The sequence below is a fragment of the Streptomyces sp. NPDC085931 genome, assembly GCF_044540565.1.
GTDB lineage: Bacteria > Actinomycetota > Actinomycetes > Streptomycetales > Streptomycetaceae > Streptomyces.
Genome location: NZ_JBITSK010000026.1, coordinates 1 through 55,116 on the forward strand (window position 1 = coordinate 1; position 55,116 = coordinate 55,116).

Annotated in this window: 45 protein-coding genes and 3 pseudogenes; 24 read left to right on the forward strand and 24 right to left on the reverse strand. The window is 74.0% G+C overall.

Translation table 11 applies throughout. The annotated features are described in order from the left end of the window. Positions 1-87 precede the first annotated feature (87 nt). The 6 genes from ACIGAN_RS34820 to ACIGAN_RS34845 all read right to left on the reverse strand — a co-directional run bounded on the left by ACIGAN_RS34820 (position 88) and on the right by ACIGAN_RS34845 (position 4,820). Complete coding sequence (locus tag ACIGAN_RS34820; protein WP_399863487.1) at positions 88-1,350, reverse strand: hypothetical protein; 1,263 nt, start codon at positions 1,348-1,350, stop codon at positions 88-90. Beyond that, on the reverse strand, positions 1,347-2,627 hold the full coding sequence (locus ACIGAN_RS34825; RefSeq protein ID WP_399863489.1) for a glycosyltransferase: 1,281 nt from the start codon (positions 2,625-2,627) through the stop codon (positions 1,347-1,349). The genes ACIGAN_RS34820 and ACIGAN_RS34825 overlap by 4 nt, the downstream gene beginning before the upstream one ends. A 138-nt stretch (positions 2,628-2,765) precedes the next feature. Further along, positions 2,766-3,293: a cellulase gene (locus ACIGAN_RS34830; protein WP_365744524.1), complete on the reverse strand. Its 528-nt coding sequence runs from the start codon at positions 3,291-3,293 to the stop codon at positions 2,766-2,768. Between the two features lie 11 nt (positions 3,294-3,304). Continuing rightward, a complete protein-coding gene (locus tag ACIGAN_RS34835) occupies positions 3,305-3,814 on the reverse strand; it encodes a SigE family RNA polymerase sigma factor (RefSeq protein WP_365099013.1) in 510 nt (169 codons plus the stop codon). A gap of 216 nt (positions 3,815-4,030) precedes the next feature. Then, positions 4,031-4,384 (reverse strand): hypothetical protein, encoded by a 354-nt coding sequence (locus ACIGAN_RS34840; protein WP_365099012.1) that lies wholly within the window; start codon positions 4,382-4,384, stop codon positions 4,031-4,033. A gap of 70 nt (positions 4,385-4,454) precedes the next feature. Further along, positions 4,455-4,820: a DUF6479 family protein gene (locus tag ACIGAN_RS34845; RefSeq protein WP_365099011.1), complete on the reverse strand. Its 366-nt coding sequence runs from the start codon at positions 4,818-4,820 to the stop codon at positions 4,455-4,457. A gap of 137 nt (positions 4,821-4,957) precedes the next feature. Here ACIGAN_RS34845 and ACIGAN_RS34850 point away from each other — a divergent pair, with 137 nt between their 5' ends. The 4 genes from ACIGAN_RS34850 (at position 4,958) to ACIGAN_RS34865 (ending at position 10,082) form a co-directional block, all read left to right on the forward strand. Then, a complete protein-coding gene (locus tag ACIGAN_RS34850; protein WP_365099010.1) occupies positions 4,958-5,332 on the forward strand; it encodes a ferredoxin in 375 nt (124 codons plus the stop codon). Positions 5,333-5,747: 415 nt separating this feature from the next. Continuing rightward, entirely contained in the window at positions 5,748-7,994 is a 2,247-nt protein-coding gene (locus ACIGAN_RS34855; protein ID WP_399863493.1) for a serine/threonine-protein kinase, read from the forward strand. A 223-nt stretch (positions 7,995-8,217) separates the two neighbouring features. Continuing rightward, positions 8,218-9,795, forward strand: coding sequence for a phytoene desaturase family protein (locus ACIGAN_RS34860; RefSeq protein WP_399863496.1), 1,578 nt, complete (start codon positions 8,218-8,220; stop codon positions 9,793-9,795). Between the two features lie 95 nt (positions 9,796-9,890). Further along, positions 9,891-10,082 (forward strand): DUF2795 domain-containing protein, encoded by a 192-nt coding sequence (locus tag ACIGAN_RS34865; protein ID WP_311679029.1) that lies wholly within the window; start codon positions 9,891-9,893, stop codon positions 10,080-10,082. Positions 10,083-10,147: 65 nt separating this feature from the next. On the opposite strand, the gene ACIGAN_RS34870 is transcribed toward ACIGAN_RS34865, so the two are convergent. Both ACIGAN_RS34870 and ACIGAN_RS34875 read right to left on the reverse strand, forming a co-directional pair. Next, entirely contained in the window at positions 10,148-11,929 is a 1,782-nt protein-coding gene (locus ACIGAN_RS34870; protein ID WP_399863498.1) for a serine hydrolase, read from the reverse strand. Between the two features lie 157 nt (positions 11,930-12,086). Further along, positions 12,087-14,710: pseudogene (locus ACIGAN_RS34875) on the reverse strand (penicillin acylase family protein). Here ACIGAN_RS34875 and ACIGAN_RS34880 point away from each other — a divergent pair. Continuing rightward, complete coding sequence (locus ACIGAN_RS34880) at positions 14,709-16,220, forward strand: acyl-CoA synthetase (RefSeq protein WP_399863501.1); 1,512 nt, start codon at positions 14,709-14,711, stop codon at positions 16,218-16,220. The pseudogene ACIGAN_RS34875 and the gene ACIGAN_RS34880 overlap by 2 nt on opposite strands. Before the next feature lie 47 nt (positions 16,221-16,267). Then, a pseudogene (locus tag ACIGAN_RS34885) lies at positions 16,268-16,480 on the forward strand (alpha/beta fold hydrolase); the annotation flags it as partial. Positions 16,481-16,498: 18 nt separating this feature from the next. Here ACIGAN_RS34885 and ACIGAN_RS34890 read toward each other — a convergent pair. After that, positions 16,499-18,094: a sulfatase gene (locus ACIGAN_RS34890; protein ID WP_399863503.1), complete on the reverse strand. Its 1,596-nt coding sequence runs from the start codon at positions 18,092-18,094 to the stop codon at positions 16,499-16,501. A 744-nt stretch (positions 18,095-18,838) separates the two neighbouring features. Here ACIGAN_RS34890 and ACIGAN_RS34895 point away from each other — a divergent pair. The 3 genes from ACIGAN_RS34895 (at position 18,839) to ACIGAN_RS34905 (ending at position 21,757) form a co-directional block, all read left to right on the forward strand. After that, positions 18,839-19,081 (forward strand): DUF397 domain-containing protein, encoded by a 243-nt coding sequence (locus ACIGAN_RS34895; RefSeq protein WP_365745182.1) that lies wholly within the window; start codon positions 18,839-18,841, stop codon positions 19,079-19,081. Positions 19,082-19,245: 164 nt separating this feature from the next. Then, entirely contained in the window at positions 19,246-20,148 is a 903-nt protein-coding gene (locus tag ACIGAN_RS34900; protein ID WP_399863505.1) for a universal stress protein, read from the forward strand. Positions 20,149-21,259: 1,111 nt separating this feature from the next. Further along, a complete protein-coding gene (locus ACIGAN_RS34905) occupies positions 21,260-21,757 on the forward strand; it encodes a hypothetical protein (protein WP_365745186.1) in 498 nt (165 codons plus the stop codon). A 164-nt stretch (positions 21,758-21,921) separates the two neighbouring features. Here the strand turns inward: ACIGAN_RS34905 and ACIGAN_RS34910 are convergent, their stop codons facing one another. Continuing rightward, positions 21,922-23,061, reverse strand: coding sequence for an aminoglycoside phosphotransferase family protein (locus ACIGAN_RS34910; RefSeq protein ID WP_399863507.1), 1,140 nt, complete (start codon positions 23,059-23,061; stop codon positions 21,922-21,924). A 233-nt stretch (positions 23,062-23,294) separates the two neighbouring features. On the opposite strand from ACIGAN_RS34910, the gene ACIGAN_RS34915 reads away from it, so the two are divergent. Next, positions 23,295-24,788 carry a DNA-binding protein NsdB gene (locus ACIGAN_RS34915; protein ID WP_365741858.1) on the forward strand — a complete coding sequence of 498 codons (1,494 nt, stop codon included), beginning with the start codon at positions 23,295-23,297 and terminating at the stop codon, positions 24,786-24,788. A gap of 4 nt (positions 24,789-24,792) precedes the next feature. On the opposite strand, the gene ACIGAN_RS34920 is transcribed toward ACIGAN_RS34915, so the two are convergent. Together ACIGAN_RS34920 and ACIGAN_RS34925 are read right to left on the reverse strand one after the other, a co-directional pair. Next, positions 24,793-26,202, reverse strand: coding sequence for a PP2C family protein-serine/threonine phosphatase (locus ACIGAN_RS34920; protein WP_399863510.1), 1,410 nt, complete (start codon positions 26,200-26,202; stop codon positions 24,793-24,795). 273 nt (positions 26,203-26,475) lie between these two features. Continuing rightward, positions 26,476-27,570 carry a baeRF3 domain-containing protein gene (locus ACIGAN_RS34925; protein WP_365741854.1) on the reverse strand — a complete coding sequence of 365 codons (1,095 nt, stop codon included), beginning with the start codon at positions 27,568-27,570 and terminating at the stop codon, positions 26,476-26,478. A 284-nt stretch (positions 27,571-27,854) separates the two neighbouring features. Between ACIGAN_RS34925 and asnB the strand changes: the two genes are divergently transcribed. Continuing rightward, complete coding sequence (gene asnB, locus ACIGAN_RS34930) at positions 27,855-29,696, forward strand: asparagine synthase (glutamine-hydrolyzing) (protein WP_399863512.1); 1,842 nt, start codon at positions 27,855-27,857, stop codon at positions 29,694-29,696. 26 nt (positions 29,697-29,722) lie between these two features. Here the strand turns inward: asnB and ACIGAN_RS34935 are convergent, their stop codons facing one another. Continuing rightward, positions 29,723-31,291, reverse strand: a complete 1,569-nt coding sequence (locus ACIGAN_RS34935) for an alpha/beta hydrolase (protein ID WP_399863515.1) — start codon at positions 31,289-31,291, stop codon at positions 29,723-29,725. 259 nt (positions 31,292-31,550) lie between these two features. On the opposite strand from ACIGAN_RS34935, the gene ACIGAN_RS34940 reads away from it, so the two are divergent. Beyond that, the gene (locus ACIGAN_RS34940; RefSeq protein ID WP_399863517.1) at positions 31,551-32,249 is read left to right on the forward strand and encodes a chaplin; all 699 of its coding nucleotides are present in this window, start codon (positions 31,551-31,553) and stop codon (positions 32,247-32,249) included. A 68-nt stretch (positions 32,250-32,317) separates the two neighbouring features. Here ACIGAN_RS34940 and ACIGAN_RS34945 read toward each other — a convergent pair whose 3' ends face one another. The 3 genes from ACIGAN_RS34945 to ACIGAN_RS34955 all read right to left on the reverse strand — a co-directional run bounded on the left by ACIGAN_RS34945 (position 32,318) and on the right by ACIGAN_RS34955 (position 34,187). After that, positions 32,318-33,052 carry a class I SAM-dependent methyltransferase gene (locus tag ACIGAN_RS34945; protein WP_365741866.1) on the reverse strand — a complete coding sequence of 245 codons (735 nt, stop codon included), beginning with the start codon at positions 33,050-33,052 and terminating at the stop codon, positions 32,318-32,320. A gap of 113 nt (positions 33,053-33,165) precedes the next feature. Beyond that, positions 33,166-33,555 (reverse strand): hypothetical protein, encoded by a 390-nt coding sequence (locus ACIGAN_RS34950; RefSeq protein ID WP_399863520.1) that lies wholly within the window; start codon positions 33,553-33,555, stop codon positions 33,166-33,168. 146 nt (positions 33,556-33,701) lie between these two features. Beyond that, on the reverse strand, positions 33,702-34,187 hold the full coding sequence (locus tag ACIGAN_RS34955; protein WP_399863522.1) for a nucleoside deaminase: 486 nt from the start codon (positions 34,185-34,187) through the stop codon (positions 33,702-33,704). A gap of 400 nt (positions 34,188-34,587) precedes the next feature. Here ACIGAN_RS34955 and ACIGAN_RS34960 point away from each other — a divergent pair, with 400 nt between their 5' ends. Next, positions 34,588-35,367: a GNAT family N-acetyltransferase gene (locus tag ACIGAN_RS34960; RefSeq protein ID WP_399863524.1), complete on the forward strand. Its 780-nt coding sequence runs from the start codon at positions 34,588-34,590 to the stop codon at positions 35,365-35,367. A 9-nt stretch (positions 35,368-35,376) separates the two neighbouring features. Here ACIGAN_RS34960 and ACIGAN_RS34965 read toward each other — a convergent pair. Then, positions 35,377-35,621 (reverse strand): annotated as a pseudogene (locus tag ACIGAN_RS34965) (SPW repeat protein); the annotation flags it as partial. Between the two features lie 143 nt (positions 35,622-35,764). Between ACIGAN_RS34965 and ACIGAN_RS34970 the strand changes: the two are divergent. Beyond that, positions 35,765-35,944 (forward strand): hypothetical protein, encoded by a 180-nt coding sequence (locus tag ACIGAN_RS34970; protein ID WP_365094045.1) that lies wholly within the window; start codon positions 35,765-35,767, stop codon positions 35,942-35,944. A 118-nt stretch (positions 35,945-36,062) separates the two neighbouring features. On the opposite strand, the gene ACIGAN_RS34975 is transcribed toward ACIGAN_RS34970, so the two are convergent. Then, complete coding sequence (locus tag ACIGAN_RS34975) at positions 36,063-37,112, reverse strand: acyl-CoA dehydrogenase family protein (RefSeq protein ID WP_399863527.1); 1,050 nt, start codon at positions 37,110-37,112, stop codon at positions 36,063-36,065. Between the two features lie 266 nt (positions 37,113-37,378). Between ACIGAN_RS34975 and ACIGAN_RS34980 the strand changes: the two genes are divergently transcribed. Both ACIGAN_RS34980 and ACIGAN_RS34985 read left to right on the forward strand, forming a co-directional pair. Continuing rightward, positions 37,379-38,269 (forward strand): glycoside hydrolase family 19 protein, encoded by an 891-nt coding sequence (locus ACIGAN_RS34980; protein ID WP_365094051.1) that lies wholly within the window; start codon positions 37,379-37,381, stop codon positions 38,267-38,269. A gap of 72 nt (positions 38,270-38,341) precedes the next feature. Further along, positions 38,342-39,703 (forward strand): phospholipase, encoded by a 1,362-nt coding sequence (locus tag ACIGAN_RS34985; protein WP_399863546.1) that lies wholly within the window; start codon positions 38,342-38,344, stop codon positions 39,701-39,703. Between the two features lie 39 nt (positions 39,704-39,742). Here ACIGAN_RS34985 and ACIGAN_RS34990 read toward each other — a convergent pair whose 3' ends face one another. From ACIGAN_RS34990 to ACIGAN_RS35000, 3 genes are read right to left on the reverse strand one after another with little or no spacing between them, the layout of a single operon-like run. Further along, complete coding sequence (locus ACIGAN_RS34990; protein ID WP_399863529.1) at positions 39,743-40,132, reverse strand: STAS domain-containing protein; 390 nt, start codon at positions 40,130-40,132, stop codon at positions 39,743-39,745. Beyond that, positions 40,129-41,202 carry a cobalamin B12-binding domain-containing protein gene (locus tag ACIGAN_RS34995; protein WP_365741837.1) on the reverse strand — a complete coding sequence of 358 codons (1,074 nt, stop codon included), beginning with the start codon at positions 41,200-41,202 and terminating at the stop codon, positions 40,129-40,131. The genes ACIGAN_RS34990 and ACIGAN_RS34995 overlap by 4 nt, the downstream gene beginning before the upstream one ends. Before the next feature lie 11 nt (positions 41,203-41,213). After that, entirely contained in the window at positions 41,214-42,878 is a 1,665-nt protein-coding gene (locus ACIGAN_RS35000) for a PP2C family protein-serine/threonine phosphatase (protein ID WP_399863548.1), read from the reverse strand. A 377-nt stretch (positions 42,879-43,255) separates the two neighbouring features. Here ACIGAN_RS35000 and ACIGAN_RS35005 point away from each other — a divergent pair, with 377 nt between their 5' ends. Together ACIGAN_RS35005 and ACIGAN_RS35010 are read left to right on the forward strand one after the other, a co-directional pair. Beyond that, positions 43,256-43,648, forward strand: coding sequence for a VOC family protein (locus tag ACIGAN_RS35005; protein WP_365094061.1), 393 nt, complete (start codon positions 43,256-43,258; stop codon positions 43,646-43,648). A 55-nt stretch (positions 43,649-43,703) separates the two neighbouring features. Continuing rightward, the gene (locus ACIGAN_RS35010) at positions 43,704-44,783 is read left to right on the forward strand and encodes an adenosine deaminase (protein ID WP_399863532.1); all 1,080 of its coding nucleotides are present in this window, start codon (positions 43,704-43,706) and stop codon (positions 44,781-44,783) included. Here the strand turns inward: ACIGAN_RS35010 and ACIGAN_RS35015 are convergent. Together ACIGAN_RS35015 and ACIGAN_RS35020 are read right to left on the reverse strand one after the other, a co-directional pair. Further along, positions 44,765-45,280, reverse strand: a complete 516-nt coding sequence (locus tag ACIGAN_RS35015; protein WP_365741831.1) for a mycothiol transferase — start codon at positions 45,278-45,280, stop codon at positions 44,765-44,767. The two genes, ACIGAN_RS35010 and ACIGAN_RS35015, sit on opposite strands and share 19 nt — an antisense overlap. 41 nt (positions 45,281-45,321) lie before the next feature. Continuing rightward, a complete protein-coding gene (locus ACIGAN_RS35020; protein WP_365741829.1) occupies positions 45,322-46,206 on the reverse strand; it encodes a LysR substrate-binding domain-containing protein in 885 nt (294 codons plus the stop codon). A 118-nt stretch (positions 46,207-46,324) separates the two neighbouring features. Here ACIGAN_RS35020 and mgrA point away from each other — a divergent pair, with 118 nt between their 5' ends. The 5 genes from mgrA (at position 46,325) to ACIGAN_RS35045 (ending at position 52,253) form a co-directional block, all read left to right on the forward strand. Next, positions 46,325-47,317 (forward strand): L-glyceraldehyde 3-phosphate reductase, encoded by a 993-nt coding sequence (gene mgrA / locus ACIGAN_RS35025; RefSeq protein ID WP_399863535.1) that lies wholly within the window; start codon positions 46,325-46,327, stop codon positions 47,315-47,317. Between the two features lie 279 nt (positions 47,318-47,596). After that, entirely contained in the window at positions 47,597-48,007 is a 411-nt protein-coding gene (locus tag ACIGAN_RS35030) for a hypothetical protein (protein WP_365741825.1), read from the forward strand. A 59-nt stretch (positions 48,008-48,066) separates the two neighbouring features. After that, positions 48,067-50,400: an FHA domain-containing protein gene (locus ACIGAN_RS35035; RefSeq protein ID WP_399863538.1), complete on the forward strand. Its 2,334-nt coding sequence runs from the start codon at positions 48,067-48,069 to the stop codon at positions 50,398-50,400. 6 nt (positions 50,401-50,406) lie between these two features. Beyond that, positions 50,407-51,264: a hypothetical protein gene (locus ACIGAN_RS35040; RefSeq protein WP_399863540.1), complete on the forward strand. Its 858-nt coding sequence runs from the start codon at positions 50,407-50,409 to the stop codon at positions 51,262-51,264. After that, positions 51,261-52,253, forward strand: coding sequence for a serine/threonine-protein kinase (locus ACIGAN_RS35045; protein WP_365741819.1), 993 nt, complete (start codon positions 51,261-51,263; stop codon positions 52,251-52,253). The genes ACIGAN_RS35040 and ACIGAN_RS35045 overlap by 4 nt, the downstream gene beginning before the upstream one ends. Positions 52,254-52,262: 9 nt before the next feature. Here the strand turns inward: ACIGAN_RS35045 and ACIGAN_RS35050 are convergent, their stop codons facing one another. Beyond that, positions 52,263-53,579, reverse strand: coding sequence for a streptophobe family protein (locus ACIGAN_RS35050; RefSeq protein WP_399863542.1), 1,317 nt, complete (start codon positions 53,577-53,579; stop codon positions 52,263-52,265). Between the two features lie 180 nt (positions 53,580-53,759). Between ACIGAN_RS35050 and ACIGAN_RS35055 the strand changes: the two genes are divergently transcribed. Next, positions 53,760-54,968, forward strand: a complete 1,209-nt coding sequence (locus ACIGAN_RS35055) for a DUF6777 domain-containing protein (protein WP_399863544.1) — start codon at positions 53,760-53,762, stop codon at positions 54,966-54,968. Positions 54,969-55,116: the final 148 nt, after the last annotated feature.

The following is a 55,116-nucleotide window of genomic DNA, read 5'->3' on the forward strand; positions in this document are numbered from 1 at the left end:
CGGGACTCCGCCCGGCGCGCCGAGAGCACGCACCAGACGCCGCAGGGCCCGCCCTCCGGGCGGACGACGGGACTTTACGGACACGACCTAGGGCACCCCGAGCTCGAACAGCACGTATCCGGCGTACGAGCCGGAGGCCAGTGCCGCGGTGCCGAGAACCGCGGCCAGCGACGGCCGGCCCAGGCGGCGCATCGCGAGCGCCAGAGGGATGAACAGTGGGAAGAGCGGCAGCAGATAGCGCGAGACGTTGCCGAAGATCTGCTGGGTCGTCATCACCATCAGATACGACAGCACGGTGTACACCACGAGCACGGAGGGCGGCCGCAGCCGCAGCAGCAACACGGTCAGCACCGGCACCGCCAGTACCACGCAGACGCCGATGACGTCCTCGAAGGGCATGGCGAAGAGGTAGTCGAAGTGCCCGACGGGGACGGACGTCAGGACGCGGAACGTGTGGACGCCCCAGTCGAACTTGTGGGCCCAGGCGCCGTCCTGGAGCTTGGAGTACCCGTTGAGGTCGCCCATGCGGTGGTTGACCCAGGCGAGATAGCCGAACAGGCCCAGCGGAGCGATCGCCACGGCGGCCAGCGGACGGCGGATGCCGTCCTCGCGCCCGCGCAGCGACAGCACGGCGGCGAGCGCCAGGGCGGCGACCAGCGCGACGGCGGTGGGCCGGCACAGGCCGGCCGCGAAGGTCAGCAGGCCCGCGGTCAGCCAGCGGCGGGACATGACGGCGTGACAGGTCCATGCGGCCAAAGCCGTGTAGAGGGACTCGGAGTACCCCGACCACTCCGTGCCCGAGCCCGGCCAGACCGCCCACAGACCGGCCGCGACCAGCCCGGCCCGGTGCCCGCCCAGGCTCCGCGTGACGGTGTAGACGCCGAGGGCGGCGACGAACGAGGCCAGCACGGAGACCGTCAGGCCGGCGCCGTACAGGCCGAGCCCGGTGCACTCCGACACCAGGCGCATCAGCGCCGGGTACAGCGGGAAGAACGCCGCCGAGTTGCCTTCGAGGGTGATCAGGCCCTTCGCACCCGGCACCGGTTCGAGGGCGGGGTCGTACCCGTGGGCGGCGATCTGCTGGTACCACCAGCCGTCCCAGCTGGCCAGCACGTCCCAGGGGTGGGTGCCGCCACCGAAGCGCGGGTTCTTCTTCCGGAAGTCGCCCGCGGAGTCCAGCAGATACATGAAGACGGCGAATCCGGCCAGCTTCAGCACGCCGTACGTCAGCAGCACGGGCCCGTAGCGCGCGGCGGCCCCGCGCAGCCGCCGCCGGACCTCGCCGGGCCGGCGCGGGACGTGGGGGCGGTCCGGGCGGGACGGCGGCCGGCGCAGTTCCATGGTGCTCATGCGGGTCCTGCCGTGCGGCGGGCGGGACGGGCGGGGAACACCCAGGCCCGGAAGAGGAGGAAGCGCAGCAGCGTCGCGCCCAGGTTGGCGGCGACGAGCGCCGCGAGTTCGACCCCGTGCCCGGCGCCGGGCACGCCGTGCTGGAGGGCGGCCAGCGAACCGCTGGTCAGGGACAGCCCGATCAGGAACGCCGCGAGTCCCTTGAGGTGGTGGCGCAGCGCCCCGCCCCGGCCGCGCACCCCGAACGTGAGCCGCCGGTTGGCGGCGGTGTTGGCGACGGCGCTGGCGAACAGGGCGAGCGCGTTGGCGGCCTGTGCTCCCGCCGCCGGCCGGAGCGCCGTGAAGAGCAGCAGGTGGAAGAGGGTGCTCGCGACGCCGACGGCCGCGAAGCGGACCACCTGCCCGGCCAGGCCGTCGGGCAGCTCCCCGGCGAGTTCGGCGTCGCTGCGGTGCAGCGCGGTCAGCGGCAGCCGGCCACCGGCCAGGGCCCGGCCGAGCCGGGCCATGCCGCGCAGATCGGCCAGGGCCGTGGACAGCAGGTGCACCCGGCTGTCGGGGTCGTCCACCCAGTCCACCGGAACCTCGTGGATCCGCAGTCCGGCGCGCTCGGCGATGACCAGCAACTCGGTGTCGAAGAACCACTCGCGGTCCTCCACCAGCGGCAGCAGCCGTTCGGCGACGTCCCGCCGCACCGCCTTGAACCCGCACTGCGCGTCGGAGAACCGCACGGCGAGCGTGGAGCGCAGCAGCCCGTTGTAGCAGCGCGAGATGATCTCCCGTTTCGGTCCGCGCACGACCCGCGCTCCCCGTGCCAGCCGGGTGCCGATGGCGATGTCGGAGTGGCCCGAGATCAGCGGCGCGACCAGCGGCAGCAGCGCCGCGAGGTCGGTGGACAGGTCCACGTCCAGATAGGCCAGGACCGGTGCCCGCGAGCGCGACCAGGCGGCGTGGAGCGCACGGCCGCGGCCCTTCTCGGCCAGCCGGAGCCAGCGCGTGCCGGGCAGTTCGGCGGCCAGCCGGGCGGCGATCTGCGGGGTGCGGTCCGTGCTGGCGTTGTCGGCGACCGTGATGCGGAAGGAGTACGGGAAGGTCTCGGCGAGGTGCGCGTGCAGGCGCCGGACGCACGGCTCCAGGTCGTGTTCCTCGTTGTACACGGGGACCACCACGTCGAGGACCGGGTCCGGGTGGTGTGCGGACAGCGGCGCGCGGCGCGGCAGCGCGGACGGGTCGCTCGGTGTCGGGCGGCCGGTCAGCGGCGGCCGCCGTACGGTTCTCATGGCGGGGTCACGGTCTCTTTCTGACATGGGGCGGGGGCCGGTCGCGGGCATGCCGAAGGCGCCCGTGGCGGGCTGAGCGGTGGTGCGGGCTGAGCGGTGGTGCGGTGACGGGTCTCGGGGCGTCGTCCCGAGGAGGGGTTATTCGAGGGAGGCCGACGCGGAGGGCTCCTCCGACTCCGGTACGGACGGCGGCACCGTCGTGGGCGTGGGGGAGGGCGGGGGTGTGGGCGGCGCCGACGTGCTCCGGCCCGTGGGGGAGGGGGCGGCGTCGGTCGGTGTGGGGCCGCTCGTGGCGCTCGGGGTTCCGGAGGGCGTGACGGTGCCGCTCGTGGTCGCAGGCGCCGTCGACTCCGGCTGCGTCGGGGTAAAACTCGGCTCCGGCGCGTCGGTGGTGGGGGTGGTGTCGACGGACGAGGTGGGGCTCGTCGCCGGGGGCGGCCGGTGGTCGGCGGGGGGCTGGGCGCGGGTGAGCATGCCGGGCAGCAGGGCCAGCCCGACACTGATGCCGGCCACCGCGACGGCGGAGCCGCCCGCCTTCCACAGCATCCGGGCCCGGCGCCGGGCCCGGATGCCCGCGTGCAGCCGCTGCCGGTGCTCGGCCTCGTAGGGGGTGTGCTGCTGGGTGTCGCGCATCAGGCGCGACAGGTCCCGCTCGAAGTCGTCCATCGCTTCTCCCTTCACCCCACGGGCCTGACGGCGTCGGACAGGAGCTGACGGAGCCGGGCGACTCCGCGTGACGCGTGGGACCGTGCCGTGCCCACCGGGCATCCCAATGCCTGGGCGACTTGGGCCTCGGGCAGGTCCTCGTAGTAGCGCAGCACCACCGCGGCCCGCTGCTTCGGCGACAGCAGCGCCAGGGCCGCCTCCAGCCGGGAGCGTTCCGCGACGGCGGACGACATGTCGCCCGGGTCGGCCCGGTCGGGCAGCTGGTCCACCGGCCGCTCGCCCCACCAGCGGCGCCGCGCCGAACGCGCCGCCAGCCGCACCAGCACGGTGCGCACATAGGCCTCGGGTGCCTGCTCGGCCACCTTCGGCCAGGCGAACCACAGCTTGACCAGGGCCTCCTGCACCAGATCCTCGGCCCGCTGCCGGTCGCCCCCCGTGAGCAGCCGCGCGACATGGAGCAGCGCCGACCAACGGGCGGCCGCGAACTCGTCGAAGCCGTCCGCCCCCCGAACCTGCTCCATCCTCACCGTCCCGCGTCTCAGTGGCCTCCTACACCTCTCGAAAGACGCTGGACCCCCCTGCACGCTGCACCCTAAACCTGTGATCCACCTCACCCCGGCGGGGGCCGGTCATCTCGGACCAGGCGGATCACCCCGGCGGGGGCGGGTCGTCCCGGCGGTGGCCGGGCAGCGAAAAGGGCCCGTGCGCCGGCACGGGCCCTGTCTGCTTCTGCTGCTCTAGGTGCGGTCGCCCTTCGGCTGGGCCGGCTGGTCCAGCGTGCCGTGCGGCGGAGCGCTGTGCGGCTGCGGCGACGTCGCGGGCGTCACCCGCGAGCCTCCCCGGCCGCCGTGCCCGGTCTCGGGACGCAGCGCGTTCGGGTCGCCGGACGTCGGCTCGGCGCCCGCGCGCAGCTGGTCCAGCCGGGCGCCGAGCAGTTCGGTCACCGGCAGGCGGTCGCCGTGCGACCGCTCGTACGCCAGCAGTTCCTCGACCTCGTCCGCGGACAGCGACCGCACACGGCTCTCCAGGCCGCCGAGCGGCAGATGGTCGTAGTCGGGCAGCGGCAGTGCGGTGCGGGCGGGATCGGCCATGGTTCTCACTTCCCTGTGTACGACGTGATGTACGACCGGGGCGGGGTGACGGGGGTGGGGGCGCGGTGAGTCAGCGGGCGCCCGGTCCGCCGCTGCCGAACCCGCCGCTGCTGCCCTCGTTCCAGCGCGGGCGCTCCTGCGAGGCGCTGGTCCGGTCGCTCTGGCGGCCGTTGGTCTTCAGCTCGTGCGGCGTCAGACGCTCGTCGCTTCTCGGCATCTCGTCCGGTTCCCGGTGCTCGCGCGTCTCGCGGACCGGGCCACCCGCGGGCATCTGCGGCTGTTCCTCCGGTCGCGGCGTGGGCAGTTCCTTGCGCTTGTTGCGGAAGCCGAGGACGAAGGCCCCCAGCAGCAGGGCCACGACCACCACACCTGCCACACCCAGCCCGATGCCGAGGGCGCCTCGGCCCGCGGCCAGCTCCATCCATGCGGTATTCATGGCACGCGAGTACCCCTGGACCTCGCCGTGAACCGGCTCACCTCGATCGCGACGCCGACGGCCCCGGGAACGCCAGGCGCGGCACCGGGAGCGGTTCTGCGGGTTTGACCGGCGGTGACCGGGGCTACCCGCGCGGTGTGACTTCGACGACATCCCAGCAGGAGCTGTTCCGGTTCCTGGAGGACCGTTTCGCCTGTGCCCAGGCGTGCACCGAGTGTGCCCGGGCCTGCGCGTTGCGCGCGAGCCTCGTGGATCCCGACGGCGCCGAGAACCAGGAACTCGTACGGCGCAAGGGCATCATGTGCGCGGAGGTCTGCGACGCGACCTGCCGTGTGCTGTCCGAGCAGAACCAGGTGGACGAGAACAGCATCCGCGTCCAGGTGGAGTGGTGCCGGACCGTCTGCCTCGAGGCCGCGCACGTCTTCGACCGGCAACCGGGGGCGGAGGACTCGGCGGCGGCCTGCCGCGCCTGCGCGCGTGCCTGCACGGACTTCCTCGCGACGCTGAACTGACCGCACCGGCAGGCGACCGCTCGGAAGGAGACCCCGCCCCGGGACACGGGAGGTGGACGACGTCCTCCTCCGCCCCGCGACGCACCCGCTCCTCCCACCGGCGTGTGACGTGCCGGGGCGGCGCGTGGCACAGCTGGCGTACGCCTCCCTGCCTCCGTGCGCCCACGCCTCGTACAGCGGAGCGGCCCCCGCATCCCCCACCGTCACCCGGCGACGGCGTCTCACGGGCCCCCTGGTGCGCTGCGTCCCCGCACGTGCGCGGTGGCCCCTGCCTTCCGGACGCATTCCGCGCGCGACGGCACCGCTCGGCCCGGCCGCGTGTCCGGCCCCGTACCCACCCGGGCGGCGGCCCGCCATACTGGGTGGGCCAGGGGGCGGGGCGGGCGAACGGCTACCGGGGGGAGCGTCGCGCGACATGGGGGACACCAGGCTGATCCACGGCCGGTACCGGCTGCTCGAGCTGATCGGGCGCGGCGGCATGGGCGAGGTGTGGCGGGCGCGGGACGAGTCGCTGGGCCGGCACGTCGCCGTCAAGTGCCTCAAACCGCTGGGCCCGAACCACGACCACGCCTTCACCCGCGTGCTGCGCGAGCGGTTCCGCCGCGAGGCCCGGGTCGCCGCCGCCCTGCAGCACCGGGGCATCACCGTCGTCCACGACTTCGGCGAGTCCGACGGCGTCCTCTACCTGGTCATGGAGCTGCTGGACGGCCGCAACCTCAGCCAGCTGCTGGAGGACAACAGACAGCACCCGCTGCCGGTCGCCGACGTCCTGGAGATCGCCGAGCAGGTCGCCGCCGCGCTCGCCTACTGCCACGAACAGGCCATCGTCCACCGCGACCTGAAGCCCGCCAACATCGTGCGGCTCGGCGACGGCACGGTGAAGATCTGCGACTTCGGCATCGCCCGCCTCGGCCACGACATCGGCTTCACGTCCCGGCTCACCGGCACCGGCGTCGCCATGGGCACCCCGCACTACATGTCCCCGGAGCAGATCGGCGGCACCGAGGTCGACCAGCGCAGCGACCTGTACTCCTTCGGCTGCGTCCTGTACGAGATCGCCACCGGCGTACCGCCGTTCGACCTCGACGACGCCTGGGCCATCCTGGTCGGGCACCGCGACACCCCGCCCCGGCCGCCGCGCGAGCACCGCCCCGAACTGCCCGGCTGGCTGGAGCGGGTCATCCTCGACCTGCTCGCCAAGGACCCGGCCGAACGGCCCGGCGACGCCCGCGAACTGGCGCGCAGAATCAGCGCCCACCGGGCCGGGCCGGTCCATGTGCCGGCCGTCGTGGCACCCCGGCCCGCCCCCGACGCGCCGGCCGGCGCGGGCCGGCTGCCCTCCTGGACGCGGGGCATGACCACCGGCCGCAAGGCGGCGGGCGCCGGACTGCGCACGGCGCCGCCGGACCCGGCGGCCGGGCTGTCCGGCGAGTGGATCGCGCGGCCCGCCACCGGCCCGGTCCAGGACCCCCTCCGCGAGGAACGGCCCACCCCGTCCCCCGAGGCCCTCGCCGCCCTGGCCGGCCGGCACAACGCGGGCCTCAGCCTCGGCCGGCTCGGCCGCTGGACGGAGGCGGGGGAGGTGCACCGGGCGGTCGCCGCCGAACGCGAGCACCTGCTCGGCCCCGACCACCCCGACACCCTCGCCAGCCGCTACGAGGTCGCCTTCGCCCTCAGCCGCACCGGCCGCCCCCAGGACGCCCTGCGCGCGTACAAGCACGTCACCGAGGCCAGGATCCGCACCCTCGGCGCCGACCACCCCGACACCCTGGCCGCGCGCCAGGAGATGGCCTACGTGCTGGGCCGGCTGGGCCGCCCGTTCGACGCCCACCGCGTCTACACCTCGGTCCTCACCGCGCGCGAGCGCACGATGGGCCCCGACCATCCCGACACCCTGCGCTGCCGGCACAACCTCGCCTTCAACCTCGGCCGCCTCGGCCGCCTGGAGGACTCCTGCCGCATGGCCCGCGAGGTGGCGGACGCCCGCGCCCGGGTGCTCGGCCCGGACCATCCCGACACCCTGGTCACCCGCTACGAAGTGGCGTACGCACTCGGCCAGTCGGGTCGCTGGGCCGAGGCGCTCCAGACATACCGGGAGGTCGCCGAGGCGCGTGCCCGGGCGCTCGGCCCCGACCATCCCGACACGCTCGCCACGCGCCACGAGATCGGCATCAGCCTGGGCCGCCTGGGCCGCGGCGCGGAGGCCCTCGACCTCTACGCCGCCCTGGCCGACGACCGGCGCCGGGTCCAGGGACCCGCCCACCCGGAGACCCTGCGCGCCCGGCACGGGCTGTGCGTCAACCTCGGACGGCTCGGCCGCTGGGCGGAGGCCCTCGCCGAGTCCCGCGAGGTGTGCGCCCTGCGCGAACGGGTCCTCGGCCCCGACCACCCGGACACCCTGGTCAGCCGCCGCGAGGTGGCCGTGGGCCTGGGGTGGCTGGGCCGCTGGGGCGACGCGCTCACCGAGTACCGCCGGGTGGCCGCGGCCCGCGAACGCGTCCTCGGCGTGGACCACCCCGACACCCTCGCCAGCCGCAACGACGAGGCCCACTGCCTGCAGCAACTGGGCCACGCCACGGAGGCCGCGGACCTGTACCGCAGGGTGGCGGCCCTGCGCGACCACCGCACCCCGGGCCCCCCGCGCGCCGCGGCCGACCACTGAGCCCGCCGGAACGAGTCCCGGCACTCCGCGGCCGCGACCCCCGCCGCACGCACGGCCAAGACACCCACCGCACGGCCGAGACACCCACCGCACCGCCGCGCCCCGGAAGGCCGTACCCGCCGGCCGGGGGCGTCACGATGCCGGCACCGCGCCCCGCCGACCGCGCCGTCCCCCGCCCGCCCCGTCCCTGGCCGTCCCGGATCACCCCGTGCTACGAAGGACCATGACCGCACCCCTGGGATCCCGCGTGCACCGGACGTACGACGTCGTCATCGTCGGTGGTGGCCACAACGGTCTGGTCGCCGCCGCCTATCTGGCCCGGGCCGGGCGCTCCGTGCTGGTGCTGGAGCGGCTGGACCACACCGGCGGCGCGGCGGTGTCCACCCGGCCCTTCCCCGGTGTCGACGCCCGGCTCTCGCGCTACTCGTACCTGGTCAGCCTGCTGCCCCGGAAGATCGTCCGGGACCTCGGCCTGGATTTCCGGGTGCGCACCCGCACCGTCTCCTCCTACACCCCGACCGAACGCGACGGCCGCCCCACCGGCCTCCTGGTCGGCGGTGGCGAACGGCGGACCGGACAGGCCTTCGCCCGGCTCACCGGCTCCGACCGCGAGTACCGGGCCTGGCAGGAGTTCTACGGCATGACCGGCCGCGCGGCACAGCGGATCTTCCCCACCCTCACCGAGCCGCTGCCCACGCGCGAGGAACTGCGGGACCGCCTGGACGACGACAGGGCCTGGCGCACGCTGTTCGAGGAACCGATCGGCGTCGCCGTCGAGGAGCACTTCCACGACGACCTGGTACGCGGAGTGGTCCTCACGGACGCGCTCATCGGCACCTTCGCCGACGCCCACGACCCGTCCCTGAGGCAGAACCGCTGCTTCCTCTACCACGTGATCGGCGGCGGGACCGGCGACTGGGACGTGCCCGTCGGCGGCATGGGCGCCCTCACCGACGCGCTCGCCGACGCCGCCCGCGCCGCCGGCGCGGTCCTGGCCACCGGCCACGAGGCCCTGCGCGTCGCCACGGACGGGCGCACCGCCGAGGTCACCTACCGCACGGCCGACGACGAGGGCACGGTCGCCGCCCGGCACGTCCTGGTCAACGCCTCACCGCAGGCCCTCGCCGACCTGACCGGCGACCCGCCGCCCGCTCCCGCCGAGGGCGCCCAGCTGAAGGTGAACATGCTGCTCACGCGGCTGCCCCGGCTCCGGGACAGCTCCGTCGACCCGCGCGAGGCCTTCGCCGGCACCTTCCACATCGCCGAGGGCTACGAGCAGCTGGCCACCGCCCACGCCCAGGCCGCCGCCGGCGAGCTGCCCGCCGCGCCGCCGTCGGAGATCTACTGCCATTCCCTCACCGATCCGACGATCCTCGGCCCCGGCCCGGCCGAGCAGGGCTGGCAGACGCTCACCCTGTTCGGCCTGCACACCCCCGCCCACCTGTTCGCGCCGGACCACGACGCCGTGCGCGAGGACCTGCTGAAGGCGACCCTCGCCCAGCTCGACGCCCACCTGGCCGAACCCCTCGCCGACTGCCTGGCCACCGACGCCGACGGCCGCCCCTGCATCGAGGCGAAGACCCCGCTCGACCTGGAACGCGACCTGGGCCTGCCCGGCGGCAACATCTTCCACCGGGAGCTGAGCTGGCCGTACGCCCAGGACGGCACCGGCCGCTGGGGCGTGGAGACCCGGCACGCGAACGTGCTGCTGTGCGGGGCGGGCGCGGTGCGCGGGGGCGGGGTGAGCGGGGTGCCGGGGCACAACGCGGCCATGGCGGTACTGGAAAGCGGGGACGGCTGAATCGCACGCCGATCGAGGGGCACTCCGACAGCACGAAGAGATCCGCAACCGCCGGCCGCCCCGCGCGGACGGCCGCACCACCCCGGGAGGCCCCCATGGCCGAACTGAGCCCGACCGATCTCCAGAAGGCCCTCAAGGGCATGGACTACCCCACGGACAAGCAGCACCTGGTGGAGCGTGCCCGCAGCAACCACGCCGACGAGAAGGTCGTCAGCACCCTCGACGGCCTGAAGGAGAACCGTTTCGACGGCCCGAACGAGGTGCAGAAGGCCGTCTTCAACCAGTGACCGGAAGCCCGTGATCCGGCCCGTGATCCGACCGTCTCAGTGATCCGGCCCGTGATCCGACCGTCTCAGTCGGCCGACGGCGCCCATCCCACCGCTTCGATCCGCGACGCGTCCGCCGGGCGCGCCTCGTCGAACAGGACGCCGCCGGCCGTCGCCACGCGCAGCCCGTCCACGTAGCAGCCCCGGCCCACGTACAGCCGGTCCGTCGTGTACCGCCAGCGCAGGGCGAGCGAGCGGGCGGCGGGGAGTTCGGCGGTGAGCCGGTGCCAGAGGCGGCCGGACCAGCCGGTGACCGAGCCGGACGGACGCGGCACCGGGTCCTCGCCGCGGCGCGAGGTCGTGCACGGCACCGGCCGCCATGTCGTGCCGCCGTCGGTGGTGGCCTCCAGCACCAGGACGTCGGCCTTGGGCTCGGTGTCCCACCACACCGCGCAGCTCAGCCGCGCCCCGCCGGAGGAGGTGTCGAGGGCGGGGAGGGCGAGCGTCGCCGTCGAGGCGACCGCCATCCCGGAGAACCAGGCCGTGCGGCCGCGCGCGGGACGGACCGGCACGGCCCGTGCCAGGTGGTTCGCGGCGGCCACCCGGGGCGCCGAGCCGGAGCGCCAACTGCGCACCGGGTGCACGGAGTTGCCGAGCACGACGAGGAACGAGTCGGTCGTCGGGTCGAGCACCAGCGAGGTGCCCGTGAAACCGGTGTGCCCGGCGCTGCGCGGCGTGGCCATCGCGCCCATGTACCAGTGCTGGTAGAGCTCGAAGCCGAGGCCGTGCTCGTCCCCGGGGAAGGCGGTGTTGAAGTCGGTGAACATCAGCTCCACCGACTCCGGCGCCAGGATGCGGGCCCGTCCGTAGACACCGCCGTTGAGCAGCGTGCGGCCGAGGACCGCGAGGTCCCACGCGTCGGAGAACACGCCGGCGTGGCCCGCCACCCCGCCCAGGGAGTAGGCGTTCTCGTCGTGCACCTCGCCCCACACCAGGCCCCGGTCCAGGCCGGACCAGGGCGGGCGGGCGTCCTCCGTCGCCGCGATCTTCGGCCGCCAGGAGGCGGGCGGGTTGTAGCGGGTGCGGCGCAGGCCCAGCGGCGCGGTGATCTCGTCCCGCAGCAGAGTGTCCAGGGCGCGGCCCGTGATCCGCTCCAGGACGAGCTGCAGCGAGATGAGGTTCAGGTCCGAGTACAGATAGGCCGTGCCCGGCGCGCTCACCGGCTGCTCGTCCCAGACGCGCCGGAGCTTCTCCTCGTACGTGGGCGCGCTGTACAGCGGGATCCAGGCCCGGAATCCCGAGGTGTGGGTGAGTAGTTGACGGATCGTGATGTCCTGCTTGCCGGCCCGCCCGAAGTCCGGCAGGTACGAGGCGACCGTCGCCTCCAGGCCGAGCGCGCCCCGCTCGATCTGCTGCACGGCGAGGATCGACGTGAACAGCTTGGACACCGACGCCAGGTCGAAGACGGTGTCCGCGGCCATCGGGATCTGCTGGTCCGGCGGGAACTCCACACCGGTGTCGGTCTTCTCGTCGTAGGCCCGGTAGCGCACCGCCGTGCCGATGGGCCGGTGCAGCGCGACGGTGCCGCCGCGTCCGGCGAGCAGGACGGCGCCCGCGTACCAGGGGTGCGTGGGGGAGGGGCCGAGGAACGTCTCGGCGTCGGTGACGAGACGGCGCAGGTGGGAGGCGAGCAGCCCGGCGCGGGCGGCGGAGCCGTGCCGCAGGGTGGGCCGCGGGCCCCCGGCCGCCGGGGCGGCCCCGGCCGGTCCGGCCGGCAGCGGTGCGAGGGCGAGCGCGCCGCCCAGGGCCAGTCCCGCCCGGCCGAGTTGACGCCGGGTCAGTTCGCCGTTCGCCGGTCTGTCGGTCACCGCGTACCCCTTCGCCTCAGCCGTCTCGCACGTCCCCGGAAGTATGTCCGCCGCACACCTCCGCGAACCGGCCGGCGGCCGGGCGGGCCCGTTCCACGCGTCACCCGGCGGTGCCTGACGAAGCGTCAGGGAACCTGCTCGGCCCCTCACCCGCCGGTCAGCGGAGTTCGCGCACCCGCACGACCCTCAGCTCCGGCGAGGACCGGATGTCCTTCTCGCAGAAGCGCCACGTCACCCACTTCTCGTCCGAGAAGAGCCGGGTCTGGTCCGCGAAGTGCGGCGACGCGGGGTTCGACGACTGGGAGTACGTCAGCAGCGTGCGCGCGACCGGGCAGCCGCCGCCGTCCCAGCCCACGGCCTGCAGATGACTGGTCCCGAACGGCACCTGCCGGTAGCCGCCCGCGGCGGCGTCCCACGTCGGCTCGATCACGTTCCACACACCGAGCCGCCCCGCACCGCCCGGCATCGGCAGGCGCTCGCCGTCGCGCACCACGAACTGGTGGGCGCCGAGCGGCGCGTCGAGCGCGATGCCCGCCGCCCGCAGCTCCGCCACCGCGTCCGCGAGGGCCGTGGCCACGCCGGGGGCGTCCGTGTCGAGCGCGCGCGGCGTACGCACGGGGTCCGCCGCCGAGAAGGGCACCTTCCACATCCGCTCGGCCGGCACCGCCGCTTCCAGCCGGCGCCAGAACCGGTCGAAGAGCAGCGCCCCGCGGCTCCCGGTGTCCATGGTGCGGTCCCACGCCTCCAGCACCCCGCACGCCCCGGAGACGTCGACGGCCGTGCCGTCACTGCCGGCGGCCGAGCCTCCCGGCAGCGCGGCACAGGCCCGGGCGAGATCCGCCGCCACGAGGTCACCCGCCGGCACCCGGTCGGCGAACTGCTGCCGCTGCAGGTCGCGTACGGTCAGGCCGCCCCGGTCCGCCATCGCCTCGACGTCCTCGATGCCGCCACGGGTGCGCAGCCCGAGCGGTGTGCCCACCGTGCCGAAGATCCGCTCGTAGCCGGTCAGCGGCCGGTCGGCGTTGGTCATCCACGGCGTGCCGTTCATGTTCGCCACGTACGGCGCGTCCTCAAGGGTCGGCATCTTCCCCGGCCCGAAGATGCCCGGCACGACGGCGTCCGGGTCGCTGCCGAGGGCGCAGTCACCGCGCGAGCCGTCGAGGATCGCGACACCCGACGCCGGGTAGGTGCTCCTGCCGAGCTCGGTCGAGCAGCGCTCCGCCAGCTCGTCGGTGACGCGGGGCAGCACCTGCGACTGGGTGTAGAGCGAGTGGCCCGCCCGGTCCGCGGCGATCGTGTTCACCCAGGGCAGACCCTGGTGCCGGGCGAGCGAGGCGAGGACACCGGCCGTGGACCGGGCCTTGCCGAAGCCGAGGGAGGTGTCGGCGAAGCGCAGGTTCCCCGCGTTCGGGTCGTGCAGCGCGTACGCCGTCGTGGCGGTCCACGGCAGCGGCACCTGGGCGCTGAGCGAGGTGACGACGGGGCCGTAGCGGGTCCACCACTGGGTGCGGGTCACCGGCGGGCCGTCCTGCACGGCGACCGTCACGGTCCGTTTCCTCATCGGCTCCGGCCGGCCGTCCACGAGATAGACCGTGGGGTCGGCCGGATCCAGCGTCAGCCGGTGGAGGCTGGCCGGAACGCCGGTCGAGACGGTGTGGCTCCACGCCACCCGTGCGTTGAACCCGATGGAGACCACCGGAAGGCCGAGCAGGGTCCCGCCGGAGACGTTCAGCTCCCCGGGGATGGACTGCTGCGACTGCCAGAACCGCCGCCCGCCCTGCCACGGGTAGTGCGGGTTGCCCAGCAGCAGGCCGCGGCCGTTCGCCGTGGTGTCGCCGCGGAAGGCGACCGCGTTGGAGCCCATCCCCGTCCCGCTCCACAGATCCCGGGCCGCTCGCGCCACGGCCTTCGCGCCGGGCGCGGCGGCGGCCCGTGCGGACGAGGTGGCCCGGGCCGGTCCGGACGGCGGCCGCGCCGCCGTGATCGTGTCCACGAAGCGGCCCTCGCCGGACACCGAGGCGACCGCGAGGCCGCGCGCGGCCACGTCGGCGGCGGTGACCGGCCGGACCCAGGAGGCGCCCGCGCAGGCGGGGTCCGTGATCTTCCGCTGCCTCAGCCAGGCGTTGTACCCGGCCGCCCAGCCGCGCATCAGGTCCCGGACCTCGCGGCTCGGGCCCACCGGCGCCGGCTTCTCCAGCAGGCGTTCCACGGTGCGGGATGACGCACGCCGCGGAAGTACAGGTCGCTGGCGAGGTTGGTGCGGGCCGCCGAGAGGTCACCGCCGGCGGGCGCGTCGGCGCCGAAGTACCGGGACCGCTCGCCCCGCAGGGTCACGAACCCGTCGGCCAGCGTGCAGACTTCGTCGGCGGCCTGCGCCCAGCCCGTGCCGAAGCCCAGACCGGCGTGGTCCCGCGCGACGATGTGCGGGATGCCGTACTCGGTGTAGCGGATGACGGCGGACAGGCCGCCGTGACGGGCGTTGCTCCGCTCGCTCCCGGTCCTGGGCGGCGGCCGCGGGTAACGCGGACGCGGCCGTGAACAGGGCCGTGGCCCCGAGAACGAGTCGTCTCCAGCGGGTGCGCATCGTGCCTCCCGGCTCCGTCGGGGAAAGGTCCGGCCGGCGTGCGCGTGCGCGCCCCGGCTGTCGGTTCCATGACAGCGGACGCGTGCGGAGCGTGGTGAGGTTGAGCCCGCCGGGGCCGACGGTGCCCGATCGAGCCGGCCACCGGCGCGGCGGGATCCTTGACCTCCCCCCGCGGTGCCCCGAGGATCATGTCTCATGACGACGCCCGGACACGGCAGCACGGTCGACGCAGTCCTGCGGCGCAGCGCCCGGCGCACCCCGGCGCGCGTCGCGGTCGAGTACGGCGACCGCACCTGGACCTACGACGAACTCGACTCCGCCGTCTCCCGCGCGGCGAGCGTCCTCCTCGGCCAGGGGCTCGCGCCGGGGGACCGGGTCGGCGCCTACGGCCACAACTCCGACGCCTACCTGATCGCCTTCCTCGCCTGCGCCCGGGCGGGCCTGGTCCACGTACCCGTCAACCAGAACCTCACCGGCGACGATCTCGCGTACATCGTCGGCCAGTCGGGCAGCTCCCTGGTCCTCGCCGACCCGGACCTGGCCGGCCGGCTCCCCGGCGGCGTACGGACCCTGCCCCTGCGCGACGCCGGCGACTCACTGCTCGCGCGGCTGGACCGGGCACCCGCGTACGACGGGCCCGAGCCGCGCACCGAGGACCTCGTGCAACTGCTGTACACGTCCGGGACGACCGCCCTGCCCAAGGGCGCGATGATGACGCACCGGGCCCTGGTGCACGAGTACCTGAGCGCGATCACCGCCCTCGATCTGAGCGCGGGCGACCGCCCCGCGCACGCGCTGCCGCTGTACCACTCGGCGCAGATGCACGTCTTCCTGCTGCCCTACCTCGCCGTCGGCGCGACGAACATCGTCCTCGACGCACCCGACGGCGACCGGCTCCTCGACCTCGTCGAAGCCGGCCTTGTGGACAGCCTGTTCGCCCCGCCCACCGTGTGGATCGCCCTGTCCCACCGCCCCGACTTCGCCACCCGCGATCTCAGCGGTCTGCGCAAGGCCTACTACGGGGCGTCGATCATGCCGGTCCCGGTCCTCGAACGGCTGCGGGAACGCCTGCCGGACCTCGCCTTCTACAACTGCTTCGGCCAGAGCGAGATCGGCCCCCTGGCGACCGTCCTCGGCCCGGAGGAGCACAAGGGCCGCATGGACTCCTGCGGCCGGCCCGTCCTGTTCGTCGACGCCCGGGTGGTCGACGAGGACGGCAACGACGTTCCCGACGGCACCCCGGGCGAGATCGTCTACCGTTCCCCGCAACTGTGCGAGGGCTACTGGGACAAGCCCGAGGAGACCGCCGAGGCCTTCCGCGACGGCTGGTTCCGCTCCGGCGACCTCGCGGTGCGCGACGCGCACGGCTACTACACGATCGTCGACCGCGTGAAGGACGTCATCAACTCCGGCGGAGTCGTCATCGCCTCCCGCCAGGTCGAGGACGCCCTGTACACACATCCCGCCGTCGCCGAGGCGGCCGTCGTGGGCCTGCCCGACGAACGCTGGATCGAGGCCGTCACCGCGATCGTCGTCCCGCGCGCCGACGTCACCGAGGCGGAACTGATCGACCACGTCCGCGAGCGGCTCACGCCCTTCAAGGCACCGAAGCGCGTGGTGTTCGTCGAGGAACTCCCGCGCAACGCCAGCGGGAAGATCCTCAAACGCCGACTCCGGACCGAACTCGGCACCACCGGCCGGACCTGAACTTCCGGTTGTGCCGGACCACTGGACAGCCTCGGCTGTCCGGACGCCCACCGGCGGCTGGTCCTGCTCGACCTGCGCGGTACCGGGGAGTACTCGTCCTGGCCGGCGGGGCCGACGGGGGACCGGTCCCCGCGCTGGCCCGCCGGGTCGCCGGCGTCTTCCCGTACGCGGAGTGCGTGGTGCAGCCGGGCGCCGGGCACTACCCGTGGCTCGACGACCCGGCGTGGTTCGCGCGCCGGGTGTCCGCCTTCTTCTCCTGACCCGTAGTCGTCGTTCCGTCAGGGCCGTGGACCGTACGCCGTCATGAAACGGTCGCGGAACTCGTCCATGCCCCACCGCGGCGCGTCCGGGGCCGGCTTGAGGCCGTCGGTCCACCCCCAGCCGGCGACCCGCTCCAGGACCTTCTCGTCGTGGGCGACGATCGTGACGGGCACGTCCTTGCCGGTGTCCCCGGCGGTGACGGTCGGCACCGGCTGGTGGTCGCCGAGGAAGACCAGCACCGTGTCCTCGTCGCCGTAGCGCTCCATCCACTCGGTGAGGCTGCGGATCGAGTACTCGATGGCCTTGCGGTACTCGGCGCGCACCTTCTCCGGGTCCTTCCAGACCTCGGCCGGGTCGGTGCCCTCCTTCTTGATCCGGTGGAACACCGAACCGTCACCGAGGTCCTCCCAGTCGATCATGCGGGCGATGGGCGACCACGGGTTGTGGCTGGAGGCCAGGATGATCTCCGCCATGATCGGCTCACGGTCCTTCCTGCCGTGCTCCAGGCGCTGGAAGGCCTCCAGGCTGAACTGGTCGGGCACGGGGGTCCAGCTGAAGTACGGCCCGTGGTAGCCGAGGTGCTCGGAGTCGTAGATGTGGTCCAGGCCGAAGAACTCGCCCTCGGGCCAGGCCCGCCGCACGCCGGGCACGATGCCGACGGTCCGCCAGGCACCCGTCCTGCCGAAGTACTTGGTCAGCGTCATGCGATCGCTCGTGGTCAGACTGCGGTACCGCTGCTGGTTCTTGATCCACAGCCCCGACAGGAACGTCGAGTGGGCCAGCCAGCTGCCCGCGCCCGTCACCGGCGACCGCAGCCAGCCGCTGCGCGACTCGAACCCGGCCGCCTTCAGCCTGCCGGTGCCCTCCTTGAGCACCGCGTCGGTCTGCCGCGCCATCGCCGGGTCGTCGATCGCCACCCGGCCGTAGCTCTCGATGAAGGTGAACAGGACGTCCTTGCCGCGCAGTCCGGTCAGCAACCGGTCGGGCGGGGTCTGCGCGAAGGCGTCCACGGCGGCCTGCTGCTCGAAGACCCGGGCGTCCTTCAGCCCCGCGCGGACCTGCTCCACCCGGTTGCCGATGAACTCGGCGTTGCCCTTGGTGGCGATCGGCACCGTGCCGAGCTGCACGCCCAGGGTCATGCAGGTGATCCACGCCGTGCCGAGGATCAGCGTCGTGCGGGTGGCGACGGTCCGGTGACGCACCATCAGGTTCGTCAGCCGCACCACCGCGAGCGTGGTGAGCACGAGCACGGCGACGAACAGGACGAGCACCCCGATCACGGCCAGCACCTGCCCGGTCCGGCCGAAGGTCTCCCGGAGGAAGTCGGTGGCGTGCTCGATGAGGATCCAGTCCAGGACCAGGTCGAACGGCCGCGCCAGCACCTGGTAGAAGCCCATGTCGACGAACTTCAGGATGGTGACCAGCCCGAGGAACGCGCCCGTCACCACCGCCGTGATCCGCCGGGGCCGCGGGGGGAGCGCGAGCAGCAGTCCCGCGAGCAGCACCCCCTCGGCCGGGATCCGCACGAAGGAGGCGAACTCGATCCGCTCGATCCGGTTGGGCACGAGCAGCGCGAACCCCACGAGCGCCCCGGCCAGCACGGTCGTCCCCACAGAAGCGCCCCGCGCGACCCGGGGCCAGCGCCGCCGCCAACCGAACCAGCCGGGCCGGACCGGGCTTTGCGCGGGGGGAGGGGTGTCCTCTTGAGCCGGCTGCGGCGAGCCGCTTTCCCGGTGTACGGCGCCGAGCGGCGCGGCAGCGCCCCCCTCGGCCGCACCGACCCCCACGGCCTCGCCCCCGCCGCCCGCCGCACGGCGCGTGCCGTCCGGCTCCGGACGGTCCTGCGGCTCCGGACCGTCCCGCGGCTCCTGCGGGTCCGTCGCGTCGGCGGCGCCGTCCCGGTCCGTCGTCCTGGTGTCGGCCGCCCGTTCCGGCCGAGGCTCCGGCGTCCCCGCGTCGTCGTCCGGTTCCGCCCCGCCCCCGGTCCTGTCCGGCGGCTGGTGGGGGCGAGTGAAGAGCGACACCCGGTGGTCCTTCCGTGCGGTCGTGCGATGGCATGGCAAACAGAGCCCAATGCCGAGCCTGCCCCCACCAGTACGTCCGTACGTCACCCGCGGTTCAATCGCCGGGCCGGCGAATCACCCGTCCGCAGCCGCCGCCACCTCCCGGGCGTGGACCGGAAGCTCGCCGGGGCGGACCCCACGGCGGCGGATCGCGGTCCTTCGCCATGTGGTTTGCCATGTGGCTTGTGGGACAGGGCCGCCGGACTCCTGAAAGGTCCCGCTCACGTGCTCTGTCGGCCGTGGGACCCGATCGCTAGGCTGGCCGCGGACGACGCAATCGGGAGGAGCACGGACGTGGCCGAGACCACCACCCAGCAGCGCCCGCTCATGGGCTGGGACAAGCCGGACCTGGACCTCAGCAAGGCACACTGGCAGTCCAGCAGCCGTGGCCTGGGGGATGTGCAGATCGCCTTCGTGGAAGGCTTCATCGCCATGCGGAACAGTGCCCGCCCCGAGAGCCCTTCGCTGATCTTCACGCCCGCCGAGTGGGGCGCCTTCGTCTCCGGAGCGCGGGAAGGGGAGTTCGACCTCACCTGACGGCTGGACGCGCACCGCCCGGGTGGCCCGTGGGCCGACGGCCGATCCGGGGTGTTCCGCCCGCGTTTTCCGGACACGCGACCTGAGGCGGCCTTCCCGGCCGGCCCCCTGCGTCAGGCTGGCAACCGGGGAGGGGACGGTCGTCACCCGGAAGTGAGGAACCCATGAGCACCCTGCCGGTCGTTGCGGCGGTCGACGGTTCGGACGACAGCCTGCGCGCCCTGGAGTGGGCCGTGGACGCGGCCCTGAGACGCTCGGCCCCGCTGCGCGTCGCGCACGTACGCCAGTACGCCCACTGGGCCCAGCCCGAGGTCCTCGCCGCCGGGCCCGCCGACCCACGGGAGGACCCCGTCCTCGACCGGGTCCGCACCCACCTGGCGGACCGCACCGGTCTGCCGCACACCGAGTACACCGGCCTGGAGGGCGCGACTGGCGTGGTCCTGCCCGAACTGGGCGCCGGCGCCCAGCTGCTCGTGCTCGGGTCCCGGGGCCGCGGCGGCTTCGCCAGCCTGCTGCTCGGCTCCACCAGCCTGGCCACCGCCCGCGACGCCGAGTGCCCCGTCGTCGTCGTGCCCCCGCCCGGACGCGAGGTCCACGGCGAGGAACCGGCCGGACCCGCCCCGCGCGTGGTGGTCGGGCTGAAGGTCGACGGCCCCGACGACGCCACGTTGGAGTTCGCCTTCGCCGAGGCCGCCCGGCGTGAGGCCCGCCTCCAGGCGGTCGCCGCCTACCCGTGGCCCGCGCAGCCCTGGATGCTGCCCGGGGAGATGCCCCCGCCGGTCGTCGACCAGGACGTCGTCGAGGACGAGGCGCGGGTCCTGGCGGAGGGCTTCCTCGCACCTCACCGCGAGCGGCACCCGGGCGTCGAGGTCGAGACCCTCCCGGCGGCAGGCGACGCCGCCGGGCACCTCGTCGCCGCCTCCCGGGACGCCGACCTCGTCGTCGTGGGCCGTCACCGGCGGCACCTGCTGGCACCCGCCCGGATGATCGGCTCGGTCACCCAGGCCGTCCTGCTGCACGCCGCGAGCCCCGTCGCGGTGATCCCTCCCGCACCCCCGGAGGACTGACCCAGCGCTGACGACCGCGGGCCACGACCCCGACCGCCCGGGTGCGGCTCCACCCCGAGTCGTTGACGGACGACCGGCCGCGCCGCGCTGCGCGGCGACCCCGGAGGGGATGCCGGTCACTGCCCCGCGCTGCGAGCACGCAGGGAACGCCGTCCGCCGCCCCGCGCTGCGACCGCGAAGGGACGCCGATCGTCGCGCCGCGACCGCGAAGGAAACGGGCCGGTGCCGGTCCCACCGCCGACGCGGCGCGCAGCGCACCGCGTCCGTGAGATGCGCGCCGCCCTGCGCGCTCCCCACCCCGGGCCGTGTGCCCCGCGCACCGGATTTCGCGCGCAGGGCCCCGCGCACCGGGCCCCGGGCGCCACCCGGCCGGCGTCGCCCGGCCGAAGCCCGCTCCGAAGTCGTGCGGCGGCTGGACGAGACGGCGTCCGGCCCCTGGCCGGTGCCCCTGCCGGGCCGGGGCCCGCGGGCGCCCACGCCGGCTGATGCCCGCTTCCGAAGTCGTGCGGCGGTTGCACGAGACGGTGCCCGGCCCCCGGCCCTTGTCCAGCACCGGGCCCCGCGGCAGCTGTCCGGTCGATGCCCGCTCCCGAAGTCGTGCGGCGGCTGGACAAGACGGCGCCCGGCCCCCCACCGTGCCCCGTCCGGACCGGTCCGGCGACACCACCCCGGGCGTCCGCCACCGGCCCACCTGCCCGTGGGCGTCCGCCACCGGCCCACCTGCCCGTTAGCGTCCGCCACCGGCCCACCCGCCCCCGGGCGTCCGCCACCGGCCCACCCGGGCCTCGGGCGTCCGCCACCGTCCCACCCACCCCCGGCGTCCGCCACCGGCCCACCCGGGCCTCGGACCGGTGGCGAGCCGGCCGCAGCCGTCGTACCGGCCGTGAGCGCGGTCCGGCGGGCCCCGGCCCGACCGGCTGGCGGGTCCGCCACGCACCGCGCCGTGAGCGGTATTTCCGCAAGGCCCACGCCCGCCGTGAGCGGGACCGGCCGTCCTGGGGCGACGGTGCCCGGGGCGCCCGCCGCCCCCACCGGCATCGGGCGGTGGCCCGGCCCGAGCGCGGCGCCGCCCGCCCGACATGTCGCAGGCCCGGGCACGTACCATGGCGACATGTCGTTCCTCCGCCGCCGCAGCGCCACGCCCGCCGGGCCCGACTTCGACGTACTGGCCATGGACCCGGGCGACTGGCCCGGCAACCTCGGCGCAGGGCTGCTTCCCGCGCCCGACGGCACCTGCCAGGGCGTCTTCCTGCGCTACGACCTGTTCGGCGGCCGTGGCCCCGCCATGATCATCGGCAATCTGCCGGAAGGCTCCCCCGCCCGCGACGTCGCCGAGGGCGAGGTGCCCTTCGAGGTGGCGCAGCTGCTGCTGGCGCTGGAGAACGACGAGGAGGTCACCGTCGTCGGCACCGAGGACGTGCCGGTGATGCAGGGCGACAACCTCCTGATCGTGCGCCGGATCAAGCTCTCCGAGAGCCGGATCTCGTGCGTGCAGTTCGACCGCAGCGACAACGTCCTGGTGACCATCGCCGCCTGGGACCGCCCCATCACGGACGACCTCTACGCCCTCCTCAAGCCGCTGCCGGCCGAGCTGTTCCAGCAGGGCTGACCCGACGCGGCGGAACGCCCCGTACACACGAAGAACACACGAAGCGGGGGCCGGGGGGGCCCCCCCGCGCCCCCCCCCCCCCCCGCGCCCACCCCCCCCCCCCCCCCCCCCCCCCCCCCCCGCGGCCCCCCCCGCCCCCCCCCCCCGCGCCCGCTTCGTCCCCGTCAGCGAGTGCCGACCGCCGCGCGCACGGCCCGCCGGGCCATCTGGCAGTCGTCGTGCAGCCGCCGCAGCAACAGCCGCTGCTCCTCGCCGGACGGCGCAGCACCAGGATGGGCCGGGCCCGGTGCCGCCGGGGCCGCGTCGTGCATCGAACGCTGCACGGCCGTCTCGTAGGTGCGGATCTCGCGCGTCAGCACCAGCATCAGGTTCACCAGGAAGGCGTCCCGGGACGCCGGGCCCGCCGACTGCGCGATCTGACTGATCTGCCGGCGCGCGACCGGTGCGTCCCCGAGCACCGACCACAGCGTCGCCAGGTCGTAACCCGGCAGGTACCAGCCCGCGTGCTCCCAGTCCACCAGCACTGGACCGGCCGGTGACAGGAGCAGGTTCGACAGCAGGGCGTCGCCGTGGCAGAACTGGCCCATGCCCTGCCGCCCGGCGGACTGCGCGATGCCGTGCAGCAGCTTCTGCAGGTCGCCCAGATCGCGGTCGGTGAGCAGGCCCAGCTCGTGGTACCGCGCGATCCGGGCGGCGTAGTCGAGCGGGGCGTCGAACGTGCCCGCGGGCGGCCGCCAGGCGTTCAGCCGGCAGATCGCGCCGAGCGCCGCCCTGATGTCCGCCCGGGGCGGTGCCTCGGCCGGGTGCCGCTGGAGGGCCGCCACGCGACCGGGCATCCGCTCGATCACGAGGGTGCAGTTGTCCGGGTCCGCCGCGATCAGCCTCGGCGCCCGCACGGGAGGGCGGTGCCGGACGAACGAGCGGTACGCCGCTATCTCGTGGCGGATCCGCTCGGACCAGGCGGGAGAGTGGTCCAGTAAACACTTGGCGACGGCCGAGCTGCGACCGGTCGTGCCGACCAGCAGCACGGAACGGCCGGTGCGGCGCAGCACCTGCACCGGGGCGAACTCCGGGCAGATGCGGTGCACCGACGCGATCGCCGTGCGCAGCTGCGCGCCCTGGGGGCCGGACAAGTCGAGTCTCCCGCTGAGCGGTTGGGTGCCGAGTACCGCGCCGCGCCGAGCCCTGCCCGCGCCGAGCACGGGGGCCGCCGGCCGCGCGGGGGCGAGGTAGGGGCCGCTGTCCGTGGGACGGGGGTGGAGCGACCGGGGCGGTGCGGACACGGAGGACGATGCTGCGTACATGGGCGAGACAGATCCCTTCGTGTGCCTGCGACGACAGCGCTGACCCGGCCCGGAAGCCCGGAAGCACCCTGGGGAATGTCCCTGCGGCGACCGGGTCGGGGTGGCGCGTTCCTACCTGACACCGGATGGCCGGTGGCACACCATCTGGCGCACCCTGGCGAACCCTGGCGAATAGTCGCTCGGCAAGTCCGGCCCGGCTACTGTCAACTCAGCCGAGAACCTGGGGGCTTGACGTGAGCGGACAACCCAACACCCGGCTCGCGGACCTGTTCGGCCTGGCCGGCTGGTCCAAGGGCGAACTCGCGAGGCTGGTCAACCGGCAGGCGGCGGCCATGGGCCATCCCCAGCTGTCGACCGACACCTCCCGGGTGCGGCGGTGGATCGACACGGGAGAGATCCCGCGCGATCCGGTGCCGCGGGTGCTGGCGGCTCTGTTCACCGAGCGTCTCGGCCGTGTCGTGACCATCGAGGACCTCGGTCTGGTCCGGCACGGGCGTGCGGGGAAACGGCAGGGCGGCGGGAGTCCGGAGACTCCCGACGGCGTGCCGTGGGCGCCCGAGCGGACGGCTGCGGTCCTCACCGAATTCACGGGAATGGACCTCATGCTCAACCGACGCGGCTTGGTGGGCGCGGGCGCCGCGCTCGCCGCGGGATCCGCACTCAGCAGCGCCATGTACGACTGGCTGCACTCCGACCCTGCCCTGGCTGCCGACGCCCCCGACCTCGACCATCCCCTGCACGCCGACCCCGCTGGGTTCGACCGCTACGAGGCCGCCCCCATCGGGTCGCAGGAGATCGAGGAACTGGAGCGCTCGGTCGAGGTGTTCCGCGCCTGGGACGCGGCCCGCGGCGGCGGGCTCCAGCGCAAGGCCGTGGTGGGCCAGCTCAACGAGGTGGGCGGCATGCTCGCCTACCGTCACCCACCCCACCTCCAGCGCCGCCTGTGGGGCGTCGCCGCCAACCTGGCCGTCCTCGCGGGCTGGATGTCGCACGACGTCGGCCTGGAGCCCACGGCCCAGAAGTACTTCGTCATCGCCGCGCACGCGGCCAGAGAGGGCGGGGACCGGCCCCGCGCGGGTGAGGCGCTCTCCCGCGCGGCCCGCCAGATGGTGCACCTGGGCCGGCCGGACGACGCCCTGGACCTGATGAAGCTGGCCACCTCCGGCTCGGGCGACGAGGTGCTGCCCCGCACCCGGGCGATGCTCTACACGATCGAGGCCTGGGCACAGGCGTCGATGGGCAAGGGCCAGGCCATGCGGCGCACGCTCGGCCGGGCGGAGGACCTGTTCGTCTCCGACAAGGCCGACGTCCCCCCGCCGGACTGGATGCAGACCTTCAAGGAGGAGGACCTCTACGGCATGCAGGCCCTGGCCTATCGCACGCTCGCCGAGTTCGAGCCGGGCGCGGCCGCCCATGCCCAGCACTACGCGGAGAAGGCCCTGGCCCTGCGGGTCGACGGCCGGCAGCGCTCGAAGATCTTCGACTACCTGTCGATGGCCTCGGCCTGCTTCATCGCCGACGACCCCGAACAGGCCGACCGCTACGCCCGGCTGGCCCTGGTGTCGATGGGCTCCAACTCCTCCCACCGCACCTGGGACCGGCTGCGCCAGATGTACCGGCTCACCGCCCAGTACTCGGGCTATCCCAAGATCCAGGAGCTGCGCGAGGAGATCAAGCTGGCCCTGCCGAAGACGAAGGGCAGGGGCGGCGCCGGCACACAGGCCTGACTTGCTATGACGTGACGCGGGCGACGAGCACGCACGCGTTGTCCTCGCGCTCGCCCGTGCCGAACTCCTCGACGACGGCCCGGACGCAGTCCTCCGCGTCGGCGGACCCGGCCAGGCGCGGCGTCAGGCCGAGGAGGAGCTGCGCGGCCGCCGCTCCGGTGTGCCCGGGCACCAGCCCGTCGGTGTGCAGCAGGAGCAGGTCGCCCGGCTCCAGGGTTTCCTCGGCCTGCCCGTACACGGCGCCCGAGGTGGCGCCGAGCAGGACGCCGTCCGGGCTGTCCAGGACCCGCCCCGTCCCGTCGCGGAACAGCAGCGGGGCGGGGTGTCCGGCCTGCGCCCACACCAGGGTGCGGGTCGCGGGGTGGTAGCGGCAGCACACCGCGCTGCCCAGGGCGGGCTGCACGGTGGCGTCGAGTAACTGGTTGAGCCAGGCCATCAGCTGTCCCGGCCGGGCCCCGGCCATCGCCATGCCCCGCACGGCGCCCAGCAGCATGGTCATGTGGGACGTGACGCCGACGCCCTGCCCGGTGAGGTCGCCGACGCTCAACAGGGTGTCGCCGCCGGTCAGTTCGAGCGCGTCGTACCAGTCGCCGCCGATCATGGTGTGCGTGGACGCCGGCAGGTACCGGGCGGCGAGGTCGAGGCTCCGGGGGCCCCGGTGCGGGAGCCGCAGGGAGCCGCGCCACGGCGGCAGCACGGCCTCCTGCAGCTCGACCGCGAGCCGGTGTTCGGTGCGCGCGGCCTGCTGCTGGTGGTGGAGCGAGTCACGGGTCTCGCTCACCACCCGCTGGCTGCGGCGCAGTTCACTGACGTCGCGCAGCACGGCCCACATCGAGGCGGTGCTCCCGTCAGTGTCGAGCACCGGTTCGCCCATCATGTGCACGGTCCGGACGTCGCCGTCGGGGCGTGCGATGCGGAACTCGCCGTCGATGGGCCGGGCGTCGACGAGGCAGTTGGTCACCATCGCCGTCAGGCCGGGCCGGTCCTCGTCGAGCACCAGGGACGGCAGCTCGTCGAGGGTGAGCGGGGGAGTGGCGGGGTCGCGGCCCAGGATCCGGTAAAGCTCTCCGGACCAACTGGCCTCGTCGGTCAGGAGGTTCCACTCGGCGCTGCCGACCCGGCTGAGCAGCGAGCCCTGCGCGGGCGTGGCGGGCTCCGGGTCGGGTGCGGTGGGGAGGGGGCCGTCCCGGAGCTGGGCGAGGTGTTCGTCGAGGTCGTCGAGCTGGTGCAGCGCGAGGTCGCACAGGGCGCGCTGCCAGCGTCCGCGCGGGTGGTCCGTCCCGTCGCCCTCCGTGTCGCGGCGCACCGCGTCCACCTCGCCCTTGAGCCGCCGCGTCTGCGATATGAGCGCGTCGACCGAGCCGCGTCCGGGCGGCTGGGCGGCGGGGCGGTCCGCGGAGAGGTGGGACGGCATGACGCACTCCGATGCGGGACGGTACGGCCAAGGCGGACGGAGGGACCGTTACGACTGTTGCACAGCCCGCGACGCCCTGTAAGGGATTTGGCACCACACGATACGGTGGTGCTTCTGGCATATGCCACCGTCTCGCGGGGTTACTCCGAGGTAGTTGAGGCGCGAGTCACTCGGAGTGCCAAGTCGTAGCGTACACACGGCATTTGACGCTCCGTCGGAGTGCCGGCCGTACCCCTGCGCGTGTTCGACGAGCTGGTGTTCGAGGCCTGCTGTTCAGTACCGCAGGATGCCGGCGATGCCGTCCGCCTCACCCAGCGTGCCGTCCGGCACGAAGCGGACGTCGGCCCCCGTCTCCAGGCACTGCTCGACGATCTCGTCCACGATGTCCTCGCGGGCGTCGAGGTCCCCGCTCTCGGCCAGGATCAGATGCTCGCCGGCCTCGCGGACGGTGACGCGGTAGTTCTCCTCGACGGCCAGCAGCCGGACGCGGCCGTCCCGGGCGCTCTGCCACAGCTCGTCGACACCGGCCGCGAACGCCCGCCGTCCGCGGGCGGTTTCCAGGGCCCGGGTCACGTCGTCCGCGCTGCTGCGGGCCTCCGCCTCCAGCACCGGGCGCAGGGCCTGCCACACGGCCTCGGGCGTGCCGTGGGCGAGTCCGCCGTGCGGGACGCGCACCGCCCCCCTGGTGGCGCTGCCGGCCTCGTCCAGCAGGGAGAGGGCGGCCGGCTCGCCGGTGACGTAGAGCCGGCGCGGCCGGTCGCGCAGGACGGCGCCCATCGCCGTGTCGGCCTCGCGCAGGAACTGCCGGGTCCGCTCCTCGCGGAAGGTGCTCGGCTGGTCGCCGGTCCGCTGCTGCCGCTCGGGGTCGAAGTTCTCCGTGGGCCGGGTCAGGGGGAAGCCGCCGATGCGGGCCTCGGTGACGCGGTCGACGCCGCCGTTCCACAGGGTCGCGCGGTCGGCGGCGAGCGAGAGGGCCCAGAACGGCCGCCCGGCGGTGTGGGCCGAGACCAGGTTGCGGGTGAGGAAGGTGTCGGAGAGGACCACGCGTTCGGGTACGGGCCGGGCCAGCGACCACACCTGGTGCTCCCCGGGGGCCGCGTAGATCACCAGTCCGTCCTCGGCGTGGGCGAGGTCGACCTCGGACAGGGCCCGGTCGAGGTGGCGGGCGACCTCGGCGCGCCGTTCCCGGGTGACGGCCGGGTCCGCCTCGAGCTGCCGTTTCGCCTCGGCCACCGCGTTGCGCAGCCGGACCTGGTCCTGGGCGCTGTAGGGCTCGCGCCGGTGGGTCGGGGTCAGCACGGACACCGCGGGGTACGGGCGCGGGCGCCGCAGTTCGGCAAGGGTCGCGGGACTCAGAACGTGCTCCATGACAGCACCATAGGGCCGATTCACCGTTAGGGCATTCGGGGCAATCGGGTCACCCCTGCCGGGCTCCGCCCGCCCGGAGTTGGGCAAGTCTTTGCCCCCGGCGGATTTCCGACGGGGGTGCCCCCGATCCGGAGCGGCCCATGAGGTATTGCGTGTGCAAAGCCTGGCTGGATATGGGGGGTCGGGGTGGTCCGGGGCGCGGTGGGTGAGTTGACGGTGATCCGCGGGTGCAACACGCTCGAAATGTAGATGGCTAATACATCAAGTTTGCGGGAGGTATGCGCATGTGCGGCATCACCGGCTGGGTCTCCTTCGACCGCGACCTGACGGCCGAGGTCGCGACCCTGGACGCGATGACCGAGACGATGGCCTGCCGCGGGCCGGACGACCGGGGCGTCTGGACCGAGGGCCCCGCCGGACTCGGGCACCGCAGGCTCGCGATCATCGACCTGCCCGGAGGCCGCCAGCCCATGACCGCCGCGACCCCGCACGGCACCGTCGCCCTCGTCTACTCCGGAGAGGCCTACAACTTCACCGAACTGCGCGGCGAACTCGCCGCCCGCGGCCACCGCTTCACCACCGACTCCGACACCGAGGCCGTGCTGCGCGGCTACCTGGAGTGGGGCGACGCCGTCGCCGAACGCCTCAACGGCATGTACGCCTTCGCCGTCTGGGACGGCCGCACCGACCGGCTGGTGCTGATCCGCGACCGCATGGGGGTCAAGCCCCTGTACTACCGGCCGACCCCCGACGGCGTCCTGTTCGGCTCCGAGCCCAAGGCGATCCTCGCCCACCCGCTGGTCCGGCCCCGGGTCGGCCTGGACGGGCTGCGCGAACTGTTCACCATGGTCAAGACACCCGGGCACGCCGTGTGGGAGGGCATGCGCGAGGTCGAACCCGGCACCGTCGTCACCGTCGACCGCTCCGGCCTGCGCCACCGCGTCTACTGGCGACTGCGCACCCGCCCCCACGAGGACGACCGGGCCACCACCATCGGCACCGTCCGCTCGCTCCTCGACGACATCGTGCGCCGCCAGCTCGTCGCGGACGTGCCCCGCTGCACCCTGCTCTCCGGCGGGCTCGACTCCTCCGCCATGACGGCCCTCGCGGCCCGGCAGCTCGGCGCGCACGGGGAGAAGGTCCGCAGCTTCGCCGTCGACTTCGCGGGCCGGACCGACCACTTCGTCGCCGACGAACTGCGCGCCACCCCCGACACGCCCTTCGTGCACGACGTGGCCCGCGCCTCGGGCACCGACCACCAGGACATCGTGCTCGACGCCGACGCCCTCGCCGACCCCGCCGTACGCGAGAAGGTGATCAGGGCGCGCGACCTCCCGGCCGGCCTGGGCGACATGGACGCCTCCCTGTACCTGCTCTTCAAGGCCATCCGCGAACGCTCCACGGTGGCCCTGTCGGGCGAGTCCGCCGACGAGGTCTTCGGCGGCTACCGGCAGTTCTTCGACGAGGACGCGCGCACGGCCGGCACCTTCCCCTGGCTGGTGAGCCTCGCCCGGCACTTCGGCGACGACACCGACGTCCTGCGCCCCGAGCTGGTCAAGGCCCTGGACCTGCAGACGTATGTCGCCGACGGCTACCGCGAGGCCGCCGCACAGGTCGAACGCCTCGACGGCGAGAGCGACTTCGAGTTCCGCATGCGGCGGATCAGCCACCTCCACCTGACCCGGTTCGTGCGGATCCTGCTCGATCGCAAGGACCGCGCCAGCATGGCCGTCGGACTGGAGGTCCGGGTGCCCTTCTGCGACCACCGGCTCGTCGAGTACGTCTACAACGCGCCCTGGGCGCTGAAGTCCTTCGACGGCCGGGAGAAGAGCCTGCTGCGGGAGGCCACCGCGGACCTGATCCCGCGGTCCGTCTACGACCGGGTCAAGAGCCCCTACCCGTCCACCCAGGACCCGCGGTACGCGGTGGCCCTGCGCCACCAGGCCCAGGACCTGCTCACCCGGCCGGACCACCCGGTGTTCGACCTCGTCGACCCCGAGCGGCTGCGCCGTGCCGCCCGGAGCGACACGCCCGCCGGCGGCCAGGCGGCGCGGCGCGGCCTGGAGCGGACCCTGGACCTGGCGATGTGGCTGGAGCTGTACGCGCCCGAGGTCGCCCTCGGCTGAGGCACGGTCCCGGGGCCCGCACCGGCTCACTCGGTGTCGTGGTCGGAGCCGCAGGAACTGCCGTCCGGCGGGAGGGTGCCGTACAGCAGGAAGGCGTCGACCTTGCGGTGCACGCACGTGGAGGAGCCGTAGCCGGTGTGGCCCTCGCCCCGGTTGTCGAGCACCACGGCGGACGACCCCAGCCGCTCGGCCGTCTCCACCGTCCAGCGGTACGGGGTGGCCGGGTCGCCCCGGGTGCCGACCAGCAGCATGCGCGGCGTGTCGACGTCCTTGACCTCGTCGCGGATGAAGTCGGTGCCCTTGGGGCGGCCGTGGCACATCAGCACCTGGGTGAGGCGGTAGCGGCCGAAGACCGGTGACGCCTGCTCGTAGCGGGCGCGCAGCCGGCCCAGGTCCCGGGTGATCCGCGCGGCGGACGGGCGGTCGGGGTCGTCCGCGCAGTTGATCGCCATCAGTGCCGCCGGCAGGTTGTCCAGGGGCACGTCCTGCGGGTCGGTCAGACCCCGGTGCGCCCTCGCCGGCGGGAGCGTGAAGCCGCCGTGCAGGAAGGCCTCCAGGCCGCTGGTGTCGCCCTCCTCCAGCAGCCGGGCGACGGCCCGCTGGAGCGAGGGCCACAGCTCCCTGCTGTACAGGCCCTGCCCGAGGGCACCGGCGAAGTCCTGGCCGGAGAAGGCCTCGCCGAAGTCCGTCGGCACCGGGTCCTCGTCGAGCGACTTCACGACCTCGACGACGTGCTCTTCGGCCTCGCGCGTGTTCTGTCCGAACGGGCAGGCGATGTCCTGCGCGCACCAGGCGAGGAAGTTCTCCAGCGCGGTCTGCTGTCCCCGCGCGCTGACCACGCCCTGCTCGGCCAGCGGCTCGGTCAGCGTGTCGACGCCGTCCAGCACCATGCGGCCGACCTTCTGCGGGAACTGCGCCGCGTAGACCGCGCCGAGCCGGCTGCCGTAGGAGAAGCCGAGGTAGTTGAGCTTGCCGTCGCCGAGCGCGTCACGCAGGACGTCCAGGTCGCGGGCGGCGTTCACGGTGCCGATGTGGGGCAGGACCGGGCCCGAGTGCTCGGCGCACTCGGCCGCCGCCTCGCGCAGTTTCGCCAGCACGGCCTGCGGGTCGGCCACGTCGGCGTTGCCGTCGGTGGCGTCCAGGGCGTCCTCGGAGGCGCTTCCGCAGCTGACCGGTGAGGAGCGGCCGACACCGCGGGGGTCGAAGGAGACCACGTCGTAGCCGTCGGTCAGGTCCATGAACTCCTTGCCGGCGAGCGCGAGCTGGCCCACGCCCTGGCCGCCGGGGCCGCCGAAGTTCAGCAGTACCGAGCCGCGGGAGGCACCGGTGGCCCGGTAGCGGGCCACGGCGAGGTCGAGCGTGCCCCGCTCCGGCCGGTCGTAGTCGAGCGGGACGGTGACCTTGCCGCACCGCAGGTCCTTCGGCATGTCCGGCCCCGCGCAACGGGACCACTTCACCTTCTGGTCGTAAAAGCGCTCCAGGCCGGGCGAGGGGGCGGCGGCGGCCGGCAGCCCCGCGCCCAGCAGGGCCAGTCCGGTCGCGCCGGCGACCGCGCAGCGCCGGATCGAGGGGCGCGTGGACAGCTTGGCCAGCATCGATGCCTCCAGGGGCACCCCACGGCGCCCTCGCCCACGATAAGCGGGCCCTCCGGGACCCGCCTCCGGGCGAGCGGGGCGAGGAGACGTGCCGTATTCTGCGCGGTTTCACCACGCATACGAAGGTCTTTACCGCCAGTTCGACAACCGGGCCGCTCGATGGAGTGAAAGGCCGATAAGCCATAACTCGGACCGGGCGGCCGGCGTTTCACCTCGTGCGGGTGAGTGCCCGCGACGATGTCTGGAAGGCAGGGAACCTATGAAGCGGGTCACCCGAAACGGTGTGATCGCCGTGGCCGCCGCCTCGGGCGCGATGGCCATGACCGTCCCCGCGTACGCCGGTTCCGGGGCGGACGGCTCGGCGGCCGGTTCGCCCGGGGTGGTCTCCGGCAACACCGTCCAGCTGCCGGTGCACCTCCCGGTGAACGTGTGCGGCAACACCGTGAACGTGGTGGGGCTGCTGAACCCCGCCGCGGGCAACGCCTGCGCGAACCAGGACGGCCGGGCGGCCGAGCGGCCGGGGCGCTCCGGCGGCGCGGTCGCCGAGGGCCGGGGAGCGCACGCGCCGGGCGTGGTGTCCGGCAACGGCGTCCAGCTGCCGGTCGAGCTCCCCGTCAACGTCACCGGCAACACCGTGGACGTGGTCGGCGTCGGCAACCCGTCGACCGGCAACACGTCCTCGAACCCGCCCGGCGGCCGCCCGGTCCGGCCGCACGACCCGGCGGAGCCGTCCGCTCCGGAGCCGGCCGCTCCGAAGCCGTCCGACCCGCCGCGCACGCGCCCGGCTCCGGAGGAGGCCCGGCACACCCCGTCCCTGCAGGCCCGGGGTTCCCTCGCCCACACGGGCACGGACCACGTCCTCCAGACGGTCGCCGCGAGCGCGGCACTGGTGCTCGGCGGAGTGGTGCTGCGCCGGCGCTTCCGCCCGGCCGGGAACGAGGAGACAAACCACTCCTGAGGGCCCGGCGCCGGCCGGTCCGGCAGCGCGGGAGGCCGGTCCGGCGGGTCCTGGCCGCTCCGCGCCGGTCAGACCGCCTGCGCCACCCCCGTCAGCAGCACCATGCCCGAGTCGCCGTAGTCCGGCAGGGTCGGATCCGGGTCGATGTGAGTGAGGTGCAGGTCGCGGGTCAGGGGGGTGAAGACCTCGCTGATCGTGGCCGGGCCGACCGGGCAGCCGGGCCAGCGCGAGGCCGGACCGATGCGATAGGTCGGCATGTTCTCCATGAACGCGGCGACCAGGTACCCGCCGGGGGCGACCGCGCGGACGAACGCCCGGCAGAAGTCGGCGAACTCGGCGATGTCCTCCGTCACGCTCTCCGCGACGAAGTGCATGGAGCCCAGTTCGTACCGGCCCGGCGGCAGGGTCCGGGCGTCGGCGTGGACGATGTCCACCGGCGCCAGCGCCCCGGCCGGCGTCGCCGGCACCCGTGGATCGAGCCGCCGGCACAGGGCGTGGAACGGCAGCCAGCTCGCGTCGATCCGGTGACAGATCTGGTCCTGGAGATAGGCGACGTTGCCCGCGCCCGCCTCCACGGCGTCGATCCGGCGGCACGCGGCGGACGCGAGCATCAGCGGATACAGGTTGGGCCCCGCCCCGAACTCCACCGCGCGCGCGATCCCGCCGGCCGGCAGGGCACGGTAGAACGCGGCGTGGTGCGCCATGACGGCCGCGTCCGACGCGTGCACCTCGCGGTAGTTCTCCGCCAGGTAGTCCGCGACCGGCCAGCGGTCCCAGTCCACGTCGTCGTTGTGCGTCGTCATGGCCGTCCAGCCCTTCATCCGCAGCGGAAAGCGTTCGGACAGGCGGGTCAGGGTTCCGGTCAGCCGGTCGATGTCCGCCACCGGCGCCCTTCTCGACGAGGGGATGATCTGCTTCACCCCCATGCCGTCCAGGTGGTCGAGTACCCGCACCGTCTTGCGGTACAGCTCGGCACGGATGACATCGTCCCGGCGCTGTACATGGCGAGGTAGCAGGCGTCGGCCGGGGACGGGAACGGGTCGGAGGCCCTGAGGTACTCCTCCATCACGAAGTAGTACGTGTCGCCCGCGATGAAGGTGAGCAGGCCCGCGGCCAGGACCCACCAGGGCCGGCGGTGGGCGGGCCGGCGCACCTGCGTTCCGACGAGGACGGCGCGGACACCCGCCGGCCCCATCACGGCCCACATCGCGGGCGCCACCACCGAGACGGCCATGTACACGATCGTGACTGCCGCGACCAGGGCGCTGTAGGCGACCGTGAGCAGCCGTCTGGCCTGCGGGGACATGTGCCGCCCCCCGTCGGGGGAACCGTGGTGTACGCCTGGTCTGCTGCATTCGATCGTAGGTTCGGTCGCTCGGCCCTGCACCTCGGGCGTCGGGCCCGCTCGGGGACCGGACCGGCGGGGCGCCCAACCGGGCCGTGCCGCCGTGCTCAGCCGCGCCCGCGGTGGAACCGTACGTGCAGCTCCCGCACGCGCTCCGTGAGTTCGGGCACGGGGCCGTCCACGACGACGTCCGGTGCGATCTCCTGGACGGGCAATGTCCGCACCGGTGGCGCGGGCACACCCAACTCCCGCAGCCATGAGGCCAGTTGCTGCGACGAGGCGATGTAGACGATCCGGCCCAGGCCCACCCAGGCGTGGGCGGCGGCGCACATCGGGCAGTGTTCGCCGGAGGTGTAGACCGTGGCGGCCGCCCGCTCCCCGGGCGTGAGGTGCGTGGCGGACCAGCGCGCCAGTTCGAACTCGGGGTGGCGGGTGCGGTCGCCGGAGGCCACCCGGTTGTGGTCCTCGCCGAGGACCGTGCCGTCCCCGCCGACCAGCACCGAGCCGAACGGCTCGTCCCCGGCGTCGAGCGCCTCGGCCGCGAGCTCCACGCAGCGCCGCAGAAAGGGCAGTTCCGTCTCCTGGACGACCATGTGCGGGGCTCCTCACGTGACGACGAGATCACCGCGACCCTAAGGCGCGGACCCCCGTACGGCGACGGCGACGCGGTGGCCGCGCACCGCGCCGGGAGTGCCGGGGAACGCGCCGGGCGCGGGCGGCTGCCGTGCCGGGCGACTGCCGTGCGGAGGCGCCTGTCGTGCCGGGCGGCTGTCGTGCGGAGGCGGCTGCCGTGCCGGGCGACTGCCGTGCGGAGGCGCCTGTCGTGCCTGGCGGCTGTCGAGCACGGGTGGGTGCCGTGCCAGTGCCAGGGGCTGTCCCGTGAGGGTGGCTGCGCGCGGGGCGGTCGGAGGAGACGCGTGAGGGCCACGCACCGGGCGGGCGGCGCCGGAAAACGCTTTGCCCGGCCGCCGGGCCGGTGCTGGGATGGCCCGCATGGATCATGCCGCGCTGCTCGCCCTGTTCGACCGTGACCTGCGCGAGGGGGCGCGGCCGGACGGCCCCGGTGACGCCCGGGTGGAACGGGCGGGCGCCGTGGTCCGCCAGACCGCCTGCGCGCCCGGCTGGAACGGCGTCCTGTGGTCCGCCCTCGACGAGGACACCGCCGACGCGGCGATCGCCGAGCAGGTCGGCCACTACACCGCGCGCGGCCTGGAGTTCGAGTGGAAGCTGTACGGGCACGACCGGCCGGCGGACCTCGGGCGGCGGCTGCGCGCGGCCGGCTTCACGCCCGAGCCACCCGAGACGCTCATGCTCGGCGAGGTCTCCCGCCTGGCCCTGGACGCCGAACCGCCGCGGGGCGTCCGCTTCGTGACGGTCACCGACGCGCACGGCGCGGGGCTCGTGGCCGATGTCCACGAGAAGGCGTTCGGCGCGGACAGCTCCTGGCTGCGCCGCGAACTGCTGGCGCGACTGGCGGCCGGTCCGGACGGCGCCGTCGCCGTCGTGGCGATGGCGGGTGACGAGCCGGTCAGCGCCGCGCGCCTGGAGCTGGTGCCCGGCACCCGCTTCGCCGGCCTGTGGGGCGGGGGCACCGTGGCGGAGTGGCGCGGCCGCGGCATCTACCGCGCCCTCGTGGCCCACCGTGCCTACGCCGCCGCGGCCCGGGGCCACGACATCCTCCGGGTCGACGCGTCCGGTCGGAGCCGTCCCGTCCTGGAGCGGATGGGCTTCTCACCGCTGACCTCCACGACGCCCTACGTGTACACGCCGTGACCGGCCCGGCTATGGACGTGAGGCCTTCACCGCCGTGCCGGCGCACACCAGTCCCAGGGTCACCGCCGGCGCGCCGATGACGATGTTGTTCCACACGACACCGGCGTCCGGGCTGTCGCCGACGATCCACGGCGAGACGGCCATCCACACCCCGAGGGCGCACATGGCCAGCTCAGGCCGTACATCCGCTCCGGAGCGCGCGTGAAACCGGGCGCCGGCAGGCCGATCGCGATGCCCATGATCAGGTTGTGGGTGGAGGCCGGCCGGGGAGGCCGGCGGGGGAGCGGTGTACCCGCCGGTACATGTCCGGGCGGATCGGGGGCAACCGGATGTGTACGACAAGGACCGAACGTCGTCGCCCCGGGCGGGCGGCGCCGGACTGGGGAGGGCAGCGGACGTGACTGTGGCCATCAGTGCGAAGGTGTTGGAGCGGTTCCCGGCGGGGTCCCCGCGCGGATCCTGGCCCGCCGAGGAGTACGCGGCGCGCCGCCGCGCCGAGGGCGAGCCCGCCACTGTCGTGATGGACCTGGAGTCCGACGCCTTCCTCGTGGTCGTCCCGGCGGACGACGAGGGCTGAGCGCACACCGGGCCGGGCCCGGTCGGCCGGACGCCGGACCCACCCGGCCGGCCGGACGCCGCAGAGGCCGGGCGGGCCCGGCCACCCGGAGGACGCCGGGGAGCGCGGGTGGGCCCGGCTAGCCGGACGCCAAAGAGGCCAGGTGGGCCCGGCGCGCGTCGGCCGTCTGGCCCTGCACCAGCAGGAACAGCCCTTCCCGTGCCAGCCGTTGGGCCCGGTTGTCCAGGGCCATGGCGCGGCCGCCCCCGGCCACGATCGCCGCCGTCGTGGCCGCCCGCATCACGTCGAACGCCCGTGTCCGCACGGCCAGCCGCTCCGGGACGCACGCGTGCGGGGCCGGGTGATCGGCCAGCGCGTAGGACTCCCGCCGGACCCCGTCCAGCCGCTCGCGCAGCGCCCGGGCCGTCGCTTCGCCCTCCGGGGACCCGGCCACCAGCTCCAGCGCCGCAGCGGCCACACCGAACACGGCCGGACTCGCGTTGGCGGCCCGAGGCAGGTCGATCCGGGCGAACTCCTCCCGCTCCATGCGCAGCACCACGGACTCCTCCGGCACCCACAGGCCGTCCAGCTCCAGGGAGACCGTGCGGGCGGCGGTGAGGGCGGCCAGCCGCAGCGGTGCCGACGGGGTCAGCCCGGGCTGGTCCCGGGCGTCGGCGACGACGAACACCACCTCGGCCGTGTCCGTCACCCCGGCCAGCAGCATCACGTCGTTCAGGCCCCAGCCCGTGTACCAGGGCACCCGCCCGTCGAAGCGCCAGCCGCCCCGCTCGGCGACCGCCCGCACGGGCATCCGCGGGAAGGCCCGGACGTGGGCGAACGCGATGCCGGCCAGCAGCTCGCCCGTCGCCAGCGGACGCAGCAGCCTCTCCCGCACCGGCGAGTCGTGGGTGGCGATCAGCTTCACCGGCGTGTGGTGCTGCGTCTGCACGAACCAGGTGGAGCAGCACGCACCGGCCAGGATCTCCGCGGTCTCCCGGGCCACGGCGACGGGCGCGTCCGCCCCGCCGTACTCCCGTGGCGCGCCCACGCCGAGCAGCCCCGCGCGCCTGATCGCCTCGAGGTGACCGGCCGGGACCTCCGTCCGGTCGACCCGCTCGGCCTGCGGGACGAGGAGATCGCGCGCCAGTCGGCGTGCGGCGGTCACCAGGGGGTGGGCTGTGGTGGTCATGGAAGGAATTCTGGCGGCCCCGCGGCGCGGGGAGCCGCTCCGGGGGTGTGTCGCCCGTGCGGGAGGTGCCCGGGATCGGCCCGCACCTGACGATGACTGGTCTACACCCTTGACTGGTACAGACCAAACACGGTTGAGTGTGCCTCCACAACCCCCCACCACGGCCGCGCCCACGCCGTGACCGGTCCGCCGGTGCGTGTGGCGAAGGCTCTGCTCCGCCCTGCCCTCGGCCGGGAGCGGCCGTGTCGCACAAAGGAGTTGATCCCGTGTCGAGACGCCGTGTCTCCGCCGTCCTGGCCGCACTCGCCCTCGCGGGCACCGCACCGGTGCTCCTGCCGGCCTCGAACGCCGCCGCCGCCTCGTGCTCCAGCTACCCCAACTGGGTGGCGGGGAAGTCGTACAACGCCGGTGACATCGTCCGCTACACCGACGGCAAGGCGTACATCGCCGAGCACGCCAACCCGGGCTACGACCCGATCATCAGCACCTGGTACTGGGAGCCGTACGCCTGCGACAACGGGCCGACCACGCCCGACGGGCGCTTCGTCGTGTCCGAGGCGCAGTTCAACCAGATGTTCCCGAACCGGAATTCGTTCTACACCTACAGCGGCCTCACCGCGGCCCTGAGCGCCTACCCCGGCTTCGCCAACACCGGCAGCGACACGGTGAAGAAGCAGGAGGCCGCCGCCTTCCTCGCCAACGTCAGCCACGAGACCGGCGGTCTGGTGCACGTGGTGGAGCAGAACACCGCCAACTACCCGCACTACTGCGACTGGAGCCAGCCCTACGGCTGTCCGGCCGGCCAGGCCGCCTACTACGGACGCGGCCCGATCCAGCTGAGCTGGAACTTCAACTACAAGGCCGCCGGTGACGCGCTGGGCATCGATCTGCTCAACAACCCCTGGCTGGTGCAGAACGACTCGGCCGTCGCCTGGAAGACGGCCCTGTGGTACTGGAACACCCAGAGCGGGCCCGGCAGCATGACCCCGCACAACGCCATGGTGAACGGCGCCGGATTCGGCCAGACCATCCGCAGCATCAACGGCTCGCTGGAGTGCGACGGGAAGAACCCGGCGCAGGTGCAGAGCCGCGTGAACAACTACCAGCGGTTCACGCAGATCCTCGGGGTGTCACCCGGCGGCAACCTGTACTGCTGACGCCGGACCACCGGGCGTGGTGTCATGCGGGGTGTCATGCACCTGACCTGACGGAGGGCATCCCTCATGCGCCTGCGCACCCCCCACGCCCTGCTCGCCACGACCGCCGCGCTCGCCGCGGCGGTCGTGGCACCCCAGCCCGCTGCCGCCGCCGTGCCGGCCCCGGGCGCGTACTACGTCCAGAGCGCCACCACCGGACTCAACGCGGCCGACAGCGGCGGCGCGGTCGAGCAGCACAGACCCCGCGGCGACGAGGACCGCCAGCAGTGGCGGCTCGAGCCGAACGGCTCCGCCCACCTGCTGGAGAACACCGACGCCCCGGGCAGCTGTCTCGGCCGTACCGGCGACCAGGCGGCGACCGTCCCCTGCACCGGCGCCGACGCCCTCTGGGAGATCACCCCGCTCGGAGCCGACCGGTACACGCTGAAGGTCCCGGGCACCACGCGCCACCTCACCGTCGCCCCCAAGCCCGCCGGCGCCAACTACCCCGCCCGGCTCGCCCTCGGCGGCGCGGGCGACCTGGCGGCCTGGTACCTCACACCGGTCAGCCCCGTCACCGCCCCCATGCCGCCGCAGGACCGGCGCACCCTGGACCAGGTCACGTTCCTCACCGCCCACAACGCCTACGCCAACGGCGCCGACGGCGGTTTCGCCCCGCCGTTCGTCAACCTCGCGCCCAACCAGACCCGCGGCATCACCCGCCAACTCGCCGACGGCGTCCGCGGGTTCATGCTGGACATCCACCAGACCCCGGACGGCGCGATCCTCTGCCACAACAGCTGCACCCTCGTCAGCAGGCCCGTCGCCCTGTGGGTCGACCTCCAGCGCATGGTCGACTTCCTCCAGGCCCACCCCGACCAGTTCGTCACCGTCTTCCTGGAGGACTACGTCGACCCGGGCGTCCTGCGCGCCGAACTCGCCCGGGTGAGCGGCCTGGCGGACGTGCTGTACCGGCCCGACCTCACCGGTGTCCGGCAGCACGGCTGGCCCACGATGGCCGAGCTGATCGCCGCGAACGACCGGCTGCTGATCTTCACCGACCACAGCCGCTCCGCCGACCAGGCCTCCGGCCTGACCCGGGACAGCTTCGGCGTCATGTACCAGCGCGAGTGGACCGTCGAGAATCACTGGTCCATGGGCTCGGGCCTCGGATCCTCCGACTGGTCCTGCTACAGCCGCTGGTACGACGCCGGCACGAACATCCCGCTGACCCGCACCGAACCCGGCTTCCGCCCGCTGTTCGTCATGAACCACTTCCGGGACGTCCCGCTCACCGGCACGGCCGGCACGGACAACGGCAAACTCGCCGACCGCGCCCGGCGGTTCTGCCAGCCCGCGGCCCGCAAGAAGCCCACCTTCCTCGCCGTGGACCACTACGACCGGGGCGAATCCGCCTCCGCCGTCGCCGCTCTCAACACGTACACGTATCCGTGAAACGCGCTGCCCAGCGCCGGCGAACCCGGGGCCGTCCGCTCAGGTGGCCCCGGCCTCGGTGACGTCGTCGTCCCGCTCACCCGTGTCGGCCCGGGCCGCGGGAGCGGTCAGATGCTCCAGGACGTCGGTGAGTTCCAGCACCCGGTCCAGGAACCCGGGCCGGTGGTCCAGGTGCAGGATCGTGCCCGCGGCGCGGGTGTGACGGTGGATCATCAGCAGCGCCGACAGGCCGGAGGAGTCGATCCAGGCCAGGTCGCGGAAGTCCAGGCGCACGTCCCGCAGCCCGGTGGCCCCGGACAGCGCTCCGACGACGGCGTCGACGAACTCGCCGCAGGTGTCGAAGTCGAGTTCGCCGGCCACCCGCACGGTCAGCGTGGGCGGTTCGCGGTCGGTGGTGACGGTGAACGGGATCGATGGCAGGTTCGTCATGCGGGAGTCTCGGAGCCGGGGACAGGACGGGCGGGGCGGTCGCCGAGGACGGCGGTTCCCTCGCGCACCAGGGCGAGGGCACGGGGGAAGTCGGCTGTCTGCCCGGCGAGGAGGTCCAGGCCGGCGATCAGGGACCGGGCGGGCACGTGCCGGGCTTCGAGGATTCCGGCGGTCCAGGTCAGGAACGAGGTGAACAGCTCGGTGTCGTCCATGTACAGGGCGGTCGCCAGGAACTCCACGATGTGGGCCAGGTCCTCCGCCGTGCGGTCGAGCTGCTCGGCCGTGTAGGACCGCATCGCCGGGAAGCGGTCCTCCAGGCCGGCCAGGGTCCGTCCGACCAGCTCGGCCCGGTTCTGCACGACCAGCGTGTACTCCTGGTCGGCCAGGTGCGGAAGGTCGTCCACGGCGTGGCGGAGCGCCGCCGGGGCGGGCCGGGCGATGCCCTCCTCCAGCGCCGCCGCCGCCCGCCGGGCGTCGGGGGCCCACCGGTCGGCGCCCAGCGCGCGGGCGTGGCGGCCGTCGGGGCCGAAGGCGCGGCCGCCGGCCATGACGGGGGTGCCGACGGCCTGGCACGCGGTGATGGCGCGGTGGGCGGTGGGCAGATGGGTGGGGATCGAGCTGGACAGCAGCACCGCGTCGGGGTTGGTGCGGTGCACATGCGCGATCAGGTGCTGGGTGGGCGTCTGGGCCCCGAGGTAGTCGACCTGCCAGCCGCGCAGCCGCAGCGTCTCGGCGACGAGCCGGGCCGGGAAGGCGTGCCATTCGCCGTCGATGCAGGCGACGGTCACCCGGCCCCGCACCGGGGAGGGCCGCGCGCCGTCCGGGGCGCGGTGGGCGAGGGCGGCGACGGCGCGTTCGTTGATGGCGGTGGCGGCGTGTTCCTGGGCCACGGTGAGGCGATCGGCGGCCCACTCGGCGCCGACCCGCTCCTGCACGGGCGCGATCACGTCCAGCAGGAGCGTCTCCTCGTCGAGCCCTTCGGACAGGGCCTTGGCCAGGACGTCCACGGCGGCGTACTCGTCGCCGTCGGCCACGGCCCGCCACAACCGGTTCTGCAGTACCTCTGACATCGCGGGTTCGGTCACCCGTCCTTCCGGCGGCTGCCCCGGCGCCCGTCGACGACGGACAGGCCACCCGTCCTCGGGGCGCTGATGGCGACGACGGCCATGTCGTCGTGCCGGCCCGCGCCGAGCCACTGGGCGGCGACCATCTGCACCCGTTCCACGACGGCCTCGGCGGGCAGTCCCGCGCACTCGGCCAGCACCCTCCTCAGCCGCTCCTCCCCGAACAGCTCCTCCCCGAGCGGGCCGCCGCGGGCCTCGGTGATGCCGTCGGTGTACAGCAGGCAGGTGTCCCCCTGGTCCAGGGCCGTCTCCACAGTGTGGGTGGTCACGGTCGGCAGGGCACCGATGAGGGTGCCGCGGGAGGGCACCTCCTCCACCCGGCCGTCGGCCCGGACGACCAGCGGCGGCAGATGGCCGGCGCTGGTCAGCCGCAGCTGTGCCCGGCCGCCGCGGCGGCGCACCGAGGCGAGGACCAGGGTGGCGAAGCGGGTGTGATGGGAGCTGAGCAGCGCTCCGTTGAGCAGGTCGAGCACCCGCTGGTGGTCCTCCGCCAGCGGGAGCAGGGCGTGCAGGGTGTTGCGGATCTTGCCGGTCAGCACGGCCGCGTCCAGCCCCTTGCCCGCCACGTCGCCCAGGACCACGAGGGTCTCCCGGGAGGGGTCGGAGCCGGGGTGGACGTCGTAGAAGTCGCCGCCGATCCGCTCGTGGTCCTTGGCGGCCCGGTAGCTGCCGGCGTACTGCACGCCGTGCACCCGCTGCAGCAGGGGCGGCAGCAGCTCGTGCATCAGGGTGGCGGTGATGGTGGCCTGCTCGGTGTACAGGCGGGCCGCCGAGAGCGCGGCCCCGGCCCGGGCGGCGAACAGGCGGGCGAAGACCTCCTCGCCCTCGGTGAACGCCTGCTCGGTGCTGGAACGCAGCAGGACGAGGGCGCCCGCGGGCACGCCGTGCCCGGGCAACGGGGCGACGATCACCGAACCGACCGGGCCCGTGAAGCCGTCCGGGATCGCCCAGTCGGGCAGGACCGACGGGTCGATCCAGCGCGCCGCAACCGGCGGGAAGCCCTGCAGCGCCTCCGGCAGGCCGGGCACGCTGTGCGGGTCGATCTGCCGGGTGACCTGCACCACGGGGCCGCCCCGCGGCGCGTACGTGAGGGGGTGGCGGCGGCCCTGGGCGGGGGCGACCAGCACCGCGGCCTCCGCCAGATGCTGCGCGGCCAGGGAGGCGGCGACCTCCGTGCAGCGGGGCACGTTCAGCGTCGACAGCAGCGTGGACGAGACCTCGGCCAGGATTTGCGACCGCGCCTGCGCGCTGCGCACGGCCTCCTCGGCCACGCGGCGCTCGGTGTCGTCGACCAGCCACCACACGACGTCCCCGTCGGCGGCCGCCGTCGGGTGCGCCCGGACGACCCGGTCGTTGATGCGGCCGCTCAGGGGGGCCGTACCCGATCCGGGGAGTTCGCTCGCGACATCGCGGTGCGCGTTCGAGAGCCAGGCGGGCGCCGTCTCGTGCAGCCGGTCCCCGCTGGCCGCTTCGGGCAGCAGGAGCCGGGCGGCGTCGTTCAGCTGCACCAGGGTGCCGTGCCGGTCGACGACCAGCACGGGGCAGGGGGCATCGCCCCACACGCTGCCGACCTTGGTGTCGGCACTGCGTGAACGGGCGGAGGAACTGGGGGAAGCGGTCACAAGCGGGGGCACGCGTCCCGCGCACCCCACCACCTTCCTGTCATGGGAAACCGGTGCAGACGGCAACCGTCCCGCATCCACGCCGACGGCGCAACCCACCCAGGAAAGCCCCATATATGCACCGGATTTTCGTCACATTCCGCGGCGTCGCGACCGACGGCCGGCCCCGGGGAGGCGTCCGGCGCGGTCTGAACACCCGTCAGGTGCCGGGCCCGTCCCTCGTCCGGCGACCGGCCGGCAGGCAGGTGATCCATGAGGAGTATCGCGAGGACGACGAGGACGTTCCGCTCGCGCGCGCACCGCCCGGACAAGCGGTTGGCGTCCGGTGGGTTTTACGTATAACCTCTCCGGCTAACCCCGTGCTCCGAGAGGTCCCGATGCGACGTATCGCCCTGGTCACCCTCGTCGTCGACGACTACGACGAGGCGATCCGCTTCTACACCGAGGCTCTCGGTTTCCGGCTGGCCGAAGACGCGCCCCGGCCCGGCGGCTCCCGCTGGGTCGTCGTGGAGCCGGGCGCCCCGGGTGCGGGGACCGGACTGGTGCTCGCCCGCGCCGACGGCGAGGCGCAGTCCGCCCGGGTCGGGGACCAGACCGGCGGGCGGGTCGGCTTCTTCCTGCACACCGACGACTTCGCCCGCGACCACGCCCGGATGACCGCCGCCGGCGTGACCTTCCTGGAGGAGCCGCGGCACGAGCCGTACGGAACCGTCGCCGTCTTCCAGGACCTGTACGGCAACCGCTGGGACCTGCTCCAGCCCGCCGGCTGACTCCGCTCCGCCCCCGTGTGAACCGCCGCTCACCCGCCGCAAGGAAAGACCCGCCATGACTGCTACGCGCGTAGACGCCGATGTGATCCGCCGCCTCCCCAAGGCCGTCCTGCACGACCACCTCGACGGTGGCCTGCGCCCCGCCACCGTGGTGGAGCTCGCCGAGGCGGTCGGCCACACCCTGCCCACCACCGACCCCGCCGAGCTCGCCGCCTGGTACTACGAGGCCGCCAACTCCGGTGACCTGGTGCGCTACATCGCCACCTTCGAGCACACCCTCGCCGTCATGCAGAACCGCGAGGGGCTGCTGCGCACCGCCGAGGAGTACGTGCTGGACCTCGCCGCGGACGGTGTCGTGTACGGGGAGGTGCGCTACGCCCCCGAGCTGAACACCCGCGGCGGGCTGACCATGGCCGAGGTCGTGGAGACCGTCCAGGAGGGGCTCGCCTCGGGCATGGCCAAGGCGGCCGCCGCGGGCACGCCGGTGCGGGTGGGCACCCTGCTGTGCGGCATGCGGATGTTCGACCGGGTGCGCGAGGCCGCCGATCTGGCCGTGGCGTTCCGCGACGCCGGCGTCGTCGGCTTCGACATCGCCGGCGCCGAGGACGGCTTCCCGCCCGCCGACCACCTCGCGGCCTTCGAGCACCTGCGCCGCGAGAACGTGCCCTTCACGATCCACGCCGGAGAGGCCCACGGGCTGCCCAGCATCCACCAGGCCCTGCAGGTGTGCGGCGCCCAGCGCATCGGGCACGGCGTGCGCATCACCGACGACATCCCCGACCTCGCGGCGGGCAAGCTCGGCCGGCTCGCCGGCTGGGTGCGCGACCGGCGCATCGCGCTGGAGATGTGCCCGACGTCCAACCTCCAGACGGGCGCCGCGACCTCGATCGCCGAGCACCCGATCACCGCGCTGAAGGACCTCGGCTTCCGGGTCACGGTCAACACCGACAACCGGCTGGTGTCGGGCACGACGATGACCCGCGAGATGACGCTCCTGGTGGAGCAGGCGGGCTGGAGCGTGGCGGACCTGCGCACGGTCACGCTGAACGCCCTGAAGAGCGCGTTCCTCCCGTTCGACGAGCGGAACGCGCTCATCCGTGACGTGGTGCTGCCGGGCTACGCGGCCGCGCTCTGAAGCAGCCCCTTGAGGTAGGCGGCCTGTCCGGCGTGCTGCAGATCGTCGGACAGGACGCTGACCAGCCGCACCCCGAGGGTGACCGGCGGGTCCCAGCGCTCGTCGACGACCCGCTCCAGGTCCTTGGCGGCCAGAGCGCCGAGGGCCTCCAGGGTCTGCTCGTGCACGGCGTCGTAGTAGCCGGTGAGCAGGTCGCCGGAGTCGACCCTGACCTTGGCGACCTTGGCGGGGCTGTGGCCGTAGCCGGTGTCGTGGCGGGGCAGGCCCAGCCCGAAGCGCTTCTCCCAGTCCTGGGCGAGCCACACCTGGTCGAGGCCGAAGGCGTCGGCGACGTGGTCGTCCTGGACGCGGGTGAGGTGCCAGACCAGCCAGGCGACGGAGTTGGTGTCGGGGGAGGGGCGGGCGTTCAGTTCGCCGGGCCCGAGGCCCTCGACGGTGGCGTGGACTTCTTCCCGGATGCGGTTGTAGCCGTCGATGAGGATGTCCTTCGCATGCATGCCTCCACCATCGCGCATCCCCCCGGCCGCTGCGCCCGGTGCTACGCGACCGTGGTCTCCAGCAGCGCCATCAGCGCCCGGGCCGCCGGACTGGTCGCCTGCGGGGGCGGCAGCAGGGCCACCGTCTCGTAGACCGCCTCGCCGGTGCCCTTCACGGGCAGCGCGGTCAGGGAGGCGCGCTTGTGCGCGAAGTGCCGCGGTACGACGGCCACGCCCAGGTTCTCGTCGACCAGGTCGAGCAGGGTGTGCACGTCGTTCACCTCCAGCGCCACCGTCCGGCGCACACCCGCGGCGGCGAACACAGTGTCGGTGGTGCGCCGCGGCCCCCAGTCCGGGTGGAAGTCCACGAACACCTCGCCGCCCAGCTCCTCCGGCGTGACGGCCGCGCCGGCGGCGGCGAGCGGGTGGCTGGGGTGGCACAGCAGCGTCATCGACTCGCTGGTCAGCGGCACCGACCGCAGCTGGTCGCCGTCCGCCTGGGTGCGCACGGCGAAGGCCAGGTCGAGCCGCCCGGCCTCGACGTCCTCCGCCAGGGCCCCGGACCCGGCCTGCCGCAGGCAGATCTCCACGTCGGGGTGGCGGTGCCGGAACGCGGCGAGCAGGCCCGCCAGGTTCACCCCGGCGATGCACTGCTCGCTGCCGAGGGTGAGCATCCCGCGCAGCACGCCCTGCACCGCCGCCACCGCCTCGTGGGCGGCCCGCACCTGCGCCAGGATCCGCTCCGCCTCGCCGAGCAGCGCCCGCCCGGCCGGGGTGAGCGTCACCCGGCGGGTCGTGCGCACGAACAGCGGCGTCTGCAGCTCGCGCTCCAGCGCCCGGATGGAGGCGGACAGCCCCGACTGGGAGACCAGCAGGCGTTCGGCCGCCCGGGTGAAGTGCTGGTCCTCGGCGACCGCGACGAAGTGCTGCAGATGGCGCAGTTCCATGACTGAGAAGCGTAGCCGCTGAATCCCATCGGATTCTTCTGTTGGACGCATGGGAGCAGGTCACGCCAGAGTGGACACCGGTTTCCCCTCCGACCGAGCCAACCCCTCTGGAGTCGCGTTGTACACCGCACACCCCGACCGCTACGCGGACATGCCCTACCGGCGCACCGGACGCAGTGGCCTGAAGCTCCCCGCGCTCTCGCTCGGCCTGTGGCACAACTTCGGCCCGGACCGGCCCGTGGAGACCCAGCGGGCCATCCTGCGCCGCGCCTTCGACCTGGGCGTCACGCACTTCGACCTCGCCAACAACTACGGCCCGCCGCCCGGCGCCGCCGAGTCCGCCTTCGGCGAGTTCCTGAAGTCCGACCTCGCGCGCTACCGCGACGAGCTGGTCATCTCCACCAAGGCCGGCTACCTGATGTGGCCCGGCCCGTACGGCGAGTGGGGCTCGCGCAAGTACCTGCTGTCCTCCCTGGACCAGAGCCTGAGCCGGATGGGCCTGGACTACGTCGACATCTTCTACTCGCACCGCCCCGACCCGGACACTCCGCTGGAGGAGACGATGGGCGCGCTGCACTCGGCGGTGCAGCAGGGCAAGGCGCTGTACGTCGGCGTGTCGAACTACTCCGCGGAGCAGACCCGTGAGGCCGCCCGCATCCTGGGCGAGCTGGGCACGCCGCTGCTCATCCACCAGCCGCGCTACTCGATGCTGGACCGCCGCCCCGAGGACGAGGGCCTGCTGGACGCGCTCGACGAGCTCCAGGTCGGCTCCATCGTCTTCTCCCCGCTGGAGCAGGGGCTGCTCTCCGCCCGCTACCTCGACGGCATCCCCGAGGGCTCCCGGGCCGCGAGCGACAGCCCGTTCCTGCAGTCCGACGCCGTCACCGAGGAGCTGGTGGGCCGGCTGCGCGACCTGAACGACATCGCGCAGGGGCGCGGGCAGACCCTGGCCCAGATGGCGCTGGCCTGGGTGCTGCGCGGCGGCCGGGTCACCTCGGCGCTGGTCGGCGCGAGCAGCCCGCAGCAGGTGGAGGACAGCGTCGGAGCGATCGGCAACCTCGACTTCGACGCGGACGAGCTGGCGCGGATCGACGCGATCGTCAGGAAGTAGCGGCCCGCCCGCCATGGACACGTCTGCCCGGGGGCGCCGCCCCCGGGCAGACGTGTCCATGGCGGCCCAGTACATCCACGACATCCGCCGATTTCGGCCAACTCGACGGGTGAATATGCCAGGAGAGTGGCCAAAAAGTCATGGTGACAGTGTTTCAGTAGTGAACATACTGACCTGCGAGAGCGTTTTCACATCTAGCGACGGCGTCCTCACGCACAGCACGCGAGCTGCGGGAAGAGCGGGACCGGGCAGGCGGGCAGGGCAGCGGGGGAGGAACACGTGCACGACGAGTTTCTGTGCCACGTCACGGCGTACGGGGTCTGCGACGGCCGCCGTATCGGAGTGCCCCTGGGCACCTACCGCGCCCCCACCCTCGCCCTGGCGCTGTGGTGGCTGCGCGACCGCGCCTCCTGGATCGCCCAGCGCCTGGACCCCCAGCCCGACGCCGAGCACTTACCGCCGGGCGCGCTCGTGCCGGTCGCCGACACCGTGCCCGACGTGCCCCTGCTGCTGCGCGCCTGGTGCGCCGATCCCGCCCAGCAGGAGCGGGTCGCCGAGGAACTGGCGGCCGGACGGCTGGTGCGCATCGCCACCAGCGACGAGACGACCGAGTACGAACTGCTCGCCGAGTCCGTGGACGCCCTGCGGATGCAGCGCACCGCCCCCACCCTGGGCGTCCCCGTCGCCTGACCTGTCACCCCCTCCGTCTGCCGAGGCGCATAACGGGCCATATCGGTAGAATCTTGGCCATGGCGCAGCCGTCGGTAGCACCGGAACTCGTCCTGGAGACGGAGACGGGTTCCACCGTGATGATCCCGGGCCGCGACTACCACCTGGGACGTGACCCGTCGAGCGACATCGTCATCGACGACGACCGGGTCTCCTGGCACCACGCGGTGCTGCGGCCGGAGGACGGCCACTGGACCATCGAGGACGAGAACAGCACCAACGGCACCTACGCCGACGGCCACCGCATCCACGCCCGGGACGTCGGACCCGGCACCGTCATCCGCTTCGGCAGCCCCGCCGACGGGCCCCGGGTCATCCTCACGGGCCGCCCCGCACCGGCCCCGGAACGCCCCTCCGCGGTCTCCATGCCCGCCCTGACCGGCACCTACCGGGCACCCACGACCGTGCGGCCCCTGCCGTCGCGCACGGTGCGCATCGGCCGCGCGGGCGACAACGACCTCGTCATCGACGACCTGGTCGTCTCCCGCCGCCACGCCGAACTGCGCGCCCTGCCCGACGGCACGTACGAGATCACCGACCTCGGCAGCCACAACGGCACGTACCTCAACGGCAGTCCGGTCACCACCGCCCCGGTCGGCCAGGGCGACATCGTCGGCATTGGCCACTCCGCGTTCTGCCTCGTCGGCGACGAACTCCAGGAGTACGTCGACACCGGCGAGGTCTCCCTCGACGTGCAGGACCTCGCGGTCTCGGTCGACCGCGGCCGCAAGACGCTGCTGGACCACGTGTCCTTCCCGGTGGGCGAGAAGTGCCTGCTCGCCGTCGTCGGCCCGAGCGGCGCGGGCAAGTCCACGCTGCTCAACGCCCTCACCGGCCAGCGCCCCGCCGGCCACGGCACCGTCCTCTACGACGGCCGCGACCTCTACCGGGACTACGCCGAACTGCGCCAGCGCATCGGCCTGGTCCCGCAGGACGACATCCTGCACTCCCAGCTGACCGTCAGAAAGGCCCTCTCCTACGCCGCCGAGCTGCGCTTCCCGCAGGACACAGCCAAGGCCGAACGGCAGGCCCGGGTGGACGAGGTGATGCGCGAACTGGGCCTGGAACAGCGCGCCGACCAGCATGTGCACAGCCTCTCCGGTGGCCAGCGCAAGCGCGTCAGCGTGGCACTGGAGCTGCTGACCAAGCCGTCGCTGCTGTTCCTCGACGAGCCCACCTCCGGCCTCGACCCCGGCATGGACCGCTCCGTGATGCACATGCTGCGCGGTCTCGCCGACGACGGCCGCACCGTCATCGTCGTCACCCACAGCGTGCTCAGCCTCGACGTGTGCGACCGGCTCCTCGTCCTCGCGCCCGGCGGGAGGACCGCCTACTACGGGCCGCCCGAGGACGCCCTGCCCTACTTCGGCTTCGAGCAGTGGCCGGAGGCCTTCGAGGCGTTCGAACGGGACACCGAGCGCGACTGGGCGGGCGACTACCTCGCCTCGCCCCTCCACCGCCGCTACGTCGCCGACGCCACCGCCCAGCCCCCGCAGCCCCGGTCCGAACCGGTCGTCATCACCCCGCCGCCCCGGCCGCGCAGCCGTTCCGCACAGCTCGGCACTCTCGTGCGCCGGTACGCCTCCGCGCTGAGCGCCGACCGGACCTTCCTGATCATCATGATCGCCCTGCCGTTCGTGATGGGCGTCATGGCCCGGGCCCTCGCGGGCGGCGAACTCACCCGCGACACGGCGATGAACGCCCTGCTCATCCTCTGCGTCGGCGCGGTGCTCACCGGCGCGGCCAACGCCGTGCGCGAACTCGTCAAGGAACGGGTGATCTACCAGCGGGAACGCGCCGTGGGCCTGTCCAGATCGGCGTACCTGATGTCCAAGGTCGTCGTCCTGGGCGTCATCACCGTGCTCCAGGCGGTGGTGCTGACCCTGGTCGCGCTGCTCGGCGTGGACCTCGGCGCGCCGGGCGACGAAGGTGTGTTGATGCCGCCCCTGGTGGAGATCACCATCGCCGTCGCCCTGCTCGCGTTCACCGCGATGATGCTCGGCCTGCTCGTCTCCGCGCTGGTGCGCAAGGAGGAGGTGACGATGCCGCTGCTCGTGCTCATCGCCATCGTCCAGGTCGTCTTCTGCGGTGCCCTGCTGAAGCTGGCCGGCGTCCCCGGGCTGGAGCAGCTGGGCTGGCTGGTGCCGGCGCGCTGGGCACTCGCCGCGATGGCCGGCACCGTCGGACTGTCCCGCATCGTGCCCGACGACCTGACCGAGGACCCGCTCTTCGAGCACTCGGCGGGCACCTGGCTGATCGACGTCGGCATGCTGGTCGTGCTGTCGGTGCTCTTCGGGTTCCTCGTGTCCCGGCTGCTGCGCCGGCACGAACCGGCCGTGATGCGGAAGCAGTGAGCGCCCATGACGACCCCCGGCTTCCGGCCCACGCACGTCGTCCCGCGGCACGGGATGCCGGCCTGGGAGGCCCCGGACTCGGCACGGCCCACGGCGGACCTCGACCCGCTGCTTCCGGTGCAGCTCCTCGAACGGCAGGGTGACTGGGGGCACGTGCTGTGCTTCAACGGCTGGTCGGCCTGGGTCGACGGACGCCGGCTGGTCGCCGTACCGCAGGATCCGCCCACCACCGACGGGCCGCTCACCCGCACCGCCGATCCGCGTCCGCTGCTGGCCCGCGCGGAGGACGCCCTCTCGCGCTACCGCTCCGCGGTCGAGGACCTCGCGGGCGGCCTGGACGGCGAGTCGTTCCGCACCCGCACCCGCGGACTGCGGATCGGCGTCGTCATCGACGGGGAGTCCATGTGGCTCTACGACGCCGCCCACGGGCACTGGGTGTACGCCGACGGCACCCGGCTCACCCCGTACGCGGCGGACGAGACGCCCCGCAGCGATCCCGGGCACCGCCTGTCCGGGGCGCCCCCGGCGCGTCCCCCCACGCGGGTGGTGCCGGCCGAGGACCTCCACGAGCCGCCCCGCGCGGCCCGGCCGTCCCGGCCGCCGGACGCGCCGCCGACCCGAGTGGTCCCTCCCGAGTCCCCGGCCGCCCCCGCCGAACCGACGCGGGTGGTGTCGCCCGGCACCGCGGCACCCGATGCTCCCGAGCCCACCCGGGTCGTGTCCGCCGATGCTCCCGAGCCCACCCGGGTCGTCTCCGCCGAGGAGATCGAGGCGGCCGGGGAACGGTCGGGCGATGCGGCGGCCACGCGGGTGGTGGGGCAGGAACCCACGCGCATCGTGCCGTCCGAGGGTGAGGGCCGTTGACCCGCGAGACGAGCCTGTTCTCGGGGCGGCCCTCGGAGCTGATCGGGCGGCAGATCGCCGGGTACCGCATCGAGCAGGAGATCGGGCGCGGCGGCATGGCGGTCGTCTACCGGGCCCGCGACCTGCGGCTGGAACGCACCGTCGCGCTGAAGCTGCTCGCTCCGGAACTCGCCCGCAACGACACCTTCCGGCGCCGCTTCACCCACGAGTCCCGGGCCGCCGCAGCGATCGACCACCCGCACATCGTGCCCGTGTTCGAGGCCGGCGAGACGGACGGCGTGCTGTACATCGCCATGCGGTACGTCCCCGGCAGCGACCTGCGGCACGTCCTCGACCGGGAGGGCCCGCTGCCGCCCGCCACCGCCGTCCGCGTCGCCGCCCAGGTCGCCTCCGCGCTCGACGCGGCCCACGAGCACGGCCTGGTCCACCGCGACGTCAAACCCGGCAACATCCTCGTCGCCCGCGGCACCGACAGCGACCACCCCGAGCACGTCTACCTCACCGACTTCGGCCTGACCAAGAAGTCCCTGTCGCTGACCGGCTTCACCACGGTCGGCCAGTTCGTCGGCACGCTCGACTACGTCGCCCCCGAGCAGATCTCGGGCAAGCCGGTCGACGCCCGCTGCGACGTGTACGGCTTCGCTTGCGTCGTCTACGAGATCCTGGCCGGGCACCCGCCCTTCCTGCGCGACGACGACATGGCCCTGCTGTGGGCGCACCAGTACGACGAACCGCCGCCGCTGACCGACGCCCGGCCCGACGTCCCCCCGCAGGCCGACCCGGTCCTCGCCAAGGCCCTCGCCAAGAGCCCCGACGACCGGTACCCGTCCTGTCTGGCCTTCGTGGCCGCGCTGCGTGCCGCGACGACCGGCGGCGAGACCGGGCCCGTGGGCCCCGCCAGTGACGCGCAGGGGCGGCAGCAGGGCGGGCCGGAGCCGGTCCGCCGGCCCCCGCGCTGGGCCGAACCGGTCTTCGTGCCGCACAGGTAGCCCCCGGCGTCAGACCCGGCCGTTCCGTCCGTCCGGTCCGTCCGCGCGCACCTGGCCGCGCCGCCGCACGTGCCGCGCCAGCAGTGCCCCGGCGAACCCGGTGACCAGTCCCCACGGCACGGCCAGCCCGACCGCGCCCCACAGCCGGGGCCGCAGGAACAGCTCGCCGGCCAGACCGCCGCCCAGGTCGCCGATGCCGAGCACGGACAGCCCGTAGTGCGCGGAGACGCGCCCGACGAGGCAGATCATGAACACCGTCAGCGCCAGCGCGACCGCCATGTGCACGGCGTGCTGCCAGGCCCGCACCCGGGCCGGCGACCGGGCCGCCATCACGAACGCCGCGGCCAGCAGCAGCACGACGTCCACGACGAGCAGCCACCACACCCGGCCGTCGTGCTCGGAGAGCGTCCGCAGGTTCAGCTCCGAGAGGTCCGGCGTACGCAGCACCTCGTCCAGCACGTGCGGCATGGGCAGCCCGAACGGGCCCTCCACCCTGCCGTTCCAGGTGGCTCCGAGACCGATCGTCAGCGCCGGCCACACCAGGTTGGGCAGGCCCAGCAGGATCACCGCGAACGTCTCGGCCGCATGCCCCCGGGTCGCCGCCACGATCAGGGCGATCACCACGCCGATCCCGACGGAGGCGAGCAACAGCGCCACCATCGCGTACGCGGCCGGCCGGACGGACGTCTGGAAGCGCAGCAGTCCGCCCGGCAGCGGCGCCCGCCGCGACACCAGCAGGGCGAGCACCAGCACCCCGGCCAGCCACACCAGCCCGACGAACACGGACAGCGGCACGTCCGCGGTGAAGCCGACCCGGGGCGAGGCACCGAACAGGTCGCCGAGTTCTCCCAGCGCGTCGTCGCCCAGGGAGACGGCGAACGTGTGGCGGGCCGCGAGCGTCACGCCGATCAGGGCGAGCAGCCACAGTGCGGCGATCCGCCCGGCCCAGCCGGCCAGTTCGGCCGCACCGGCGACCGCGCGGTGCCGCAGGGGCCGCAGGAAGCCCCGGGCGACGACCAGGGCCCCGGTGAGGGTGACGGACAGCGGGATCACCGTCAGCTCCGCCCGGGTGCCGGCGAGGTCACCGGCGTTGCCGGCGAGCCGCACGGTGCCGCCGACGGCGGTGACCACGGTCGCCGCGACCACGGGGGCGAACGCGCCGCCGGGCAGGTCCGCGGCTCCGGCCGCCCACAGGCCGAGGGCGGCCACCACCGCCATGGCGAGCAGCGCGCCGGCCACCGTGACGAGGGCGGGTACCCAGCCGTGGCGGGCGACGGCCCGCTCGCGGGGCGGACGGGCCTGGTCGGAAGGGGTGCGCGGACTCACGCTGCCACGCTAAGCAGCACCCGTGCCACCCGCCCGCCGGGCGGGTCCGTCCGCGTCGGCTTGCGGGGCCCCTGGGGCCGGAGCACACAATGAACACGTAGTGGAAATAGCGGAGTGAAACGGGGCGAAACGCCCCGGTCTGCACAGGCCGCTGAGGAAACCACGCGGGAAGAAGAGCTCGTGAGCGTCGAACCGCCGTCGTCCGGCCGCCCCACAGGACCTCCCTCCGGCCCGCTGTCGGGCCCCTCCCAGCCGCCGCCCGGCGGCGGCCCGCCCTCCGAGCCGACCGGCGGCGGGGGCGCCGGGGGACCGGAGCCCCGCCGCCCCTGGTGGGGATCGGTGCCCCGGGTCGCGATCGTCGCCACCGCCGTCGTGGCGGCCGTGATCCTCGCCGTCGTGCTGTCCCGGCCGGACGGCGGCGGCACCGGCGCGTCCGACGGCGGCACCAGCACGTCCCAGGGCGAGATCTTCCTGCAGCCCGCCGCCGACACCGGGCCCGACCCGTTCACCGAGTCCACGGCCGAGCAGGCCTCCGCCTCACCGGTCTCGCCCTCGCCCACCGAACTGGCCCCGCGCAACACCGTCCAGGGCGTGCAGGGCGGGGCGCCCGGCCTCTACGGCGGCACCCGCAAGGTGGCCAGCTGCGACGTGGAGAAGCAGATCACGTACTTCGAGGGCGCCCCGGACAAGCAGCGGGCCTTCGCCTCGGTCGTCCGCGTCGAGGCCTCCGACGTCCCCGCCTACCTGCGCTCGCTCACCCCGGTGCAGCTGCGCATGGACACCCGGGTCACCAACCACGGCTACAAGGACGGCGCCGCGACCAGCTACCAGGCCGTCCTGCAGACCGGCACGGCCGTCCTGGTCGACGACCGCGGCGTGCCCCGGGTGCGCTGCGCCTGCGGCAACCCGCTCTCCCCGCCGGTCGCCCAGCAGACCGCGCCGAAGACGACGGGCGAGGAGTGGCCCGGCTACGACAACGCCAAGGTGGTCATGGTGACGCCCGCGCCCGAGCCGGTCGAGGTGTTCGTGATGTGCGAGCCCGACGGCGAGTGGTTCGAGCGGCACAAGGGCGACACGGGCACGAAGGACCGCAAGACCGAGAAGCCGGACAAGCCGTCTCCGTCGGTGAGCGTGACCACGCCGACGTCGCCGACCGACGCGACCTCGACGGGCCCGCCGACGACCGAACCGCCGTCCTCGGAGACGGGGGCGGAGACCTCGTCGGAGCCGCCGAGCGAACCGCCCTCGTCCGAGTCCCCGCCGCCGCCCGGCAGCGATCCGGGCACCGGGACCGGCAGCGGGAGCGACACCGGCACCGGCAGTGGCACGGACAGCGGCACCGACAGCGGCACCGAGAGCGGCACGACGGACCAGGCCCCGGCGTCCTGACCCCCGCTCCCGCGGGCACCCGCCAGCCGGCGCGGACCGCCAGCCGGCGCGGACCGCTAGGCCGTGTCTGACAAGTGATCTTGTCGGGGCTCGCGGAGCCAGAGGATGAGTGCGGCGAGGTGGAGTCCGGCCCGGTAGCGGTCGGCGA

Coding starts and splice junctions, on each gene's coding strand:
- ACIGAN_RS34920 (WP_399863510.1), bottom strand. CDS start 26,202: ATGCCGTCCCACCTCTCCGCGGACCGCCCCGCCGCCCAGCCGCCCGGA.
- ACIGAN_RS34910 (WP_399863507.1), bottom strand. CDS start 23,061: ATGTACGCAGCATCGTCCTCCGTGTCCGCACCGCCCCGGTCGCTCCAC.
- ACIGAN_RS34950 (WP_399863520.1), bottom strand. CDS start 33,555: ATGTCCCCGCAGGCCAGACGGCTGCTCACGGTCGCCTACAGCGCCCTG.
- ACIGAN_RS34840 (WP_365099012.1), bottom strand. CDS start 4,384: ATGGCCGATCCCGCCCGCACCGCACTGCCGCTGCCCGACTACGACCAT.
- asnB (WP_399863512.1), top strand. CDS start 27,855: ATGTGCGGCATCACCGGCTGGGTCTCCTTCGACCGCGACCTGACGGCC.
- ACIGAN_RS34845 (WP_365099011.1), bottom strand. CDS start 4,820: ATGAATACCGCATGGATGGAGCTGGCCGCGGGCCGAGGCGCCCTCGGC.
- ACIGAN_RS34975 (WP_399863527.1), bottom strand. CDS start 37,112: ATGACCACCACAGCCCACCCCCTGGTGACCGCCGCACGCCGACTGGCG.
- ACIGAN_RS34865 (WP_311679029.1), top strand. CDS start 9,891: ATGGCCGAACTGAGCCCGACCGATCTCCAGAAGGCCCTCAAGGGCATG.
- ACIGAN_RS35035 (WP_399863538.1), top strand. CDS start 48,067: ATGGCGCAGCCGTCGGTAGCACCGGAACTCGTCCTGGAGACGGAGACG.
- ACIGAN_RS35040 (WP_399863540.1), top strand. CDS start 50,407: ATGACGACCCCCGGCTTCCGGCCCACGCACGTCGTCCCGCGGCACGGG.
- ACIGAN_RS35015 (WP_365741831.1), bottom strand. CDS start 45,280: ATGCATGCGAAGGACATCCTCATCGACGGCTACAACCGCATCCGGGAA.
- ACIGAN_RS34925 (WP_365741854.1), bottom strand. CDS start 27,570: ATGGAGCACGTTCTGAGTCCCGCGACCCTTGCCGAACTGCGGCGCCCG.
- ACIGAN_RS34905 (WP_365745186.1), top strand. CDS start 21,260: ATGTCGTTCCTCCGCCGCCGCAGCGCCACGCCCGCCGGGCCCGACTTC.
- ACIGAN_RS34880 (WP_399863501.1), top strand. CDS start 14,709: ATGACGACGCCCGGACACGGCAGCACGGTCGACGCAGTCCTGCGGCGC.
- ACIGAN_RS34860 (WP_399863496.1), top strand. CDS start 8,218: ATGACCGCACCCCTGGGATCCCGCGTGCACCGGACGTACGACGTCGTC.
- ACIGAN_RS34825 (WP_399863489.1), bottom strand. CDS start 2,627: ATGAGAACCGTACGGCGGCCGCCGCTGACCGGCCGCCCGACACCGAGC.
- ACIGAN_RS34990 (WP_399863529.1), bottom strand. CDS start 40,132: ATGACGAACCTGCCATCGATCCCGTTCACCGTCACCACCGACCGCGAA.
- ACIGAN_RS34995 (WP_365741837.1), bottom strand. CDS start 41,202: ATGTCAGAGGTACTGCAGAACCGGTTGTGGCGGGCCGTGGCCGACGGC.
- ACIGAN_RS34900 (WP_399863505.1), top strand. CDS start 19,246: ATGAGCACCCTGCCGGTCGTTGCGGCGGTCGACGGTTCGGACGACAGC.
- ACIGAN_RS34835 (WP_365099013.1), bottom strand. CDS start 3,814: ATGGAGCAGGTTCGGGGGGCGGACGGCTTCGACGAGTTCGCGGCCGCC.
- ACIGAN_RS35020 (WP_365741829.1), bottom strand. CDS start 46,206: ATGGAACTGCGCCATCTGCAGCACTTCGTCGCGGTCGCCGAGGACCAG.
- ACIGAN_RS34855 (WP_399863493.1), top strand. CDS start 5,748: ATGGGGGACACCAGGCTGATCCACGGCCGGTACCGGCTGCTCGAGCTG.
- ACIGAN_RS34945 (WP_365741866.1), bottom strand. CDS start 33,052: ATGACGACGCACAACGACGACGTGGACTGGGACCGCTGGCCGGTCGCG.
- ACIGAN_RS34830 (WP_365744524.1), bottom strand. CDS start 3,293: ATGGACGACTTCGAGCGGGACCTGTCGCGCCTGATGCGCGACACCCAG.
- ACIGAN_RS34940 (WP_399863517.1), top strand. CDS start 31,551: ATGAAGCGGGTCACCCGAAACGGTGTGATCGCCGTGGCCGCCGCCTCG.
- ACIGAN_RS35005 (WP_365094061.1), top strand. CDS start 43,256: ATGCGACGTATCGCCCTGGTCACCCTCGTCGTCGACGACTACGACGAG.
- ACIGAN_RS34960 (WP_399863524.1), top strand. CDS start 34,588: ATGGATCATGCCGCGCTGCTCGCCCTGTTCGACCGTGACCTGCGCGAG.
- ACIGAN_RS34955 (WP_399863522.1), bottom strand. CDS start 34,187: ATGGTCGTCCAGGAGACGGAACTGCCCTTTCTGCGGCGCTGCGTGGAG.
- ACIGAN_RS34935 (WP_399863515.1), bottom strand. CDS start 31,291: ATGCTGGCCAAGCTGTCCACGCGCCCCTCGATCCGGCGCTGCGCGGTC.
- ACIGAN_RS34820 (WP_399863487.1), bottom strand. CDS start 1,350: ATGAGCACCATGGAACTGCGCCGGCCGCCGTCCCGCCCGGACCGCCCC.
- ACIGAN_RS35010 (WP_399863532.1), top strand. CDS start 43,704: ATGACTGCTACGCGCGTAGACGCCGATGTGATCCGCCGCCTCCCCAAG.